Source organism: Mycobacterium sp. NGS67, from assembly GCF_059812185.1.
In genome coordinates this window covers 1-57,671 of sequence record NZ_JCALCF010000021.1, presented here as the reverse complement: position 1 = coordinate 57,671, position 57,671 = coordinate 1, and the positions used below count along the sequence as shown (strand labels likewise).

The window sequence follows — 57,671 nt, the reverse complement described above, 5'->3', positions numbered from 1 at the left end:
AGGGCTGACCGCCGTCGGCGGTGTAGAGCGTGATCATTCCGCATGCGATCAGGGCATGGGTGATCAGCGCCGGATCCTGCAGCCGGCGGGCCTGGGCCAGCGCCTCCTGCGCCTGGTCCAGATCAGCGGGTACCGAAACCCAGGCCGCGGCGGCAGCCCGGTCCGCCACCGCACGTACCCAGACCGCGGGCGCGACCTGCCCCCGACCCTGTCCTGGCGCCACGTCGGGCAACATGGCGTCGAAATCAGCCAGACCCTCGCGCACATGCCCTTTTCGCAACCAGAACTGCCGCAGCGCCGAGAGTAAGCGCAGTGCGGACTCGTTGTCGTGATGCTCGCGGCTCCAGGCGAAAGCGGCCCGCAGATTGTCGATGTCGGTCTGCGCCCAGGTGAGCAGTCGCTCGTCGCCGGGTCGGGCCGTCGAGTCCAAATGTATTGCGGTGGTTGTGTAGTAGTCGCGGTGGCGGGTGCGTACCTCGTCGGCTTCCCCGGACTCGCCGAGTTTCTCCTGCGCGTACTGGCGCACTGTCTCCAACAGTCGGTAGCGCATTCCGGTCGGGTTGTCGTCGGCCACCACCAGTGACTTGTCCACCAACAGGCTGAGTTGGTCCAGCAGCTGGTATGCCTCCACTTCGCTACTGGCGCCGACGGTTTGGACGGCGTCGAGGTCGAAGCCGCCGACGAAAACCGCCAGTCGGCGAAACAGCACCCGCTCCGGCTCGGTCAACAACGCGTGCGACCAGTCCACCGACGCGCGCAGCGTCTGCTGGCGCCGCACCGCGGTGCGAGCCCCGCCGGTCAACAACCGGAACCGGTCCTGCAGACTGCTCACGATCTGCGACAACGACAGCGCCCGAACCCGTGCCGCGGCAAGCTCGATGGCCAACGGCATCCCGTCCAGACGAGTGCAGATGTCCTGCACCAACTTCGCACTGTCCCGGTCGACGACGAAATCCGGACGCGCCCGTCGGGCCCGGTCGGCGAACAACTCGACGGCTTCGTCGGCGATCGCCAAAGACGGTATGCGCCAGCTCATCTCACCGGGCACCCCCAGCGGCTCGCGGCTGGTGGCCAGGATCGTCAACTGCGGGCAGGCCGCCATCAGCTCGACCACCATGTCCCCGCATGCATCCAACAGGTGTTCGCAATTGTCGAGCACCAGCAGCATCGACTTCGCGCCGAAGAAGCGCACCAACAGGTCGGTGGTGGAACGGCCCGGCTGATCGGGCAGCGCCAAGGTACGGGCGACGGTCACCGGCACCATGGCGGCATCGGTGATCGGTGCCAGATCGATGTACCACAACCCGTCGGAGAACTCGGAGTTCAGTTGGGTCGCGACTTCGATGGCCAGCCGGGTCTTGCCCGCGCCGCCGGCTCCGGTCATCGTCACCAGCCGGCTGTCCGCGACGAGGCTCCGCAGCTCGGCCGACTGTGGTTGGCGCCCAACGAAACTCGTCAACTGCACCGGGAGATTGTGCGATGTGACACCGGTCTGCACCCGTAGCGGCGGGAACTGACTACCCAACTCGGGATGGCACAGCTGCACCACCCGCTCGGGGCGGGAGACACCTTTGAGCGTGTAGTTGCCCAAGTCCGTCAACCAAACTCCGTCGGGCAACCGGTCGATAACCAGCGACTCGGTCACTCCCGAGAGCACTGTCTGCCCACCGTGTGCCAGGTCGCGCAGCCGCGCGGCGCGGTTGATCGTCGGACCCGCGTAGTTGCTCTCGTCGCGCAGCTGGATCTCACCGGTGTGCAGGCCGATACGCAACTTGATCGGGGCCAGCGGCGCCCGTTGCAACGTCAATGCGCAGGCCACCGCGTCCGACGCCCGCGCGAAGGCCGAGACGAAACTGTCGCCCTCACCCTGCTCCACCGGACGCACCCCGTCGTAGGCCGCGATCGTCTCGTTCACCGCGACATTCAGCGCGGCCAGCGCCGCCGTCATCCGCTCCGGCTGCGTCTCCCATAACCGTGTCGACCCCTCGACATCGGCCAGTAGCAAGGTCACCGTCCCAGTCGGCAGCAACTCGCTCACACCCATTTCGGTCGGCATCTCCGCGTGTTGGCTCATGGTAGCCAGCCGGGCCGCCGCAACCCATGGGAAAGCCCCGGTCCATCAGCGCGGATGGCGGCCAACCGACCCCGTCGCGAACCCGTCAGGCTCGGCATCGGAAACTGAGCGGTATGACCCAATGGACGGCCGCAGATTTACCACCTTTCACCGGGCGCACCGTGATCATCACCGGAGCCAACAGCGGCCTGGGCGAGGTGACTGCCCGCGAGCTGGCCGGGCGGGGTGCCCGCATCGTGATGGCGGTCCGCAACACCGACAAAGGTCAGGCCGCGGCCCAGCGGATCGACGGAGATGTCGAAGTACGCACGCTTGACCTGCAGGATCTGTCGTCGGTGCGTCGGTTCGCCGACGGAGTGGACGCGGCCGACATCCTGATCAACAACGCCGGCATCATGGCCGCGCCGTACGCCACCACCAGCGACGGTTTCGAGAGCCAGATCGGCACCAACCACCTGGGCCACTTCGCGCTGGCCAACCTGCTGTTGCCCAAACTGCGCGACCAGGTGGTGACGGTGTCGTCCATGGCGCACTGGCCGGGCCGGATCAACCTGGCCGACCTGAACTGGCAGCGACGGCGCTACTCGGCGTGGCTGGCCTACAGCCAGTCCAAGCTGGCCAACCTGCTGTTCACCAGCGAACTGCAACGCCGACTCGACGCGGCCGGTTCGCCGCTGCGTGCGCTGGCCGCCCATCCCGGCTACTCGCACACCAATTTGCAGGGGGCGTCCGGACGCAGGCTCAGCGACGCGGTGGTGTCGGCGGCGACGCGCGTGGTCGCCACCAACGCCGACTTCGGCGCCCGCCAGACGCTGTACGCGGCGTCCCAGGACCTGCCGGGCGGCAGTTACGTCGGGCCGCGGTTCGGCTATCTGGGCAGAACCCAAACGGTCGGGCGGAGTCCGGCCGCCAAGGACGAGGCGATGGCCACCGCGCTCTGGGAGCTGTCCGAGCGTCTTACCGGCGTGGAGTTTGCGCTCTGAGCTGACCCGCCCGGGTGCTGGCTCTGCGCTGGTGGCGGGGCTTTCCGGCAGGATTTCAACCTGGACGACGACCCCGCCCGCGGCCCGCTCTGATTTCCGCCGCGCACCACGAATGCGCTAACCTGACCGGGCGTCACGGCGAGGGTGCACGAGCTAGACCAGCACCGTTATCGACGGAGACCGACATCCTGTCGCGATCCCTGGCCGTGCCCTCACACACAGGAGCGACACACATGGCCAAGTCCGCAGTCAACCAGCTCAGCGCCTCGGTGCGCACCGACACCGGCAAGGGCGCCTCCCGCCGCGCCCGACGCGAAGGCAGGATTCCCGCCGTGCTCTACGGGCACGGCAGCGACCCGCAGCACTTGGAGCTGCCCGGCCACGACTTCGCGGCCGTGCTGCGCCACTCGGGTACCAACGCGGTGCTCACCCTGGACATCGCCGGCAAGGAACAGCTCGCGCTGACCAAGTCGATCGACATCCACCCGATCCGACGCACCATCCAGCACGCCGACCTGCTGGTCGTGCGCCGCGGCGAGAAGGTCACCGTCGAGGTGACCGTCATCGTCGAGGGCGAAGCCGGCCCCGACACGCTGGTCACGCAGGACGCCAACGCCATCGAGATCGAGGCCGAAGCGCTGTCGATTCCCGAGCAGTTGACGGTGTCCGTGGAGGGCGCCGAAGCGGGCACCCAGTTCACCGCCAGCCAGATCGAGCTGCCCAACGGTGTCACCCTGGTCTCCGACCCGGACCTGCTGGTGGTCAACGTGGTCCAGGCGCCGACCGCCGAGGATCTGGCCGAGGAAGGTGCGGGCGACACGGGCGAGGCCGAGGAATCGGGCGCAGCCGCAGACGAAGAGGGCGGCGAGACCGAGGCCGCCGACGCTTCCGAGTAGGCGACGATGGCCGAACCCCATCTCGTGGTCGGCCTGGGCAATCCGGGGGACAACTACGCCCGGACCCGCCACAATCTCGGCTTCGTGGTTGCCGACCTGCTCGCCGCCCGGATGGGCGCGAAATTCAAGGCGCACAAGCGTTCCGGCGCCGAAGTCAGCACCGGCCGGTTGGCTGGGCGGCCGGTGGTGCTGGCCAAGCCGCGGTGTTACATGAACGAGTCCGGCCGGCAGGTGGGGCCGCTGGCCAAGTTCTACTCGGTGCCGCCGGGCGACGTCATCGTCATCCACGACGAACTCGACCTCGAGTTCGGTCGGATCCGCCTCAAGTTGGGCGGCGGTGAGGGCGGCCACAACGGACTGCGTTCGGTGGCTTCGGCGTTGGGCAGCAAGGACTTTCAGCGGGTGCGGATCGGGATCGGCCGTCCGCCCGGGCGCAAGGATCCCGCCGCGTTCGTGCTGGAACCATTCAATTCCACCGAACGACCGGAGATCCCGACCGTCTGCGAGCAGGCCGCCGACGCCACCGAGTTGCTGATCGAATTGGGTCTCGAGGCCGCGCAGAACCGCGTACACGCCTGGCCATAGGCGCGCGAGCAGACGCAAAAGCCCCTCATTTCGGCACGAAATGGGGGCTTTTGCGTCTGCTCGGCGAATTTAGGTGACCAGCGTGACCGAGTTGGCGCGGCGCAGCTTGCCCGACGGCGTCTTGGGGATCGTCCCGGGACCCAGCACGACGACATTGCGGGGCCGCACGTCGACCTCTTTGACGACCTCGTGAGCCACGTCATGCTCGATACGGCGCACTTGGACCGGGTCCTCGAACGCGTTCGACTCGACCGCGACCGCGAAGGACTCACGGGAGTGCCCGGCGTCCAGGCGCACCGCCACCGCACAACCGGGCCGGACGCCGTCGACCCGCCCGGCCGCCCGCTCGATGTCGGTCGGGTAGATGTTGCGCCCGGCCATGATGATGACGTCCTTGACGCGACCGCACACCACGACGTGGCCGTCGTCGGTGAGGTAGCCCAGGTCGCCGGTGTCGTACCAGCCGTGCTCGTCCTGAGCCGGGATGAAGCCACCCATGGTGATGTAGCCGGGCGTGAGGCACTCGCCGCGCAGTTCGATGACACCGACTCCGCGCGACGGCATCACATTGCCGTCCTCGTCGACGATGCGGGCTTCCAGGTCCTGCAGCAGCGGTCCCAGCGTGGCCAGCCGGCGGGTGTTGCCCTTGGTGGCGGGGACGGCGCGGCGCAGCGCGGCCAGCAGGTCGGCGTCGACTTCGTCGACGACCAGACCGGAGTTGCACTTGGAGAAGGACACCGCCAGCGTCGTCTCGGCCATCCCGTAGGCCGGCAGGATCGCCGACGGCCGCAGCCCGAACGGCCGGCCCGCATCCAGCAGGTCCTCAACGTCGGCGGGTTCGACGGGCTCCGCGCCGGACAGCGCGAAGCGCAGGGTCGACAGGTCGAACTGCCCGGGCTTGGCCTGGCGGCGCAACCGCTTGGCCAGCAGCGCGTAGGCGAAGTTCGGGGCCGCGGTCATGGTGCCCTTGTACTTGTCGATCAACTTCGCCCACAGCAGCGTGTCACGCAGGAAGTCCATCGGCGTGACCTTGACCAACTCCGCGCCGAAGAACATCGGGATGGTGAGGAATCCGACCATGCCCATGTCGTGGAAGCAGGGCAGCCAGCTGACCATCACGTCTTTGTCGACGTCGTACTCGGCGCCGACGAACATCGCTTCGGCGTTGGAGTAGATGTTGCGGTGGGTGATCTGGACCGCTTTGGGAGATCCCGTCGACCCGGACGTCAGCTGCATCAGCGCCAGGTCGTCCTCGCCGACCTCGATCGGGTCGATCGGGTCCGACGCGAGCAGGTCGGCGACGGTCAGGACCTTGATGCCTTTTTCCTCGAGCACCGGGATGGCCACGGTGAACGGCTCGGAGACGATGACGGCCTTGGCCTCGATCATGCCGATGACGGTCATGGTGTCATCGGCCCACACCGCCAGGTCGGTGCGCGGGGTGGGCTGGTGCAGCATGGTCAGGCTGGCACCGCGCATCCACAACCCCTGCGCGGTCGGGGCGATCTCCACCGGGAAGCCGGCCAGCACCCCGACGGCGTCGCCGAGGCCGATGCCCGCAGCGGCCAGCCCGCCGGCGATACAGCGGGCACGTTCGTGCACCTCGCCCCAGGTGTGACGGACGGGTTCGTGCGGTTCACCGGTGACCATGCCCGTCGTGGAGGTGCGGGCACTGCGGAACATCTTCTCGGTAAACCTGCTCACCCAAACCTCCTCGGTTCCAACGCATCCCTCAAGGTCCGAACTTCCATGTTCCACCCGCCAGATCTCGCTTCGAGGCAGGCGCGCGCACATATTGGGGAGCGGTTAGGTCTCGATTTGGTGATGAAGCGCGGCCATGCGCCGTGCTGCCGCGACTCGTCACCGCGGATTATCTTAAGCAACTCTTAAGTAACTGCAAAACCCTGACACGATATGAGTTCGATGTCACATCGAAGTCAAAGACCCCCGTCGGTGGGCGCCGGCACCACGCGAGCCCCCGGCACCGGACCGGTGGCCACCCGGACGGTGCGGCAGACACCCGCCCCCGACAGCTGCGTGCCGACGTCCACCGCCGCGTCCGCCGAGGCGCACAGGAACGCGCACGTCGGTCCCGAGCCGGACACGATCCCGGCCAGCGCACCCGCCTCCACACCCGCACGCAGCGCCCGGCGCAACGCCGGATCCAGACTCACCGCGGCCGCCTGCATCTCGTTGCCCAGCAGCGGGGCGAGTTGCTGCGGGTCACCGGCGGCCAGGGCGGCCAGCACCGGCCCGGCCTCGTCGAGCCGCGGCGGATCGCCGACCTCGCGCAGCCGGTCCAGTTCGCCGTACACCTTCGGGGTCGACAACCCGCTGTCGGCGAACGCCAGCACCCAGTGAAATGTGTTGCGGGACAACACGGTGGCCAGCTCCTCGCCACGACCCGTCCCCAGCGCGGTGCCGCCGTGCAGCGCGAACGGCACGTCGCTGCCCAGCCGCGAGGCCAGCAGGCGCAGGTCACGGCGCGGCAAGTTGAGTTCCCACAGCGAGTTCATCGCCACCAGCACCGCGGCCGCGTCGGCGCTGCCGCCGGCCATGCCGCCGGCGACCGGGATGGACTTGTCGATCAGGACCGACACGTCGGGCGCCCGGCCGACGTGCTCGGCCAACAGCTCCGCGGCGCGCCAGGCCAGGTTGCGCTCGTCGGTGGGCAGTTTGTCGGCGCCCTCGCCCACCAACTCGAGCGAGAGCACGTCGGCATTGCGCACCGTCACCTCGTCGAACAGCGACACGGCGTGGAACACCGTCGTCAACTCGTGATAGCCGTCGTCGCGCCGGTCACCCACGGCCAGGTACAGATTGACTTTCCCCGGCACCCGAACGGTGACCGACCCGGTGGGCACCCACAACTCTGCGGTGTTGCCGTCAGTCACCGCAGCAGACTAACTCTGCACCGGGTCCGCCGTGTCAGTCGAGTCACCGGAGCGCTGCAGCAGCCGCACGAAATCCTCGATCGACAGCGTCTCACCGCGACGAGCGGGATCGATGCTGGCCGCCAGCAGCCGGTTCGCAGATTCGTTGCCTGATCCCGCCCACTCCACGAACGCGTTGCGGGATGTTTTGCGCCGCTGGGCGAAAGCGATGTCAACCAATTGGAAGACGCGGGTGCGGAACGCTTCGTCGGTGGGCCACGGCGACGTCTCGTAACGGTCGATGCGCACCAACCCGGAGTAGACCCGAGGAATGGGCCAGAACACCGTCGGCGACACCGTGCCGCAACGCCGCACCCGGCCGTAGAAGCCGACCTTGACGCTGGGGACGCCGTACTCCTTGCCGCCGGGCTCGGCGGCCAACCGGTCGGCGACCTCGGCCTGCACCATCACCGTCACCACTTGGATCGACGGAAACTCGGCCAGCAGGTGCAGTAGCGCCGGGACCGCGACGTTGTAGGGCAGATTCGCCACCACCGCCGTCGGTTGGGCTGCGAGCTCGTCGCGGCGCAGCGACAGCACGTCGCGGTTGATGACCGAGAAGCGCTGAATTTCACTATCGGAGTGCTCGGCGATGGTCTGGGGCAGGCGCGCAGCCAACACCGGGTCGATCTCGACGGCGGTGACGGTCGCGCCGCGGTCCAGCAGCGCCAGCGTCAACGACCCCAACCCCGGCCCGACCTCGAGCACGACGTCCGACTTACCGATGCCGGAGGTCGTGACCACGCGTCGCACCGTGTTGGCGTCGTGGACGAAGTTCTGTCCCAGCGATTTCCGCGGGCGGAACTCAAGTTCTTTGGCTAGTCGCCGGATCTCGGTGCGCCCGAGCAACCGGATCGTCAGTGCGCACCGACCCGACCACTGCACACGGGCCACGCGCCCCAACCTTGGCGCTGCCGGGTCACTTCGGCGATCGCGATCTGCTCTTCGCGGGTGGCCAGGTCAGCACGGGGCGCATACCGCAGCCCGCCGTTGGCGACCCAGGTGCCGAAGTCGAACTGCACCCCACCGTAGAAACCGTTACCGGTGTTGATGGACCAGTTCCCACCGGCCTCGCAACCGGCCAGCGAATCCCAGATGCTGCCGTCGCTCACCGGGGGCACCTCGGTGCCCGGCTTGGCGCCCACCCGCACCACGGCTTCGCGGGCCGGTGCGACCACGGTATTGGAGATCGGCAACCGTCCGGTCTCGACGCCGTTGACCTGGGCTACCGCGAACGTCACGTCCTGGGTGCCCGGCATCCCCGGGTCCTCGACGATCTCGCGGCTCATGTTCAGCTCCGGGTCCTCGATGCGGCGCGCGGGCGGGGGCAGCGGCATCCGCTCGGTGACCCGCTCGATGCGGTTCCGGGTGACCAGGATCTGCATGCCGTCGACGACCGGGCTGCCGGCGTCGGGCAGTACCTGGTCGCTGTCCTGCAGCGGGGCGCCGGCGGCGGCGAGCAACCCGGCGACGTTGGGCGCCGGCAGACGCACCGTGCGCACCATGCCGCCGTCGTTTATCTCGACCGTCTTGGCGCTCACCACCGGCAGCGACATGCCGGCCAGCGGAACCCGGCTGGCCCGGGAAGCGGCCGCGGGGGCGGTGTCGGTCATGGCCAGCTGGGCCAGCGCCTCGTCCACGGTGGACGCGGTGGTCCACACCTGCCGGGAGTTCTGGCCGTCCAGCGTGATCTGCAACGGCCGGCTGCGGCGCAGCACGATGGTGGCGGCGTCATCGACGCTGACGTCAGCGGCCGGGTAGAGGTCGTCCCGCTGGTCGACGGAGAACCCGTTCTCTTCGACGATGTCGATGACCCGCGACTTCATCGTGTTCACCCGGAGCGAGGTGCCGTCCACGGTCAGCGTCACGGTCTTGGATGCGGAGACGGCGAAGCCGCCGGCGAATGTCAAAGCCAGTAATAAAGCGCCAACTACCAGGCGCAACACCGGTGATTCAGTTTGATGAAGTTTAGTAATTAAATTCAATGTCAATTCCGTGTCTGTCTCTTGACTTACCGACCCACCACAACCCTGTGCGAGCAACCACTCTGGAGCGAGCTTCCAGACCTTATTCAGCTGAAATGACAAAATGGGCCCAGCGGCCCACCCGTACGATCACAAGACGGTAACGAACCGTCCATTGCTGAGCAACTCCGGCTCGCGGATGTTAGGCGCCAGGCCCGGGTCAAACGGCCAGTCGATACGCCCGACGGGCGTTGCTCGTGGTGACTTCCGCCAATTCTTCGGCGGGCCGATCGACCAGTTCAGCCAGCGCGCGCACGGTGTAGGGCAGACAGTAAGGTTCGTTCGCTGCGCCCCGGTACGGGTGCGGCGTCAAAAACGGTGCGTCGGTCTCCACCAGAAGTTGCCCGATCGGTATCAGCGCGACGGCTTCGCGCAGGGCGCGCGCGTTGCGGAAGCTCACCGTCCCGGACAGGCTCAGCAACCATCCGCTCGCCACGCACTCGCGCGCCATCGCGCTGTCCGAGGAGAAGCAGTGGAAGATCACCGTGTCCGGGGCGCCCTCGGCGCGCAGTACGTCGAGCACCTCGCGGTCGGCGTCGCGGTTGTGGATCATCAGCGGCTTGCCGAGCCGCTTGGCCACGTCGATGTGCCAGGCGAACGCCTCGCGCTGGACGTCCGGGCTCGCGCAACCGTCCAGCTTGCCGGGCCAGTACAGGTCCATGCCGGTCTCGCCGACGGCGACGACGCGCGGATGGGCGGCCAGCGCCTCGATCTCAGTGCGCGCGGTGTCGGTGAGCGCGTCCGTGCGGGTCGGGTGCAGCGCCACCGCCCCGTAGACCCGTGAGTCCCATTCGGTGGCCTGCGCGACCCAGCGGGCCGAATCCATGTCGTCGGCGATGGTGACCACGGCCTCGACGCCGACGGCGGCCGCCCGGTCCAGGATCGCCCGCACTCCCCCGGCGTCCGAGGCACCGCACGCGTCCAGGTGGGTGTGGGCGTCGATCAGCGGCGAAAGCGGCTCCGGGGCGGGCGGCGCTTCCCGTTCCCCAGATCGGTTGGAACTCACGCGCACACAATAGGGTGAATCTCGATGAAGCCCTACTACGTCACCAACGCGATCACCTATCCCAATGCCGCGCCGCATCTGGGACACGCTTATGAATTCATCTCCAGCGACGTCATCGCGAGGTTCAAGCGCCTGGACGGCTTCGACGTGCGTTACCTGACCGGCACCGACGAGCACGGACTCAAGATGGCTCAGGCCGCTGCCGCCGAGGGCCTGCCCACCGCGGACCTGGCCCGCCGTAACTCCGATGTGTACCAGCGGCTGCAGCAGAAGCTGAATATCTCCTTCGACCGCTTCATCCGCACCACCGACGCCGACCACCACGAGGCGTCCAAGGAGATCTGGCGGCGCATCGAAGCCGCGGGTGACATCTATCTGGACGCATACTCCGGTTGGTATTCGGTACGCGACGAGCGGTTCTTCGTCGAATCGGAAACCGCTGTCGTAGAAGGGGTTCGGGTCGCCGTCGAAACCGGCACACCGGTGACCTGGACCGAGGAACAGACCTTCTTCTTCCGGCTCTCGGCCTACGCCGACAAGCTGCTGGCCCACTACGAGGCCAACCCGGATTTCATCGGACCCGAGGTGCGCCGCAACGAAGTCGTCAGCTTCGTTTCCGGTGGACTGCGGGATCTCTCCATCTCCCGGACGTCGTTCGACTGGGGGGTACAGGTACCCGGGCATCCCGGCCACGTCATGTACGTCTGGATCGACGCGCTCACCAATTACCTGACCGGAGTTGGCTTTCCGCGCACCGAGTCGGAATCGTTCCGCCGCTTCTGGCCGGCCGATCTGCACATCATCGGCAAAGACATCATCCGATTCCACGCCGTCTATTGGCCCGCGTTTCTGATGTCTGCCGGAATCGATTTGCCCCGAAGGGTTTTCGCGCACGGGTTCCTGCTCAACAGCGGCGAGAAGATGAGCAAGTCGGTGGGCAACATCGTCGACCCGGTCGCCCTGGTCGACACGTTCGGGGTGGATCAGATTCGCTATTTCCTGATGCGCGAGATCCCGTTCGGCCAGGACGGCAGCTACAGCGACGAGTCGATCATCACCCGGATCAACACCGACCTGGCCAACGAGTTGGGCAACCTGGCCCAGCGGTCGCTGTCGATGGTCGCCAAGAACCTGGGTGGCGCGGTGCCCGCACCCGGCGAGTTCAGCAGCGCCGACACCGAGTTACTGGCCACCGCCGACGGCCTGCTGGCGCGGGTGCGCGCGCATTTCGACGTCCAAGCGATGCACCTTGCGCTGGAAGCGATTTGGCTGATGCTGGGTGATGCGAACAAGTATTTCTCGGCCCAGCAGCCGTGGGTGCTGCGCAAGAGCGAGTCCGAGTCCGACCAGGACCGGTTCCGCACGACGCTCTATGTCACCTGCGAGGTGGTCCGCATCGCTGCGCTCTTGGTCGCCCCGGTGATGCCCGAATCGTCGGCCAAGTTGCTGGATCTGCTCGGCCAGACCGATGACCAGCGGTCATTCACGGCCATCGAGACACGGCTGGCCCCCGGCACCGCGTTGCCGCCACCGACCGGAGTGTTCCCCCGGTATCAGCCGCCTAGCGAAGGCGAATGAAGTTAATTTTCGTCGTAGGCCATAATCTTGAGCGTGGAGCGAAGACGGAATCGGCAAATCAGCCAATCGCCGATGACCACCCTCAAGCAGCTACCTGCTCTCGTGGTGCTGGAACGGATCCCGGTTCCGGTCCTCGCAGTCGCCGACGACGGCAGCATCCTGTTCACCAACACCGCTTTCGCCCAGATGGTGGGCAGCGAACCCGAAGAAGTGCTGGCGCTGCGGTTCGACGAGATCTTCCATCAGGCGCCGGAATCGGAATCGTCCCTGCTGTCCTTCGTCCATGCCCTGGCCAACATGGTGGTGGAACTGGCACACAAGGACGGTTCGGTGGTGCGCGCCCTGATGAGTCGCTCGGCCGTGCGGCGTGCCGACGACAGGTTCGCGCTGGCGGCTTTCCAGGATCTGACCGAACAGCTGTGGGAAGAAGAGCGCTGACCCGGCAGTGACGTATGTCACATGACGTTTGAGTAGGGCGACAGCGGGAACCTTGATCTGGCCGTCAAGGCATAGGTCGTGCGCGCGCAAGTCTGAGATCTCGGAATCCCGCCCCGTAGCCGCGCCGGAATCGTTGAATACCCAAAGTCATGCTCTAGGCTTTTGTTGATACTTGCAGTATGGTTTTACGGGTGATCACCACTCGCAGGGATCTGGAGTCGTATCTAGCAGCGGATTTGCAGGCGCAAGGGTTGGAGCGCTGGCGGCTTCACTACCGGCTCCGGCACCGCGCGCCATACTTTCAGCGAGTGCTGCGCAAGACGGAATACTGGACGAACACCGCCCGGACACCCTTCGGCCACCTCGTCGCCTGTTACCTGCGGCTACGGCTGAAATTCCTGACCGAGAAGTTCGGAATCGGGATCTCCCCGAACTGTTTCGGACCGGGCCTGTCGGTCGCGCATATCGGCTGGGTTCACGTGCATCACCGGGCGAAAATCGGCGCGAACTGCCGGATCCACCAAGGTGTCACGATCGGCGAAGGACGTACGGGCGAGTACCCCACGATCGGCGACGACGTCTATATCTTCCCCGGCGCGATGGTGATCGGAGTCGACGTCGGTGACCGCGTCGGCATCTACGCCGGCGCCGTGGTGACCAAACCGGTGCCCGACGACGTCGACGTCGCCGGCGTTCCGGCCCGGATCATCAGGGACCGCCGCCCCAGTCAGGTTGCGAGCGCGGCGAGTTAGCTGGTTTCCGGCAGGGCGACGACGCGACCTTCCGGCGCGGCGGGCGGGGTGCTGCGCATCGCCTCCCGAGCCAGGAACTGCCGGAAATAGGGCAGCGAGGCTTCCGACGCGACACCGGGCAGCAGCAGCATCCAGATCTGGCTCAATCGAGCGTTGAGCTCTCCGATCAGGCCTTCGTTGCTGCGGCTGCGCGACATCGCGATGGACAGCAACCGCGTACCGACCATGGCCCCGACGATCGTTTCGCCGAGTGCGCCCGGGTCGACGTCTTCGCGTAGGTCACCTTCGCTGATCGCCCGAGCGGCCTGAGTCGCCATTTCTGCCACCCAGCTCGCAGAACATCGGGCCGCCGCGTCGTTGTACCCGCTCAGGGCCGCGACCAGCTGTTCGGCCGCCCGGGCCGTCTTGTCGGAGCTGAGCACGTGAGCGATCGCGAACGTGCCGTGGATCATGTTCTCCAGCGCGGGGGATGCCGATCCGCAGACATTGCGAAAAGCGCCGAGCAGCACCGCCGCACCCTCGTCGATGATGTCGGAGGCCAGCGCTTCCTTGGAGTCGAAGTGGTGGTAGAGGGCACCTTTGGTCATGCCCGTCCGCTCGATGATCGTGCCCCAACCGGCGGCCGCGTAGCCGACTTCGCTGAACACGTCGATCGCGGCGTCGAGGATCTTTCGCCGCGTCACCTCGGAACGAACCTGGCGCGCCATTGCGCTGCCCTCCCAATGATGTCGATCCGGTTTAGGCGCCGGACCTGCACGTTCTATTTTTCCTGGTCAGCCGGTAAATACTAACAGCCGCCGCCACGCCGTTCTTGATCGCGCGTCCCAGATGGGACCGATCAGTCCTTGGCAGCCGGGGCGGCGGTGGCCGAAATCGCGAGCGCGGTACGCCGTCTGACGAATTGAGTGAAATATTCGGTGCGGTCCGGTTCCAGGATTCCGGCCAGCACCAGCATGCAGTTGCATTCCAGATCGAGCAGGTACTGGCGCGGATCGTCGAGATCACTGGTCTGGCGCAGGCCCATGTACATCGACACGACGAGCCGCCCGACGTCGCGTGGCTGCCAGCGTGCCGAGACATCTCCCTCGGCGATGGCCCGCTCGGCGGCGTCGGCCAGCATGTCGATCCACCCGCTCAGCAGCTGCTTCTGCAGGCCCTCGGTCCGTCCGACCGACTCGATCAGGTGGGAAGCGGCCCTGGCCACGTCCTTGGTCATGTCTTTCACGGCAGCCAGATAGCAGAAGTCGATCAGGGTTTCCAGGCCGGAGAGCTGCCGTGCCAGCAGATCGTCGACCGAAGCCCGGCCCTCGAGCGTGTGCTGGTTGATGATGGCCACCGCCAGCGCGTGCTTGGAGCGGAAATGAAAGTACATCGCGCCTTTGGTCAGCTCGGCCTCGGCGAGGATGTCGTCCAGCCCGACATCGTGGTACGGACGGCGGGCGAACTGGTGTGCTGCGGCGCGCAGAATCTGTTGGCGGGTGGTGTCTGCTCGTCCGTCGGTCTGTTCAGTCGTCATCTGACCCCGGTTGACGACACGCGGAGACTACGCGGCCGGCGCCGCTGAGCGTCACTTGCACCATCACGATGCCTTCCTCGAGCAGGACGTCCGGTTCGTGAGCCGAACGTACCCGGCGGGCTTGTCTCCGGCGGCCTGGGGCGCCACTTGCGAGGTTAGCAGTCTGGGTCCCTCACAACGTGGCGTACGCCACAAAAGATTGCATATTCGCTCCATAAATACTGAAGGTCAGTTGCAGACCTTCACATCGTCCCAAAAGTATGTATAGTCAGGTTTCAACAAGCTATTGGTTTGGGAACATGTTCCTAGCCGCACCAGCCGGCCACCGGAATCAAGCTCTGCATGAGGAGAGTCGCATGTCGTTCGTGACCACACACCCAGACGCCTTGACGGCTTCGGCCTCCACCCTGCAGGGCATCGGCTCGGCCGTCAGCACGAGCAGCACCGCCGCGGCCGTGCCGACGACCGCCCTGGCGCCCGCTGCCGCGGACGAGGTCTCCGCGCTCACCGCGATCCAGTTCGCCGCGCACGGCCAGCTGTACCAGGCCGTAAGTGCGCAGGCCGCCGAGATACACCAGATGTTCGTGCAGACCTTGCAGGTCAGCGCGGGTTCTTACGCCGCCACCGAAGCTGCCAACGCGGCCGCGGCGGGTTGACGAATCGGGGATACGGGGGGTTACGGCATGGATTTCGGCGCACTGCCACCAGAGATCAACTCTGCCCGGATGTATGCCGGCGCAGGGGCGGGACCATTGCTGGCCGCGTCCGTTGCGTGGGACGAGTTGGCTGCTGAACTGCAATCGGCCGCGTCGGCATATTCGTCGGTGATCACGGGCATGACCAGCGGCCCGTGGCTGGGTCCCGCGGCAATCGGCGCAGCGTCGGCCGCCACGCCGTATGCGGTGTGGATGGAAGCCACGGCCGCCCAGGCCGAGGCCGCGGCCGGCCAGGCCCGCGCCGCAGTCGGGGCCTACGAGGCCGCCTACTCGATGACGGTCCCACCGATGGTGATCGCGGCCAATCGGGTATTGCTGGCCACGCTGGTCGCGACCAATTTCTTCGGTCAGAACTCGCCGGCGATCGCAGCCACCGAAGCCCACTACAGCGAGATGTGGGCCCAGGACGCGCTGGCGATGTACAGCTATGCGGCCGGTTCGGCTGCGGCTAGCACTCTGACACCGTTCGAGGCGCCGCCGCAGGTCACCGATGCCGCCGGAGTGGCCGCTCAGGCCACCGCGGTTTCGGAAGCCACCGGTGAGACCGCGGCCACCCAAACCACACTCGCCTCGCTGGTCAATGGGATGCCCACGACGTTGCAGAGCATGGCGGTTCCGGCGTCACTGAGCTCCGCCGCGCCGGGCGCCGCTTTGCCCATCGGCACCACCATGTCCAGCGGCGACATGTCCAACTACCTGAACATGGCCGTCATGCCCCTGTTCGCGCTGAGCAGCCTGCTGGGCATCGCCCAGAGCATGCAAGGCCTGTCGCAGGTCGGCGCGGTCGCGGCGGAAGCAGCCGAAGGCATGGCCGAAGCCGCCGCCGTCGGCGGCGCGGAGGCAGTTGGTGCAGGTGCATTGGGCGCCATGGGCCAGGCGGCGAGCCTGGGCTCGTTGTCGGTGCCGCCGGCCTGGACCAGCGTGATCCCCACCGCTCATCTGGCCGGCATCAGCTCGGCACTTCCGGGCGGGAACGGCGCCGCGCTGGGGGCGGTCCCGCCGAGCTTGCTGGGCGGGATGCCGCGCGGTGCCGCGGCGGCCGGCCCGGCTGCCGGTCCTCGATACGGACTGGTTCCCACGGTGATGGCCCAGCCGCCGTCGGCCGGATACGGCGCCGTCCTCTGACCCCGGATCTGACGACGATGTCGCATCACCGCGATCTCGGTTCAGTACGAGGTACCCGCCTCAGTAGGACCGCGACCTACCGATCTGCGCCATTGTAGACGATCAGAAACCTCACAACTGCATCGCCGTACTTTAAGTCATCGTTTCAGCTTTAAATCATCACATTAGTATGTAATAATCAGGATAGAAGGTGGTTGGGTATGTATGTTCTTCCGACCGCCCGGTGCGGAGCTGCACGGAGCTCAGTCCGGGCAAGTGAGAACTCTGCCCTCGGCCCGAAGGGGGCATGGAAATGAAGGTCGTACTCTTCTGCGGCGGCTACGGCATGCGGATGCGCAGCGCGGACGGCGATCTCGTCCCCAAGCCGTTGCAGATGGTGGGTCCCCGCCCACTCCTGTGGCACGTGATGCGCTACTACGCCCATTACGGCCACACCGAGTTCATCCTGTGCCTCGGCTACGGCCAGGCGATGGTCAAAGACTTCTTCGTCAACTACCGCGAGACCGAGTCCAACGACTTCGTGATGCGCGGCGGCAAGGTCGAGCTGCTCGACACCGACATGTCGGACTGGACCATCACCTTCGTCGACACCGGCCTGGAGTCGCCGATCGGCGAGCGCCTGCGCCGGGTCCGGCAGTACCTCGGTGACGACGAGTACTTCCTGGCCAACTACGCCGACGTGCTCACCGACGCTCCGCTGGACACGATGATCGACCGCTTCCACGAGACCGGTGCTGCGGCCTCGATGCTGGTCGTCCCCCCGCAGTCGTCGTTCCACTGCGTCGACGTCAGCACCGACGGCGACATCAAGGAGATCGCGCCGATCGCCAAGTTCCCGATCTGGGTGAACGGCGGATACTTCGTGCTGCGCCAGGACGTCATCGACCTGATCCCGGAAAACGGCGACCTGGTGGGCGATGCGTGCATGACGCTGGCGGGCACCGGCCGGCTGCTCGGTTACCAGCACGACGGCTTCTGGAAGCCGGCCGACACGTTCAAGGAGCGCGCCGAACTCGACGCCGACTACAACAAGGGCATCCGTCCCTGGGCGGTCTGGGAAGCATGACCCCACTGACGCTCGGGTCGGGGGACGGCGTCGGTTCGGTCGCCGTCGTCGGAGCGCACTGCGACGACATCGCCATCGGAGCCGGCGGCACGTTGATGCAGTTGGAGCGCGCCAATCCCGGTCTGGTCATCCACGCGCTGGTGCTGACCGGCGCGGGCACCGACCGCGAGATCGAGGAAAAGGGCGCCCTTGCGGCGTTCTTCCCGAGCGCCGACGTGCGGCTGACCGTCGCGGACCTGCCCGACGGCCGGCTTCCTGAGCACTGGGGAACGGTCAAGCGACACCTCGCCGAGTTCCGGCGCAGCTGCGAACCAGACCTGGTGCTGGGACCGCAGCGCAACGACTACCACCAGGATCACCGGTTGCTCGCCAAGCTGCTGCCGACCGAGTTCCGGGCGCACCTGGTGCTGGGCTACGAGATCCTCAAGTGGGAGTCGGATCTGCCCAATCCCGCACTCTACGTGCCGATTTCAGACGAGCTGGCACACCACAAGGCCCGACTGCTCGCGCAGTGCTACCCGTCGCAGACCGGCCGGGACTGGTTCGACGACGAGACATTCCTCGGGTTGATGCGGATCCGCGGCGTGCAATGCCGCGCCCGCTACGCCGAGGCGTTCGTAACCGAAAAGGCCGTACTGCACCTCCCGGCGGGGACGCCGCGCGCGTAGCAAGCGCCGACACACGAATCCGACAATGCGAATCAGCAAAGGGGACAAGAGATCCGCATGAAGTACACACCCACCACTGTCGCGGGCGTGACGATCGTTGACATCGAACCGCACCGCGACCACCGCGGGTTCTTTTCGCGGGTCTTCTGTGCGGACGAGTTCTCCCAGCACGGTTTGATCGCGGATGTCTCTCAGACGAGTATCTGCTTCAACCAGACCCGCGGCACGGTGCGCGGTCTGCACCGCCAGCTGCCGCCGCACGCCGAGGCGAAACTGGTGCGCTGCATCCGCGGCGCCATCGCCGACGTCGCGGTGGACGTGCGCCCCGAGTCGCCGACGTACGGCAAGCATGTGATGGTCGAGCTGAGCGCCGAGAATCACCGCGCATTGTTCCTGCCGCCGTATGTCGCGCACGGGTTTCAGACGCTGACCGACGACACCGAGATCATCTACCAGATCAGCGGACCGTACGTGCCGGGCAGCGAACAGAACTTCCGTTGGAACGAACCGGAATTCGGCATCGAATGGCCGCTTCCGGTGACGGTCATCTCCGAAAAGGATGCCAGCTGGCCCCTGTTGGCGACTCCGCTGTCACCGTCCCAGAGCGAGGCGTCATGATCTGCCGGCGCGCAAAGTCGTCGGGCTAGGTCGATCATGGCCCAGGACACACTCTCTCCGGCCGCTGTGCGGATGGTCGTCAGCGGCAGCATCGTCGAGCGCTGCGAAACCGACGAGGTGCTGTCGATCATTGCTACGCGCCTCGACTCGCAGTCCGGTCGCGGCCTGGCGGTGGGTTCGGTCAACCTGGACCACCTGCACCATTTCCGCAAACTGGGTTCCGCCCCAACCGGTTTGGTGGAATGGCTGCTATTGGCCGACGGCATGCCGATCGCCTGGCGCGGCCAACTGCTGACCGCACAACCGTGGCCCCGGGTCACCGGCGCCGACCTGCTGCCGGCAGTGCTGGCGCTGGCCGAAGCCGGCGGGCATCGGGTCGGCTTCTTCGGCGGCACCGACCAGACCCACCAGCGGCTGGCCGAGCACCTGAGGGCCAACTATCCCACGCTGGTCGTCTCGGGCATGTGGGCGCCGGACGCCGAGGACATCGAATCACGTTCGGCGGCTGCGTGTTCGGCGATCCGCGCCGCGCGCACCGACATCCTGATCGTCAGCCTGGGCAAGCCGCGCCAGGAGCGCTGGGTCGACGAACACGGGCACGCAACGGGCGCAAACGTTTTCCTGCCCTCCGGGGGCGCCATCGACTTCCTGGCCGGCACCACCAGCCGCGCACCGCAGTGGATGCAGCGGTCCGGGCTGGAGTGGCTGTACCGGTTGACCCGTGAACCGCGCCGCCTGGCCCGCCGCTACCTGGTGCAAGGCCCGGTCGCGCTGCTGCGCGCCGCACGTGCCCAGCTGATCTGCTACCCCGGCGTCCACTACGTCGCCGCACCCAGCCGTCAACATGTCGGAACCCCGGGCGCCGCAACCGAAGCGGTGCCCGCATGACCGAGGGAGCGGCCAGTATGACTGCCACACTGCACGCCCGCACCGGCCTGTCGCCCGTCATCTCGCTGCCCGCCCGGCAGGGCGTCAGCGCCATCCCGCGCTGGCAACAGCAATACTCGGCGCGGCTGCGCATCACCGACTCGGTCATCGTCTGCGCGTCGATCATGCTCGCGCAGTTCGTCCGCTTCGGTGACTCGCCGAACATGTCGGGTTACCCGGGTCCGGTGATGACCCTGTTCTCGTGCCTGTTCGCGGCGTTGTGGCTCTCCTCGATCGCGGTGTTCCACACCCGTTCGCCCCGCATCATCGGTGCCGGAATCGACGAGTACCGGCGCATCGCGAGCGCCTCGTTCTCGGTGTTCGGCATCATCGCGATGGTCACCCTGCTCGCCAAGATCGACCTGGCCCGTGGGTATCTGGCGGTCGCGCTGCCGGTCGGCACGCTCGGGCTGCTGGCCAGTCGTAACCTGTGGCGCAAGTATGTGTGGCGCAGGCGTGCCAAAGGCCAGTATCAGACGATGGTGCTGGCCATCGGCGACCGGTCCGGGGTGGCGCATCTGGCGCACGAACTGATCCGAAACCCGCGAGACGGTTATGTGGTTGTCGGCGTGTGCATTCCCGGATACGGCCCGCAGCGCGGCGAGATGCTCAAGGTGGGCGGCCGGGAGATTCCGATCCTCGGTGACGAGTCCGGCGCGGTGTCCGCCATCGGCGACTGCGGTGCCGACACCGTGGCAGTAACGCGCACCGAGCATTTCGGGGTGCACGGTATCCGCGACCTGATGTGGCGGCTGGAGACGATGGACGTCGACCTGGTGGTGTCACCGGGCGTGATGGATGTCGCCGGGGCACGCCTGACCGTGCGGCCGATCGCCGGATTCCCGCTGCTGCACGTGGACAAGCCGCAATACGAAGGGACGCAACGCCTCCAGAAGCGCGCGTTCGACTTCTGCTTCGCCCTGGCCGCGCTGCTGGCGACGGCACCGGTACTGCTGGTGGCCGCCGTCGCGATCAGGCTGACCGGCAAGGGGCCCATCTTCTACCGCGCCGAACGCATCGGACTGGACGGCCAACCGTTCACCATGCTGAAGTTCCGCACCATGGTCGACGGCGCCGACAAGCAGATCGAACACCTGCTGCCGTTGAACCAGGGCGCCGGCATGTTGTTCAAGATCCACCAGGATCCGCGTGTCACCTCCGTCGGGAAGATCCTGCGCCGCTACAGCATTGACGAACTGCCGCAGTTCATCAACGTACTCAAGCAGGACATGAGTGTCGTCGGCCCTCGGCCCCCGCTGCGCCGCGAGGTGGAGAACTACGACGGCCAGGTCAAGCGGCGGCTGCTGGTGAAACCGGGTGTGACCGGTCTGTGGCAGGTCAGCGGCCGCTCCGACCTTTCCTGGGAGGACTCGGTCCGGCTCGACCTCTCCTATGTCGACAACTGGTCGATGGCCGGTGACCTGGTTATCATCGCCCGGACGCTACGGGCCGTGCTGGCCAGCGACGGAGCCTATTAATGAAGGGTGGCACCGTGATTGAGCCGACGGCTCATCAGGTTACCGAGCAGCCGCTGGAGCCGCAGGCGCTTTCGGCGACGCCCGACGTGCCGCAATCGCGGATTGCGCATGCCATCTCGGTCCAGTTGATCTGCCGGGTGCTGGGGATGATGGCTTCGGTGGTGTCGGTCGCGATGACGGCCCGCTACCTGGGTCCGGGCCGGTACGGGCAGCTGATGGTCGCTGTCGCCTTCATCGGAATGTGGACCAGCATGACCGATCTCGGCATCAGCACCGTGATCGTGCGCCGTGTCACCTCCGGCCGCGGTGAGCTGGAGCGGCTGGTTCGCGTCAACAGTGGTCTGTCCCTTGTGTATTGCGTGCCGCTGGCGGTGCTGGCGGCGGTCACCGGATGGCTCGTCTACCGTGACGCCGACGTGCGCGTGATGCTGGTGGTGTTGTCCGGCCAGCTGCTGATGCTGACGATGCGAACCCGGTTCGAACCGGTGTTCCTTTCCACCGTCCGCTTTTCGGCGGTCGCTGTCTCGGATGTCGCGGGGCGGCTCGCCACCCTGGCGATGGTGAGTTCGTTGGTGGCCACGCACTCCGACGTGGTCTGGTTCGCCGTGGCCCAGCTCATCCCGCCGGTGGTGCAACTGGTGATCCAGGGCGTGGCGGCGGCGCGGCACATCTCGGTGCGTCCGGTCTTCTCGGTCCGCGAGTCCGTCGACTTGTTGCGGGAAAGCCTGCCGCTGATGGGCGTTGCGGTGATCGGCATCCTGTACTGGCGCGCGGACGGGGTGATCCTGTCGTTGCTGAGCACGCACGCCGAGGTCGGGGTGTACGGGCTGGCCTACGTGATCGCCTTCAACACCGAGGCGTTGTCGATCTTCTTCCAGAAGTCGACGTTGTCGACGGCCACCGCGCTGTATTCCCGCGATGTCGATGGCTATGTTGCCTTCCTGCGCCGCAGCGTCGAGTTCATGAGCTTCATCGCGGTCCCGGTTGCGGTGGTCGGGACATTGCTGGCCGGGCCCATGATCGAGCTGTTCGGCGACCGGGACTTCGTCAGCCGCGGCGCACCGACATTGGCGCTGCTGCTGATCGCCGCGGCGTTGCGGTTCGTCACCGGAACCCTCGGCCAGGGCCTGTTCGCCTGCCACGAGCAGCAGTTCTTCTTCCGCCTTTTCGTGGCGACGCTGGTCGTCAACGTGGCGCTCAATCTCGGTCTGGACGGGCGGTTCGGCGCCGTCGGCGCCGGCATCGCGCTGGTGTGCACCGAGCTGTTCGGACTGGTGCTGGCCAGCTGGCGGTTACGCCGACATTGCGGCTACCGCACCCCGGTGGGTTTCCTGATGCGGCTGCTGGTTCCGATGGGAGCCAGTGTCGTTGTGGTGCTGCTGCTTTCGGGTTACCACGTGGTGCTGGTGTTGGCCGCTGCCGCGGTGACATACCTGGCCGTCAACATGCTGAGCGGCCCCGTCAACTGGTCGATGTTGACCTCGTTGTTCCACAAGCAGGTGACCCCATGACGACCGAGCTGGACCGCGCGTATCTCAAACGCCCGTCGGAGGTTGCCACTCCCCTGTCGTCCGATCGGTCGCTCTCGGCGCTGATCGTCACCTACAAGAGCCACGACCTGGTTGAGCAGTGCCTGGCGGGGCTCGCGAAGCACGCCCCGGAGCTGCCGGTCTATGTCTTTGAGAACAGCGGCGACGAGTACCCCGGACGTGAGGAGTTGGCCGCCCGCCATCCGGACGTGCACTGGGTACTGGGCAAGGTGAATCTCGGCTTCGGCGCGGCCTTCAACGCGCTGGTGGAGCACACCCCGCACGACACCGATCTGCTGCTGCTCAACGCCGACACCCGCCTGACGGGACCGCTGACGCGCACTCGGGTGCTGCTTCGCCAGCCCGGTGTCGCGGCGGTGTCGCCGCTGATCCAGGACTCCGGTGCGCCCGGTCCGCAACGCTGGGACATCGCGACGCGCCGCCGTACCCTGACCCGCGCTCTGGTGGCCGCGGCCGGCTACTCCGACAAGTTGCGGGGCACGCCCGTCTCGCACCTGTATCGCGAACAGCCCGCCGAATCAGAGAGCATCGACGGCTACGTGGCGGGCATCTGCCTGGCCATCAACCGCGCCGCCTGGAACCAGATCGGCGGGTTCGACGAGGAGTTCTTCCTCTACGGCGAGGAGACCGACTGGCAGGAACGCGCCAACGCAGCGGGCTGGCGCATCCTGCTCGCCGACGAACTCGACGTCGAACACGGCAATCCGGCCGCAGCACAAAGCCCCCGCGAATCCGTCTCCGCGCACGGTGCAGAGGTGTCGGCCGTGGAGCGGTTCCGCAATCGGGATTTGTTGCGCGCCAACATCGCATTGCTGCTCGAACGCGGCGACAGCGTGCATCACGCGGACTTCTATCTGGCCGCCACCTCGATGCTGGAACGGGTGCAACGCTCCAAGCGTGAGGTGCGCAAGCGGGCTATCTCCGCGCGGCGCACCGCCAAACCGTCCATCGTGATCACCACCAACCGCCTGGTCTACGGTGGCGCCGAACGGCAAAAGGCGCTACTGGCAGCCGAATTGGACCGGCGCGGCTATCCGGTCACCATCGTCTGCATGCAGCGGTTCGGCCCGCTGATCAAGGAGATCCCGCACAGTGTGCGGGTGGTGCGGCAACCGTGGTGGGCGCCGATGGTCGACCTTCCGGGTGGCCCGGCGGTGCTGATCAGTGGCGACACCAACACCGAGACCGGATTCGCGTCGCTCTGGCGTGCCGGTTCCCGAGACCGGCGCTGGCTGGTCGCCCCGCACGTCCCGCCGGAGAACGACCGGCCCATCTACTCGCGCCCGCTGGCGGCGGCGATGAATCGCGCCGACGGTTTCATCGTGCTGGCACAACGGCATTGGGACATGCTGACCCCGCAGCACAAGCTGACCGGGCAGCCGTTCGTCGCCCCCAACGGCGTCGAGGTGACGGGTGAGTTCGCTGGGCGGGTCCGTACCCCGGGAGAGCCGCCGCACCTGGTGATGTTGTCGCGCATCGTCGAACACAAGAACCCCCATCTGCTCATCGAGACGCTCGGTGAACTGGCCGATCTGCCTTGGCGCCTTTCGATTTTCGGCGACGGACCCGATCGGGAGAAGCTTGAGGCGCAAACCCCGGCGGCGCTGCGCGACCGCGTGCAGTGGCGCGGGTGGTCGCGTGGGCCGGGCCCCGCGCTCGCCGACGCCGACCTGCTGTGCGTCCCCAGCCGCTCCGAGGCGTTCCCGCTGGTGATCCTGGAAGCCATGGCGCGCGGGGTGCCGGTCGTCGCCTCCGGCATCTGTGCGGTTCCGGAAATGCTTGACTTCGGCAAAGCCGGCTTCGTCGTCGAGCCGGTGACGGTGTCGGCATGGCGGGACCAGTTGGCCGAGATCCTCGCCGCCCCCGAAACCCTGCCAGAGGTCGGGCAGCGCGGCTTGGACAGGCTGCGCACGCACTACACGGTGGAAGCGATGACCGATGCCTACCTCGACGCGATCGACGCGGTCGTGCAACATGACAAAACCCAACGAAACGAGAGCTAGATGATTTGCCGCCTGTGCGATTCGGACCGGATGCTCAGCGTCTTGGACCTGGGCGCGACGCCGCCGTGCGAAAAGATCCTTGCCGCAGACGAACTCGACCTGCCCGAGCCGACGTATCCGCTACACCTGCGGTTGTGCGAGGACTGCCTGTTGCTGCAGATCCCCGCACTGATCACGCCCGAGGAGACCTTCACCGAATACGCCTACTACTCCTCGTATTCCGACAGTTGGGTACAGCACGCGGAGACGTTCGTCGAGGAGACCGCCCAGCGCCTCGGCTTGGGACCCGACTCCCTCATGGTCGAAGTCGCCAGCAACGACGGCTACCTGCTGCAGCACGCGGTCGCCAGGGGGATCCCGTGCCTGGGCATCGAACCGTCACTGAATGTCGGTGCGGCCGCCACCGAGCGCGGTGTGCCGACGGTGTCGGCGTTCCTGGATCAGGAGTTGGCGCGACGGGTGCGCGACGAACACGGCCCGGCGAATCTGGTGGTCGCCAACAACGTCTACGCGCACATCCCCGACCTGCGCGGCTTCACCCAGTCCCTGCGCGGGCTGCTCGCTGACGACGGCTGGCTGAGCATCGAGGTGCACCATGCGCTGAACCTGGTGTCCCTCGGTCAGTTCGACACGATCTACCACGAGCACTTCCAGTACTACACCCTGTTCTCCGCGCAGAACGCCCTAGCCAGCGCGGGATTGGCGGTGGTCGACGTCGAACTGCTGCCCACCCACGGCGGCTCGATCCGCGTGTGGGCGCGGCCGATCCAGGTGGCCGGGGCGCCGACCGAGCGGGTCGACAAGATCCTGCGCATCGAGGAGGCCGCCGGATTGCACCGCCCCGAGGGGTACCTGCAGTTGCGGCAGCGGACCGAGCAGATCCGGCACGACCTGTTGCGTTTCCTGCTGCAGTGCCGCGCCGAGGGCAAGCGGGTGGTGGGCTACGGTGCACCGGGCAAGGGCAACACGCTGCTCAACTACTGCGGCATCCGCAACGACCTGCTGGAGTACACCGTCGACCGAAACCCCTACAAGCACGGCCATTTCACACCGGGTACCCGGATCCCGATTTACGAGCCGGAGCAGATCGCCAAGGACCGGCCCGATGTGGTGCTGGTGCTGCCATGGAACCTCGAAGCAGAACTCACCGAGCAGCTCAGCTACGTCTCGGAGTGGGGCGGCGAGATCGTCTACCCCCTCCCGACCCTGCACATGGCGACCGACGTGAGTTCGCGCAGTGCCGTACTCCAATGAGCGCCTGCCGAGGGTGCGGTGAGGCTGACCTGACCCGGGTACTGGACTTGGGGGATGTGCCTGCGGCCGACCACTTTCCGCGGCTCAACGAGCCGGTGAGTCCGCAGGAGACCGGGCATGCGCTGGCGATGGATTTGTGCAACCGCTGCTTCCTGGTGCAACTCGCCGACGACGACACCGTCACCGAGGAACCGCGCGCCATCGAACCGCAGGCACTGCGTGACCAGGCCGCCGACGCGGTGCAGCGGGTGTCGGACTCAGGTTGGTTGCGCGGCACCACCGTTCGCGAGTTCGGCAGTCCGCACGGCGGCACCTGGTTGCCGTTGCTGGCCGAGCGCGGCTATTCCGAAGCCGAGGTCGCCGATCTGGTGCTCGACTCCTTCGGTGTCATGCACGAGGCCGACCAGCGGGCAGGTTTCCAGCTGCGCGCGAAGGTGACCGCACCGGACGGGGTGTTGCTGGTGCAGTTCCCGTCGCTGATGGCGATGGTGACCCAGGGGCAATGGAATTCGTTGCGCCATGGTCACTTCGGGTACTACTCGCTGACCGCGATGATGAAGCTGCTGCAGTCCGTCGGGATGAGCGTGGTCACCGCCTGGGAGTTCGACCTCTACGGCGGCACTTTCCTGGTGGCCGCGGTGCATGGTGATGCCGAGCACGACGAGCGCGTCACCGCGATCTTGGCTCGGGAGCGGGCTTTCGGTGTGACGAACCCGGTTGTGCTGCAGAGTCTGCAGCAGGCGGTGGACAGCCACGCGGCGCAGTTGCGCGACTGGCTGGTGGCGCAGGCGGATCAGGGACACACGGTCTACGGGTACGCCGCCGGTTCGCGGGTGCCGGCGTTGTTCAACATCGCCAAGATCGATCGGCAACTGGTGCGGGCCGTCGCCGACGGATCACCGGCCAAGCAGGGACGACGCCTGCCCGGCACGGACATCGAGATCATCTCCCCCGAACAGTTGCTGGCCGCTGATCCCGATCGAGTTCTGCTGACGTTGCCCGATCTGTACGACGAGTTGCACCAGACGTACCCCCAATTCGACGGACGGTGGTGGGTCGATCGCGGCCCGCGGGTGGACCGGTAGCTGTCGTGAATTCGCCTCGGATACTGTGGCTTTCGCCGTGGCTGCGGCCATTGGCGCGCGTGCAGGCTGAGGCGCTGCGCCGCGGCGGCGCCGAGGTGCTCTTGGTGACCTCCGACCAGCACCCGGAGTCTGATGCCGCGCGCGACTACGAGCTGGTGCTCGATCCGCGGTTTCGCACCGCTTCGACCTGGCCGGGTAGCGCTGCCGCGTGGCGACGTATCCGTTCGTACCGGCCGGACGTCGTAATCACCGAACTGGTGCGCGATCCCCGCTGGATCGCGTTGGCGGGCCGGGTTCCCCGGATACAGCTGGTGCACGACGACCGCCCGCACGACGCCGCCGAACAGCGGCCGTCCTACGAGTTGGCCGTGTTCGACCGCTGGGGCGCCAGGTCTGCGGCCACCGTCGCCTACAGCGACTATGTCGCTGCGGGTATCGCCGACCGGCGCGACGTTGCCGGCACGCCGGTGCATGTGGTGCCACTCACCAGCGACCTCGACCCTGGTTCGGTTCCAGCGTTCGTCGGTGCCGGTGACCGCCGCGACTTCGTGATGATCGGCCGGCTGAACCCGTACAAAAACGCGGACGTGGTGCTGGCGGCGTGGCAGCGGCACGTCGACGGAAACGGTTGGCGCGGCGACGATCTGGTGCTGATCGGAGACGGGTCGATCGATGAGGCGAACCTGCCGCCGCACACCCGGTGGCGCTCGGGGCGGTACCGCTACGCCGACATGCTGGGCACGCTGGCAGCTGCCAAGGGCTCGGTCGCCCACTACCGGCGCGCCTCGCAAAGCGGGGTGCAGGTGCTCTCCATGCAACTGGGCGTGATGCCGATCGTGTCCGCGGCGGGCGGTCTGCCCGAGTACCAGCCCGGCGAGTGTCCCCCAGTTGGTGTTGACGATATCGCTGCCCTTGCAGACACTTTCGACTCGCTCGCGGATCCGGCTGTCGCGGCGCGGCAGGGGGCGGTCGCAGCCCGGCACTACGCGCAGCGCTTCAGCGCCGAGCATGCCGCCGACGGGCTGCTGCAGGTGGTCGACGAGGTATGCGTTGGTCCCCGCGTCGGCATCTCGTCAACCCGCTGACTCATTCGGGTTCGTCGCCGTCGGGTTTGAGTGGTTTTTCGGCGTGGTGCATGCAGTTGACGTAGGGGCGGCCGTGGTCGAGATGTTTGGGCGGGATCCATTCGGTGTGGCCGTGGGCGTTCTTGCAGGTGGTGTATTTGCGTAGTTCGACCATGCGGTTATGCGGTCCGCAGGCCAGGGTCAGTTCGTCGATGTGGGTGCGGCGCTTGGCGAACCAGCCCTCCAGATGGTGGACCTGGGTCCAGTAGCCCTTGACCGTGCAACCCGGGCAGGTGCAACCACGCTCCTTGGACAACAGCACCAGCCGCTGCTCGGGTGAAGCGATGCGCTTGCCGTGATAGAGGGCCTTGGTTTTGTCCTTGTCGAACACCGCCAAATATTGGTAAGCGTGGGAGGCTTGGGCGATCACATCGGCCATCGGTAGCAGGGTGCCTCCGGCGGTCAGTCCGTGTCCGGCGCGCCGGCTTCGAGTTCGGCCAGGGTGGTGGTGATCACGATGCAGGTCGGCAACCCGTGATGGCGGCCTAACTTTTTCGACATCAGCAGCGCGCGCAGCGCGGCCAGCAGCCCGTCGTGGTTGCGTTGCTCAGCACTGCGGGCATCACGCTGCACCGCCTCCTGCGGGGCGCGCCCATCCACGGTCGGGTTTTCATCTGCGGGGTTACACATGCCCGGGGCGCCCAGTTTGGCCAACACCGGCTCCAGGGTGGCCCGAAACTGCGGGGAGATCAGCCCACTGAGCTTGGACATCCCATCAGCCTGCTGGCGCCCGATGGTGATGCCGCGTCTGCTGCGGGCCCGCTCGGCCTCCTCGGCTTCGTCGGGCACGAAGTCGCCGTCGGGTTTGAGACAGTCCTTGAGGACCCGGGCATATTCGGCCAACTCATCGGGGCGAAACCCGGTGCCCACCAACACCAGCTTGGCTTCGGCATCAGCACGGGTGGCCGCGTCGACCGCCTCGGGCAGCTTCTTGAAGAACTTCTGGACGATCCCCACCTGCTCGCTGCCGAGCAGCCCCTCGCGCTCGGCGGCGGCCACCGCCGGCAACACCGGCTCCAGCGGCTCCCCCGTGAGCGCGCGGCGCGGACCCAGATCCGCAGCGTGGGCGATGCGCTGACCGGCCTCGGCCTTGGTGATCCGCAACCGATTCGCCAACGCCTCGCGCAACGAACCACCCAGCTCGCCGGCGGTGGCTTCGGCACCGAGTTGATTGATCAACGCGTGCTGAGGCACCCGGGCCCGACGGATCCCCCGCTCGATGCGGTCCATGATCTCCATCCGCCGCGGATTGTCCTGCGCATCAAAACTCAACTCGCACAACCGATCCAAAGCAGCACCATACGCGACGAGAACCTCCTCGATCTCCGCGTACGTGCTGGCCGGCATACCATGATTCTACGAAGGGGCACCGACAAGTCTTGGGCTGAAGTGCAAGCCGTACATCGGGATTGAAGCCAATCGCGCCTCAGCGCAGGAACCCCGACACCAAATCCGACGACGAGACCGCCACGAAGTCGTGCACATATCCCTTCGGCATCGCGAAGGGATGGAACTCTCCCGAGTTCACCATCGACATCTGGTCGCGTTCCACGTCGAAGTCGGCGATCGGTCGCAGCGCAGTGTCGCTGACGTAGAAAAGCTGATAGCCCAGGTCCTCGATCAGCCCGAACACGTCGGCGATGGGCTGCGACAGATGACGTTGTTCGATTTCGATCAAAATGGCCGGCCGGCACCGACGCAGCATCGCCGAACCGCCACGCAGAACAGACATTTCGTGGCCCTCGACGTCGATCTTGACGAAGTCCACGTCGACGACGGAGCCCAGCACATCGTCCAAGCGCACCAACGGCACGTCGATCTTCCGCACGTCCACGCCTTGCCCGTCGAACCCGTGCGCCAGGCTGCCCTGCGCTGTCACCTGTCGGTTGTGCCGCTCGGGCACCAGCAGTTGCGCTGTCCCGGGTTCGTCGGACGCCGCGACTTGGCTGAAATGGACGTACGGCATCGCCTGGTCGAGTTTGCGCAACATCGGCGCGTTGTCGGGGTGCGGTTCGAAACTGTAGACGCGGCCCGACTTTCCGACCCGCCGTGCCAAGTGATAGGTGAACAGACCCCAGCTGGCGCCCACGTCGACAACCGTTGCACCGTTGGGCGCGAAGTGATCTGCCACGGACATGGCCAGATCCTGGGCCGACCGGCGACGCCACAGCGCTTCGGTCGCCGCGGCCATGGCTCTGCGGCCGAACACCCGTCCGACGTTGCGCACCGTGGCGTATTTCGCCGCCCAGTTGGCGGCGTCGCTGTGCAGCAGGCGGTCTTTGGCTGACAATGTCTCACCTTCCTGTGCGACGGTGCGCACCTCCGCCCACACCTGATCCAATCGTTGGTACCAACGGTCCAACCCGAAGTCCGCGGCGCGGCGACGGGCCGCCGCGCCCAACTCTGCCCGCAGCGCATCGTCTTTGACCAGTTCGGACAGCGCTGCGGCAATCTGGTCGGGCCGACCGGGTTCGACCACCAGACCGGTCACCCGGTCGGTGATCGCCTCACCGATGCTGCCTACCAACGTGGTAACCGGCGCCAGACCGTAGGCCATCGCCTCCAGCAGCGCCATCGGCAGGCCCTCGTCGTAGCTGGGAAGCACCAAAATGTGTGCGGCGCTCAGCAAGTCGTCGCGGGCAGCCGGATCCAGCCATCCCGCAACATGAATCGTGTCCGTGAGTCCGGCCGTCGCCACGGCCGCGCGCACCTCGTCCACCTCGCCGTCACCGGCCAGCGTCAGTCGTAGCCGACCGCGAATGTCGGAGTCCAACGCCGCCACCGCGTCGATCAAGTCATAGCTGCCCTTACGCGCGCCCAGCCGACCGAGCGAAACAGCTTGCACCACAACGCTATCGGATTGGACCACCGGGCGCTGCGGGATCGGGACGGCGTTGTTGAGTACCCGGATCCGGTCGTCGGCCAGCCCCAACCGCTCGGCATATTCCGAGACGTGCCGCGTGCCCAGCACCAACCACTGATCGGCAACCAGCACCCGCCGCACCACTTGCTGCACCGCCGACGGCAAACCGTCGAACCACCCGCCGAAGTCGTAGCTGTGCGCGTGCACCACGGCGGGCACTTTCGCCAAGCGTGCCGCCGTCAGCGGCAACGCTTTGCGCACCACGCTGCCACCGTGCGCCAGATGGACGTGCAGGATGTCGGCGCGGTGACGCAGCACAACCCAAGTGGCGCGCAGCATTCCCGACACCCCGACCCAGCGCCGATACCAGAAAGAGCCTTCGATGTACGTCGGGACCATGGTGATCTCGACCCGCGAGTCGGGATGTGCTGCCATCAACGTGATCACCGTGGCCATGCCGCCCCGGCTGGCCGCCTGCGCCGGCGCCGGGCCGACCACCAGGACCCGAAGCGGCTCGGCCGTCACTGAGCCGCCTTCGCCGCCGGCACCAGCTCGTCCCGAGGGGAAGGGTCCGGCGAAGTCGCGTCACGACCAAGGACTTTCGCAAATGCTAACGCCGCTCCCAACGCGATACCGAGCGTCATCGCGTTGGCCGGGTCCTCCGGCAACGGGTCGATGACGCACATGACCAGTAGCCCGGTGCTGGTTGACGCGGCGATCTTTGCCGGCACCGACGCGCTGCGCAGCGCCCGCATCAACGGTGTCAACGCGAACACCGCAAACGCCGTCATACCAACCGCACCCGACTTGGCCAGCCACCACAGGTAGAAGTTGTGCGCGTACGTGGTGCCCAGCGTCTGGGTGAATTCGTTCGGGTCGTCGCCACCGAACGGCAACTGATAGGCATAGCCCAGGCCGTGCCCGAACACCGGCGCGGCCGCGATGGCCTCGTTGAGGTGCCGGTCCTCGGCGAATCGGGCCAGCGTCGAGGGGTCGGTGGTCAGCGCGGTGCCGGTGGACCGGCCCAGCACCCGGTGACTGAACCCGGTGATCTGATTGGCCAACCACACCCCGGCCGACGAATCGCCCAGCAGGAACAGCGCTCCGGGGATCGTCACCGCCAAAATCCCGGCACCGGTCAGCGCCAGTCGCGCGGCCCGGCGCACCGCGGACCAGCCCAAGCTGGCGAAGAACGCGACGATGGCGGCGACCCCCACCGACAGAATCGTGTTGCGGGAGAACGCCAGAACGGCGATCACCAACGCGGGCAGACCCAGCGTCAGGTAGTAGACCGGCTTCACCCGCCCGGCGATCTGTGCCGCCACCAACGTGGTCAACACCGCGATCGCCGGGATCAAGGTAGAGGTGATCACCCGGTTGGCGGCGTCGCCGGTGTCCATCTGCAGGCTCTCGGTCCGGCCGGCCAGCCGGACGCCCCCGGACGATCCCAGGACAGCCATACCCGCCGAAAACCACAGTGTCACGGCCATCGCATGGATCGACAGCACCACGTATTCGCCGTACACGATCACCAGCGCCAGCACGAAGCCGGCGACCATCTCCAACAAAAACGTGGCCTCGCGCACCACCACCGCGGCATTGTGACCCGTCGAAAACCCAACCGCGGCAAAGTAAATCACCGTCAGAGCGAACATCCCCGGCAACAGGTACTCGGACATGCGCAACCGCACAACCGGCAGCACGAAACAGATCGCCAGGATCAGCACCACGTGCGAGGCGTAAATGGACACCGGCCCAATGACTTTGCCGACGTGCAGACCCTGCGGCAGGGCCGCGCAGCCCAGGAACAACGCCAACCCGATCATCAGTTCCGGCTTGGCCCAATAGACGATCAGGAAGAACGTCAGGCCGACCAGCAGGATGCCTTGAGTGGTGTTACGTACCGACAGCGCGCCGTAGACGAAACAGCCGAAAGCGAACAGCGTCAACATAACTGCGGTCACCGCCAGGCGATGACGACTCCGCAGGTACAGGATCACGTCGGTCCACTGACCTTGGCACGGTAGGTCCGGGTGGAAGCCCTGGTATGACGGGCGATCCGCGCGTCGGTCAGCACGGTGCCCACCACGTTGGCTCCGGCTGCGCGCAACGCGCTCAGCGCGTCGGACAGCTCGTCCTCAGTGGTTCGCCCGGCCCGAGCCACCAACACGGTGGCGTCCACCGCGCCGCCGAGCAGACCGGAGTCAGCCGTCGCCAGCACCGGCGGGCCATCCACGACCGTCCGCTCGAAGGTCTTGGCCACGTCCTTGAGCACCTTGTCCAGCACCTCGGGCAGGTAGGCGCTGGTGGGCAGGGTCTCGCGGCGCACCGAACGTGCCGCCAACACGAACAGCTTCGGGATAGACGTCGGCTTGGTCGCCTCCGTCGCGATCTCGGGGTTGGACAACGCATTCGACAGGCCCTCGCCCGACTCGACCTTGAGCAGCCCGGCGATCACCGGGCGCCGGGTGTCGCCCTCGATGAGCAGCACGTCCTCGCCGAGTTCGGCGAAGGAGCGCGACAGGTTGATCGCCGTCGTCGTGGTCCCCTCGCCACCGAACGGCGCGGTCAGCAACACCCGATTGGCGCCAGGACCCATCGCCCGCAGCAGCCGGGCGCGCAAGCCACGGACCGCATCGTCGAACGAGATGTCGGTGCCGAATCGCGGCGCATTGCCACGGTGCCCCGGCAGCTCGGCCAACGTCGGCAGCCCGGTCAGGTTTTCCAGCTTCGCGCGGTCGCGCACCGTGCGGTCGGCGGCCTCCCGCGTCAGCGCCACCCCGGTCCCCAACAACAATCCGGCGACCAGACCCATCGCCATGTTGCGCACCGGCACCGGCTTCACCGGTTTGTCGGGCACGCCGGGCTGCTCGATGACCGTCGCGCGGGCTTGCGGCAACGGCTGCCCGGTCGGCGATGTCTGCGTCGGCGTCGTCCCGGCTGGAGTCGTGGTCTCGGTCGCCTGGGTGCCGGGCTGCTCCCCGTCCGGCGCCGGAGCCGAAACCGTCTGGGGCGGCGGCGCCGCGGTGGTGGTCGTCACCGGTGCGCCCGGCGCCTTCGGGTCGACCCCGAGCGTGCCGACCATCAGGGTGAACTCGTCGGCGACCGCCTTGGCCAGCTTCGCCGCCCGCTCCGGGTCGGTATCGGTGACGGTGATGGTGAACAACGTGGACTTCGGCGTGAACGCCACCTTGGTCTGGTTGGCCAGGGCGTCGGCGCTGATGGGTAGATGGAATTTGTCGACCGCGCGTTCGGCCACCGCGTGCCCTCCGGCGATCGCCGCGTACGACGACAGCCGTTCCTGGGCGGCCTGCGTGCCCTGGTACACCTGCATCAGGTCGGTCTCACCGGAGAACGACACCAAAACGGTGGCAGTGGACTCGTAGCTTTTCGTCTGAAACGCCGTAATGGCCGCGGCCCCAGCCAAACACGCCAGCACCGCCCCTAGGAACAGCTTCCAGTGCAGCAGGAGAGTCCGAACAAAGGTACGGAAATCCATCCCCCACTAAACCTCCTGAGCGGACGCCAGCCATATAGCGTCGGTTCTGTCTGCATACCGGCCACAGGCCCGCCGCCGCAAGTGGCTATCTGGTTCGGTCACGAGGCACCGGGCGTGGCGAGGGTCTCGCGGGACACGTCCAGGGTGGCAATCGGGTAGAAGCCGAAGTCGTCGCGGCCGTCGCGCGCCAGCCGCATGGGCGGGTAGGTCACCACATGCGAACCATTGGGTTTGTGCTGTTGCCACTCCACGGCGGCGCGCAGCGTGTAGTGGCCCGGCGGCAACCCTTTGAGGTCGACCTTCACCGTCTCGGTCGCCGAAGCCGGCGGCGGATGGTCGATGCTGCGGTCCCCGGATACGTCCGAAACCAGCGCCTTGAGGTCGACGGTGCCCGGTATCGCGCGCACGGTCTGGCCGCTGAAGTCGACCACGCGGTAGCCCGCAACCCACTTCTCGGTGGTAGCGGCCGCGCCGTAATTGGTCCAGTTGACCGCGATCGACGCCACCTGGTCCTGCAGCGACTGCGATCCCGGCCGGGCTTCCACCGAGTACCGGTAACCGGCGGTGGCATTGGCCTGCGCCCACAACACGTACAGCTTGGGGTCCATCGGCGAGGTCGCGTCCTGATCCGGGAAGTTGATGCTCGACGTCATCGAGACGTGGTAGCGGATGACGTCGTGCAGGCCCTTGTCGTAGTAGGCCTGCGGTGAGGTCCCGTTGGGCAACTGACACCACTCGGTGATCACCGGCGCCTTGGCGAGCCGTTCCTTGAGCTTGCCGACCAACGGATCCTGGGTCTGCACGTAGTGCGACGTGCTGGACTCGGCCCAGGTCGGCAGCGGTGCGTAGACGCCCAGGCAGTCCGACCGGACCCCGACCGGCGCGGCCAGTTTCCTGGTGACGTCGTCGGCAAGCAGCTGCCGCACGATCTCGGGATTGTTCGGCGTGACCACCAGCTGGGTGTGCGGGAAGGCACTGACGTTGGCCGCGACCAGCTGCTCAACGGATGCCTTGGTGATGGTCTGGTCCCGGAATTGGCTGTAGTAACCGAGCGCGCCGACGCTCTCGTCGGGCCCGGGACCGGGGGCGTTCAGCGCGTCACGCTGGAACGCCACGTGGTTCTCGCTGAAGTCGCCGTAGCCGGAGAACTCGAAGACGGACAGGCGTTCATCGGTGTCGTAGCGGCGGCCCAGGGCGGCCAGCAACTGACCGAAGTCCTGCAGGTAGGTGGGGTCGTTGAAGTTGGGCACCACCTGCGTCACACCGTTCGGCGCGTTCGGGTAGCTGGTGTTGGTGGACGGCTTGGCGCGCTCCCAGTCAGGGATCTCGATGTTGGTGTTGTCCGGGTATGTCGCGTTGCAGCAGGAGTTGTAGGCCTGGATCCGCAGGGTCAGCCGCATATGCCGCTCGGCCAGCTTGTTCAGCGCGTCGTCGATGACGCTGAAGTCGAACTTGAGATCGTCCGGGGCGCCGGGCGGCAACGTGGCCGGGTCGACGGGCTGCAATTGCCGCCACGTCACCCGCAGGCTGGCGTCATACGATGCCGGCCAGGCGGGATAGCGCTGCTGCGCCGGGCGGCCCTGCGGGAAGAGCGGCTCGAGCAGGTCTTCGTACTGCCCGCGCAGCGGGTTGGGTATCTCCTGGCTGGCCGCGGGGATGGCCGGGCTGACCATCGCCGCCAACGGACCGGGGTCGTTGTGGGTGCGGCTGCAGCCGCCGATGAGCAGCGAAGCGGCCGCGATCAGGACAGACACGCACGCGGCAGCGATTAACGCGAATTTCTTAATCGTTCAAACCAATCTCGAGCTAAATCGCGCCGAGCGTCAGCGCCTCGCGGTCGGCGAGGAACGGCATCGGCATCCAGCGCGCGGACAGCAACGCCTCCATGGCGTTGCCCGGGACGGGGCGCGACAACAGGAATCCCTGCGCCCGGTGGCAACCGTGCTGCATCAACGTCAGTGCGGCGGCCGGGGTTTCGACGCCTTCGGCGACCAGTTGCAGTCCGAACGCCTCCGCCAGGCCGATGATGGCGCGCACGATTGCCAGGTCACCGGCGTTGGTGCCCAGGTCGCGGACGAACCCGGTGTCGATCTTGAGCATGTCGACCGGCAACGACTTCAGATGCGACAGCACAGCGTAGCCGGTGCCGAAGTCGTCGATGGCGATCTGCACCCCGACCTCTTTGAGCTCGTGCAACGTCTTGCGGGTGGCTTCGATGTCGTGCACCACGGCACGCTCGGTGATCTCCAGGCAGACCGACCCGCCGTCGATGCCGAACTCCTCGATTGTGTCGGCGACCGTGCGCACGAACCCGCGCGTGATCAGCTGCACCGGCGAGACGTTGATCCGCAGGATCGCGCTCTGCCCCACGCCGTTGGAGCGCCAGCGGCTGAACTCCGAGCAGGCGCTGCGCATCACCCAACGGCCGAGCTCACCGGCCAGGTTGGTCGACTCGGCGACGCCGATGAACGAGTCCGGCAGCAGCAGACCCCAGATCGGGTGCCGCCACCGCACCAGCGCCTCGGCCGCCACGATGGCGCCGGTCCACAGGTCGACCTCGGGCAGGTAGTGCAGCAGCAGGGCTTCGCTGTCGATGTCGCCCTGCAGGTGCAACTCGATGTCGTTGCGGAAGGCGCTCTTCAGCGACATGTCGTCGGTGGACAGCGCGACCTGGTTGCCGCCGGCGCGCTTGGCCGTCAGCACCGCCTCGTCGGCACGGCGCAGCAGGTCGGTGCTGTTGTCGCGGCCCGGCATGCCCACGGCCAGCCCGATGCTGACCGTGCGGGTGATCTGGTGGCCGCCGATCGCCAGCCGCTCGCGCAGCATCGTGCCCAGCCGGCGGGCGAACGATTCGGCCGCGCCGCTCGACATGGTCTGGTCCGGGATGACGACGAACTCGTCGCCGCCCAGGCGGGCGATCATGCTCTGGCTGCCCGCGCACACCCGCAGCCGCTGGGCGAAGACCCGGATGAACCAGTCGCCCGCGGTGTGCCCGAGGTAGTCGTTGATCGACTTGAGCCGGTCCAGGTCCATGTAGAGCACCGCGACCGGTCCGGGGTTGCCGGCCGCGAGCCGGTCGGACAGGTGCGCGACCAGCGCCCGGCGGTTGTACAGGCCGGTCAGGTCGTCGTGCTCGGCCAGGTAGCGCAGCTTCTCCTCGGCGGCGATCCGGGCCTGCAGCTGCGCGAACAGCGCCGCCACGGCCTCGAGGGTGTTGATCTCCTCCTGCTTCCACTTGCGGGCGCCGAACTTGACGAAACCCAGCACGCCGGTGGTCTTGTCCCCGGACACCAGCGGCGCGGCCGCGACCGACGGCGACGCCGCCTGCTTGGCGCCGCCGACCCAACGCGGCAACGTCCGGTTGTTCTGATCGGGGCGGATCACCACCGGTTTGCGGCCGTGTTCGCACTGCGCGAGCACCGGGTCGGCACTGGTGAAGTGCACCACCGCCTGCGGATCCGGGTCGGGGACGTCCGGTCGCGGTGGCCATTCCGCGACCAACACCGAAGCGCGGATGTCGTGATCGTGGTGGCGCAGGAAACTGGCGTCCACGTCGAACTGTTCGACGAGCTGGGCGAGGACCTTTTCGCTGACCTGCGTGGCGGTTGACGCAGTCGCCTCCATCAGCTGGGTGGCCACGGAGGTGACCACGAGGTCCAAGCTGCGCGGCACCGGTCCTCCGATTTGTGCACGTGGCGAGATGACTGCACCGAGTACGGGCGGCTAACCCAGTCAGCGGCTGTATCAGCGGCCCGCTGTGTCGTGGCCGGAGTCGGCCTGATAGCCCTGGGAAGTACCCGGACCGGCGCAGGTCACGGATGGTTTGTCAGTCAAGTGAGACTATCATGCGGCGCCGATCCGGCCCTCCGGATTGTTTGGCGCGCTGGGCTGTCCGGCGGGCCCGACGGCGATGGTGCACTAGGGTCGTGACGGTGTCTGTCGCGCGCACGGCCAAGCGTTGGCTCGCGCCTGCGGCAAGAGCCCTCGCCCCGCGGTTGTTCTGGCGGCGCAAGTACCGAATCCTGCAGAACCTCGGCGAATCCCGCGCGGACGTGACGCTGGTGCGGTCGCTATGCGATCCCGCTCGGGTATCCCTCGACATCGGCGCCGACGTCGGTGAGTTCGCCATCGCGATGGCGTCGTCGTCGCGGTCGGTGATCGCCTTCGAACCCCGCCCGGCGCAGGCCCGCGACCTGGCGGCGATGTTCGCCGCCGTCGGCGCCCCGGTGCGCGTCGAAGCGGTGGCGCTCTCCGACGAGCCCGGGGTGGTCGCGATGCGGGTGGTGGAGTCCGATCCGGGCCGCAGCACCATCGACAGCGACAACGTCCTGGACACCGCGGTCGGCGGACCGGTCGCGACCATCGACGTCACCGTCAAGCGCCTGGACGACCTGAGGCTGGACGACGTCGGCCTGGTCAAGATCGACGTCGAGGGCCACGAGTTGGCGGTGTTGCGCGGCGCGGTGGACACACTGCAGCGCAACCGTCCGGCGATCGTGGTGGAGGCCGAGGACCGCCACCACGCCAACGCCGTCGCCGAGATCACCCGGCTGCTGGCCGGGCTGGGTTACCAGGGCCACTTCACGTTGGACGGGCAGCGCCGGCCGGTCGAGGAATTCGACGCCGCCGAACACCAGAATCCGGCGAACATCGGTGGCGCCGAGGACGACTGGGCCCCGCGTGGGGTGTACGTCAACAATTTCGTGTTCCTGCCGAAGGATGCGTGAGACAGCTCACATTTCGGTCTTCGCTGTCACGGATGGTCCGGCTCCGGTGTCTTGAGGGTGTAACCCACTTCGGCAAGAGGAGACAACGATGTCCGAGCAACCAACGATGTCCGAGCAACCCGAACCCAAGACCCGCGTCGTCGTCATCGGCGGGGGCTATGCCGGCACGATGGCCGCCAACCACTTGCGGTTGGGCGCCGACGTCGACATCACGCTGGTCAACCCGCGGCCCCAGTTCGTCGAGCGGATCCGCCTGCACCAACTGGCCGCCGGCACCGGAACCGCCACCGTCGACTACGGCACGTTGCTCGCGCACAGCATCCGCTTGGTCGTCGACAACGCCGAGCGCATCGACGCTCCGGCCCGGCGGGTCTGGCTGTCCTCGGGTGCCGCGCTGGACTACGACTACCTGATCTACGCCGTCGGCAGCACCGGCGCGACACCCGTCGCGGTGCCCGGCGCGGCCGAGTACGCCTATGGACTGGCCGAATTGGAAGGCGCGCAGCGACTGCACTACGCCCTGGCCGATCTGGCCGCCGACGCGCCCGTCACCGTGGTCGGTGGCGGCCTGACCGGCATCGAAGCCGCCGGCGAACTGGGCGAGCAGGGACGCGCGGTGACCCTGGTCTGCGGTGGGGTCCTGGGGCCGTCGCTGAGCGGTCCGGGCCGGCGTTCGATCGCCAAGCAGCTGCGCAAGCTCGGCGTGACCGTGCTGGAGTCCGCCACCGTCGACCAGGTCCGCTGGAACTCCGTCGTGCTGGCCGACGGCACCGTCTTGCCCAGCGCGGTGACGGTCTGGACCGCGGGATTCGCGGTGCCGGACCTCGCCACCCGCAGCGGACTGCGCACCGACGGGCTGGGCCGGCTGCTCACCGACGAGACGCTGACCAGCGTCACCGACCAGCACATCGTGGCCGCCGGTGACGCCGCGGCGCCGTCGAACCAGCCGCTGCGGATGAGCTGCCAGGCCGCCATCCCGCTGGCCGCGCAGGCCGCCAACACCGTGCTGGCCCGCCTCGCCGGGACCGTCCCGGCAGCGCTGAATCAGGCGTTCACCGGGCAGTGCGTCAGCGTGGGCCGCAGCTACGGCACCATCCAACTGGCCCGCCGGGACGACACCCCGGTCAACCTGTATATCGGTGGCCGCGCGGCGGCGTCGATCAAAGAGGTGGTGTGCAAGGGCACTGTCTGGGGCCTGCGCAAGGAAGCGGCAAAGCCGGGTTGGTACCGCTGGCTCAAGGGCGGCCAGCGACCGGTGCAACCCGCCTCCGACGAGCCGGTCGCGGCGCGGTGACATCGGAGTCCGGTGACAGCAGCGGGCACGCGGAGCGCTTCACCCTGTTGCGCCCGCTGCTGTTCACCATCTCCTACGAGATCCTGGGTTCGGCGACAGAAGCCGACGACGTGCTGCAGGACAGCTACCTGCGCTGGGCGGAGGTTGATCTGTGCGGTGTTCGCGACACCAAGTCCTTCCTGGCCCGGCTGGTCACCCGGCAGGCGCTGAACGCGTTGCGGGCCCAGACCCGGCGCCGGGAGGAGTACGTGGGGCCGTGGCTGCCCGAGCCGCTGCTGCACGACGAGCAGGACGCTTCGGCCGACGTCGTGCTGGCGGAATCGGTGTCGATGGCCATGCTGGTGCTGCTGGAAACGCTCAGCCCGGACGAGCGGGCGGTGTTCGTGCTGCGCGAGGTGTTCGGGTTCGACTACGACGAGATCGCCGACGCAGTGGGCAAATCCGCGCCGGCCGTGCGCCAGGTCGCGCACCGGGCGCGCGAACACGTACACGCGCGCCGCAGGCGGTTCGACGTGGCCGCCGACCCACAGAGCCACGCCGAGATCACCGCGCAGTTCCTGGCCACGGCGGCCTCCGGCGACGTGGACGCGCTGATGGCGATGCTCGCCCCCGACGCCACCTGGATGGCCGACAGCGGCGGCAAGGTGAGCGCGGCTCGCCGGCCCATCGTCGGGGCGGACCGGGTGGCCAGGGCCATCGTGGGCATCCTGGGCCGGGCAGCGGGGCAGGTGCGGGTGGACATGGTGACCTGCAACAGCGCCCCAGCGGTGCTGCTCTACCTTGACGAGCGCCTGGAAGGCGTGATCTCGGTGGAGGTCGCCGGCGACAAGATCTCCAACTTCTACGTCATGCGCAACCCGGACAAACTGACCGCCCTGGCGACCGCACGCGCGATCAGCCGCGTCTGATGGGCCTCTGGCGTGCGGAAATCCGCCGTTCTGTCAAGCTAGGGCGGTGCGAATCGAGCGGCTCGGCGATCTAGGCGGCGCACCACAGGTGCTGCGCGCCGTCGGCCAGGCCACCGCTCGCCTCGGCCTGCCCCCGCCGGCCGCGCTGACCGGTGAGTGGTTCGGCGCGCTCGCCGTGATCGCCCCGAGCGTGCCGGTGCGGCCGGTCGCCTCCGGCGACGCGTTCTCCCGCCCGGTCGACGCCCGCCGGACGGTAACGTCGCAGGTCGGCGCGGTGGGCGGCGGCTGGATCGGATACCTGTCCTATCCCGACACCGGCGCCGACGGCCGACCGCACCGGATCCCCGAGGCCGCCGGCGGCTGGACCGATTGCGTGCTACGCCGGGACCGGGACGGACTGTGGTGGTACGAGAGCCTCTCCGGCGCCCGGATGCCGGCCTGGCTGTCCGACTCGCTCGCGGGGCCGGCGCCCAGAACGGCACCCATGTGCCAGATCGAGTGGGACTCCGCAGACCGCTTAGCTCACTACGACGGTGTGCTGACGTGTCTGGAAGCAATACGGGCGGGCGAGGTCTACCAAGCCTGTGTCTGCACCCAGTTCGCCGGCACGGTGACCGGTTCCTCGCTGGATTTCTTCATAGACGGCATCGCCCGCACCGCTCCGGCGCGGGCGGCCTATGTCGCCGGACGGTGGGGCGCGGTCGCCTCGTTGTCCCCCGAACTCTTCCTACGCCGGTGCGGCGACGTCGTGACATCCAGCCCGATCAAAGGCACCCTCCCGCTGGAGGCTTGGCCGTCGGCGCTGCGTGCGTCGCCCAAAGAGGTCGCCGAGAACATCATGATCGTGGATCTGGTTCGCAATGACCTTGGCCGAGTGGCGATTACCGGCAGCGTGACGGTACCCGAGCTGTTGGTGGTCCGGCGCGCGCCCGGCGTGTGGCACCTGGTGTCGACGGTGTCGGCGCGGGTGCCACCGGAGTTGCCGACGTCGGCACTGCTGGACGCCGCGTTCCCGCCGGCATCGGTGACCGGCACTCCCAAAATCCGTGCCCGGCAACTTATTTCGCAATGGGAGCGGCCCCATCGCGGCATCTATTGTGGGACAGTCGGTTTGGCGTCGCCGGTGGCCGGATGCGAACTGAACGTGGCAATCCGCACCGTCGAATTCGACACCGCGGGCCATGCCGTGCTGGGGGTCGGCGGCGGGATCACCGCCGATTCGGACCCGGAGGCCGAGTGGGCAGAATGCCTGCACAAGGCGGCGCCGATCGTGGGCCTGCCGGCCCCGGCGACCTCTACCCGCGTGAGTTAGCTCAGCAAATTTCCGGCCGCCGGCGTACCACCGGGTGATTTCGCAGAAAGCCCACACGTGTCGCCGGGTGAGCATAAGCTGCAGCCAGCGATGTGTCGTTGTGCGCATCAGAACGCGAGCGGGTGCGAAAGGTCTGTCATGAGAGTTGCCATCGTTGGCGCTGCGGCTGCCGCCGTGTTGGGTGGCGCGCTGGCGGTTGCGCCGTTGACCGTCTCGAACCAGAGCAAGGTGCTCTCGGGCGGAACATGCACCGCCGGCAAGCAGTGCGACAAGCTCGCCTCGGTCCTGATGCCCGAGACCGGCAACCCGTCCGGCGCGGTGGCGCCAAGGGTGTCGCCGTCGGTGATCGACCCGCCGCAGAACCCGGCACCGGCAGCTGCGGCGCGTCCCGCCGGCCCGGAACCTGCCGCCTACAGCAACCCGAACGGCGGCAGCGGCGGCCCCAGCCTGCTGCCCGACGCATCCAGCGCCGCCAATTCACCCCTGCCTCCGGCTGCCGCGTTGCCGCCGGGCTACGACGACGGCCTGCCCGGCATCGGCCCCATCCCGGGTGTCGGTGTCCCCGGCATCCCCGACCTGTACGGATACGCCGGCGGCATGGCCGGTCTGGCCGGCGTCCCCTACGGGGTGAACGCCGCGTCCGCCGTCGTCAACGGCGTACTGGGCGTCGGAAACACGGTGGCCAGCGTCGTCACCACCGGTGCGCTGGCGGTCACCTATGTCGTACTCGCCTACAACACCCTGCAATCCTCGGGCCTGCTTCCGGTGGCGCAGAACGCGGTCAACTCGGTCACCAACATGCTGTTGCCGTCGGCCGCGGCCGCTCTGCCCGCCGCGGCGCTGCCGGCCCTGGGTCTTCCGGGCCTGCCCAACCTGAGCCTGCCCGGGCTGCCGGGCATTTCCCCGGCGGGCTTGATCGGGCTGGCCGGAGCGGGCGGTCTGCCCAACCTGAGCCTGCCCGAAATACCCGGCGTGTCGCCGGCGAGCCTGATGTCGCTCGCGGCCAACGCCCTGCCCGGGCTGCCGGCCGTGTCGCCGACCGACCTGCTCGCGCTGGCCTCCGCCGGCGGAATCCCGGGCCTGCCGGCTCTTTCCGGCGTGAACCCGGGCGTCCTCGCCGCCGCGCTGCCCGCGCTGACGGCAGGCATCCCCGGCCTGCCCGCGATCCCCGGCGTCGACCCGGCGATGCTGGCAGCCGCGCTGCCCGCGCTGGCCTCGGCCCTGCCCGCGCTGAACCCGGCGATGCTGGCCCAGGTGCTGCCCGCCCTGGCCGGCGGCGCCCTACCCGGTGTGGACCCGGCGATGCTGGCCGCCGCCCTGCCGGCCCTCGCCGCGGGCGTGCCGGGCCTGCCCAACGTGGATCCCGCCGTGCTGGCTGCGGCGCTGCCGGCGATGGCAGCCGCGGCCGGTATACCGACCGGCCTACCGCCCCTGCCCGCGCTGCCACCGCTACCCGCGTTGCCGCCGCTGCCGGCCCTGCCCGGTCCGCCGCCGCACCCGCCGTTGTGCGTGCCGTTCGGGCCCTGCATCTGACCGGGCCGGACTACACCTCGTCGTCGGCCTCGTCGCGGCGGGACTGCAGTACCGCCTCGTAGAGTTGGCGCGGCCGCACCTCCGGATAGCCGGCGGCCACGTGGCTGCACGCGTCCTTGATCCGGATGCCGCCCTCGACCAGGTTCTCCACCTCGACTACCAGCTCGGTCACCAGGGCGGACAGGTCGGCGCGCGGGGTCGCCCCGGCCAGCACGACGGTGATCTCGCCCAGCACGCCGCCTGACGTCCAGGCCGCCAACTCCTCCAGCGATCCGCGCACCACCTCCTCGTGCACCTTGGTCAGCTCGCGGCAGACCGCGGCCTGACGGGCCCCGCCGAGTTGCTCTACCGCGTCGCGCAGGCAGGCAGCCAACCGGCGCGGCGACTCGAAGAACACACAGGTGCGCCGCTCGTCGGCCAGCGAGGCCAACCAGCTGCGGCGCGCCGAACCCTTGCGCGGCGCGAAACCTTCGAAGCAGAACTTCTCGGCCGGCAGCCCGGAGACGACCAGCGCGGTGGTCACCGCCGACGGCCCCGGTAGGCACTGCACGGGCAGTCCGGCTTCGATGCAGGCCGCGGTCAGGCGGTAGCCGGGGTCGCTGATGATCGGCATGCCGGCGTCGCTGACCACCAGCACGGTGGCTCCGGAGCTGACGGCTTCGACCAGGGTGCCCACCCGGGTGGCCTCTACCCGGTCGAACAGACTCAGCACCCGGCCGCCGATCTGGACGTCGAGCGCCTTGGCGAGATTGCGCACGCGGCGGGTGTCCTCGGCGGCCACCACGTCGGCGTCGGCCAAGGCTTCGATCAGGCGTGGCGAGGCATCCGAGGGCTGGCCCAACGGGGTGGCGCCAAGCAACAGTCGCCCAGAGGTCATGCCCGACAGCCTACGATCGACGTAATGACCGCCCCGCCCCGAGAAACCTCCGCCCTGCAGGAGGACCCCGTCGAGGACCGTGCGGCACCCCTCACCAGCCCGGCGCCACCGATTCCGGTCGCCGACTTCGGCCCGCTGGATCGGTCTCGCGGCTGGCTCACCACCGGGGTGATCGCCGTCCTCGCCGCGTTCACCCGCTTTCTCAACCTGGGCTCGCCGACCGATGCCGGCACCCCCATCTTCGACGAGAAGCACTACGCCCCGCAGGCCTGGCAGGTGCTCAACAACCATGGCGTGGAAGACAATCCAGGGTTCGGCCTCGTGGTGCACCCGCCCGTCGGCAAGCAGCTGATCGCGATCGGCGAGGCCCTGTTCGGCTACAGCGGGATCGGCTGGCGGTTCACCGGCGCGTTGCTGGGAGTGATCCTGGTGGTGCTGGTGACCCGGATCGTGCGCCGGATCAGCCGCTCGACGCTGGTGGGCGCGATCGCCGGGATCCTGCTGATCTGCGACGGCGTCAGCTTTGTCACGGCGCGGACCGCCCTGCTGGACGGCATCCTGACGTTCTTCGTGGTGGCGGCGTTCGGTGCGCTGATCGTCGACCGCGATCAGGTTCGGCAACGGATGCACGTCGCGTTCGTCGAAGGACGTTGCGCCCAGACGGTGTGGGGTCCGCGGCTCGGGGTGCGTTGGTGGCGGTTCGGCGCCGGGGTATTGCTCGGGTTGGCTTGCGGCACAAAGTGGTCCGGCCTGTACTTCGTCGCGTTCTTCGGTGTCATGTCGTTGGCCTTCGACGTGGCCGCCCGGCGTCAGTACCAGGTGCCGCGACCGTGGCTGGGGACCGTGCGCCGCGACGTCGTCCCCACCACATACGCGCTGTTGGCCATCCCGTTCGCCGTGTATCTGGCCAGCTACGCGGCGTGGTTCGCGTCCGAGACGGGAATCGACCGCCACCAGGTCGGCCAGACGATAGGTCCGCACAGCGTCGTGCCGCTGCCCGACGCCATCCGCTCTTTGTGGTGGTACACGACCAAGGCGTTCCACTTCCATTCCACGCTGACGAACTCGGCGGGCAACTACCACCCGTGGGAGTCCAAACCGTGGAGTTGGCCGATGTCGTTGCGGCCGGTCCTCTATGCCATCGACCAGAACAACGTGCCCGGCTGCGGTACCCAGTCCTGCGTCAAGGCGGTGATGTTGGTCGGCACCCCGGCGCTGTGGTGGCTGGCGGTGCCGGTCCTGGTGTATGCCTCGTGGCGGATGTTCGCACGCCGCGACTGGCGCTACGCCGTGGTGTGGGTGGGCTACTGCGCCGGGTGGCTGCCATGGTTCGCCGAGATCGACCGGCAGATGTATTTCTTCTACGCGGCGACGATGGGTCCTTTCCTGGTGATGGGCATCGCGCTGATCCTCGGCGACATCCTGCACCAACCCGGCCAGCACAAGGAGCGCCGCACGCTGGGTCTGATCCTGGTGTCCTGCTACGTGGCGTTGGTGGTGACCAACTTCGCCTGGCTGTTCCCGATCCTGACCGGTCTGCCGATTTCCCAGCAGACCTGGGACATGCAGATCTGGTTGCCCAGCTGGCGCTAGCGTTCCTGCGCTTTGGCGCCGAGCGTCACGCCAGCGTGGCATTCGACGCCGAGCGTCACGCTAGAGTGACGGGCCCCGTCAGAGAGCCCGGTCAGAGCGGGTCCCGGGCGGCCGGGCACGACATGCATCGAGGTCCGCCGCGGCCCGTCCCCAGCTCCGAGCCGGCGATGGTGAGCACCTCGACGCCGGCGTCCTGCAGGCCGGCGTTGGTGACCACGTTGCGTTCGTAGGCCACCACGACGCCGGGCGCCAACGCCAGGGTGTTATTGCCGTCGTCCCACTGCTCGCGTTCGGCGACGTCGGGATCGCCTCCGGTGTCGACGACGCGCAACTTGTCGATCCCCATCGCCTCGGCCGCCGCCTGGACGAACGGCGCCGCGTCGCCGATCGTCACGCCGTGCGGCCGGCGCGTGATGGTGAAGGCCGAAAGCGTGTCGACGACGTTGGCGTACATCACCGCCGTGTCGACGTCGACCATCGTGCACACCGTATCCAGGTGCATCTGCGCGCGCTTCTGGACGATCGGCACCGCCAGCACGGTGTGCGCGAGGTCGTCGTCGAATAGGCTGCGCGCCAACGCTTCCGCACCGGCAGGGGTGGTCCGCTCCCCCACCCCCACCGCTATCACGCCCGGGGCGAGCAGCAACACATCGCCGCCCTCGACCGGGGCGGTGCGCGATTCGTAGGCGCGCCGCACCCCGGTGAACCTCGGGTGGTGGGCATAGATGATGTCGGTCAGCGACGCCTCGCGGACCCGCGCCCGCAGCGCCAGCGACGGGATCACCACCTTCGGCCCGATCCAGATCGACGAGTCTCGGGTGAACACCAGGTTGGGCAGCGGGTCGATCACGAAATCGGTGCCGTGGTGCATGCGCAGCACCAACGAGACCTCGGGACGGGTGTCGGGCGGCAGCTCGTCGAAGGTCATGCCGGCGATCAGCACCTGAGCCAGCGCCGCGGGCGCCAGGCTGCGCAGGTGCGCCGAAAGTGACTGTGCCAGCGGACTTCCGAGCCGGCGCGTATCGACGGCCGCGGCGACGCCCTGCATCCGGGCAGCGCCGCTGTGCTGCAGCGCCTCGGTCAGCAGTTCGGACAACAGCAGCACCTGCACGCCGCGCGACCGCAGCAACTCGGCGAACTGATCGTGTTCGTCCTGCGCCCGCGACACCCACGGCAGTCCGTCGAAGAGCAACTGGTCGTTGTTGCGCGGGTTGAGTCGACGCAGTTCGTCGCCAGGGCGGTGCAGGATCGCGACCCGCAGCGTACCGACCTCCGAGTCGGTCCCCCATGTGACGCCCACGCCTCAAACGGTAGCCGCGCCCCGCCCGCCCGGCGCGTCATCGAACTGATGTGCGATAAACTCGTCAGCGTGGCGATCGCGGTTCAAGGCTCGCTATTCGAGTACAACGAGCGCAGAGACCTCGGCGACGGCGCTTTCGTCGACGTCCGGGCGAACTGGCTGCGCGGCAGCGACGAGCTGCTCGGGGAACTGCTGACCTGCGTGCCGTGGCGGGCCGAGCGCCGCCAGATGTACGACCGGGTGGTCGACGTGCCTCGGCTGGTCAGCTTCCACGACCTGACCGTCGAAGACCCGCCGCACCCCGAGCTGGCGCGACTACGGCGGCGCCTCAACGACATCTACGGCGGCGAACTGGGCGAGCCGTTCACCAGCGTCGGGTTGTGCTGTTACCGCGACGGCAACGACAGCGTGGCCTGGCACGGCGACACCATCGGTCGCAGCAGCTCCGAGGACACCATGGTGGCGATCGTCAGCCTGGGCGCGACCCGTACGTTCGCGATGCGGCGGCGCGGCGGCGGGCCGTCGCTGCGATTGCCGCTGGCGCACGGCGATCTGCTGGTGATGGGCGGATCGTGCCAACGCACCTGGGAGCATGCGGTTCCCAAGACGTCGGCGTCGGCAGGTCCTCGGGTGAGCATCCAGTTCCGCCCGCGCAACGTGCGTTAACCGCGAACGGCGGCAACCGCTTTCACCAGCAGGTCACGGGCGCGCTCGGTGTCGACCTTGGCCAGCGGCTGCCCGGGTACCACCAGCGGATTGGCGATCACGATCACCTGGTAATCGCCGAACTGGGCGGCGTAGTCGTAGAGTTCGCCGGTTCGGGCGCCGCCGTCGACCAGCTGTTGCAGCACCCGGTGCACGGCCTGGGTGTGCACCCCGTCGATGTGCGGGGCGTCGATCACCTCGATGGCGCCCCGCAGTTGCGCACCGGCAAAACCGACTTTCGCGCAGTCCTTGCCCGGATCGTTGACCGGCAGTTCCTTGGAGGTCTCGACTGCCATCGCCACGAACCGGTTCCCGTTGCCTTCGGCCGAAATCGCCGCCATGTTGCCCTGCAACCCTGGCGGCATGTCCGGCCCGACGGCAGCTTTGGCGCAGCTCGGCGGGTCGAAAGTCAGCCCCTCGGGCAGCTTGCGGCCGGCGAAGAACTGGGGGTCGATGGCGCGGGGGGCCACCTCGGTGACCTTGAATTCGGGCCCGAAGCTGGACTTGACCCCGGTGATCTTGGCGATGTCGCCCGTGGCCGGCTGCGAGGAATCCGCGCCCGAGGAGCAGCCCATGAGCACGCACACCGGACCGAGGGCGAGCACGACCTTGAACACCGTGGCCAATCTACCCAACCCGGTTCGCTCAACCGCGCAACGCCGACACGGTTTTGACCAACAGATCGGCCGCGTACTGAGCCGGCAGCGGCGCCAGCATCGAACCCGGGTCGTTGGTCAGCGTGGTGAATACATAGAATTCACCCAGGTACGCACCGAATGTGTATGCCCGCGAATCGATTTCGCTGCCGGATTCGACCGCCGCGCGGATGTCTGCGACCATGCCGACGGTTTGCGCCCCGTCGATGTGCGGCGCGTCGAGGAGTCCGACACTGACAATCGTGCGGCCCGCGCTCAGGTCCCAGTGCGCGCAACTCGTTACGACGTTGCGGTCCAACGACACTCGGTCCGCCGGCAACGCCACGACGACCGCGTCCACGATGCCGCCCGAACCCGACCCGGACACGCCCTGGGCGGCCGGGTCGGATCCGGCCGCGGGATCGGCCAGCGTCCTGCACTCCGCTGGATTGGCCGTGGTGTCGCCGCCGAGGCCCCAGATCGCCGCGGGCGACGGTGCGCGCGGAACCTGGGACACCTCGTAGCCGGCTGGCAGCTCGCGGGCCACCCGCCTGATGTTGGCCGGGTTGACCGCAGCGGTGCGCACTGTCGACGACGACGAGGACGACGGCGGCGCCGGCGGCTGGGATCGACCGCAGGCAGCGGTCAGCATGACCAGCGCGAGGCCAATCCACAACGGCCGCATGAACGTTGATATCACGGCGGTCGGGTAGGTTGGCGATCGTGTGCACGCGAGTCCTGTGGAATACCGACGGCCACCCAGTGCTGGCCGGTCGCAGCATGGACTGGCCGGAGTCCACCGAGCCGTTGATCGTCGCGTTTCCGCGCGGAATCCGACGCGACGGCGGCTCGCTGGCCGGTCAGACTGTCGTCGCCGAGAACGCGAAACGCTGGACGAGCCGGTACGGCAGCCTGGTGACGACCGTCTACGGTATCGGCACCGTGGCCGGCGTCAACGAGCGTGGCCTGGCCGCACATGCGCTGTACTTGAAATCCACCGATGTGGGCCCGCGCGACCCGGCGAAACCGGGGCTGCACACCGGCCTGTGGACGCAATATCTGCTCGACGAGGCGGCCACCGTCGCCGCGGCGCTGGACTTGATGGATGAGATCCAGTTGGTGATGGTCGGCGCCCGCGGGCGCGAGGCGACGCTGCACCTGGCCCTCGAGGACGCGTCGGGGGATTCGGCGATCATCGAGTTCGACCACGGCCGTATGGTCGTGCACCACGGCCGCCAATACACCCTGATGACCAACGATCCGGCCTACGACGAACAACTCAAATTGCTTTCGCACCAAGACTTCTCGCACCCCAGCCGGGACATGCCGTTACCCGGCAACGTCAATCCCGTCGACCGCTTCCAGCGGGCCGCCTACTACCTGGCGCTGCTGCCCGAGCCCGAAACCACCCGACAGGGGGTCGCCGGCGTGATGGCGATCATGCGCAACGTCTCGGTGCCGTTCGGAGCGCCCTACGGCGAATTCGGGATCTACAACACCGAATACCGCACCGTCACCGATCTCACCCACCGGTATTACTTCTTCGAACTCACCACCAGTCCGAATGTGATCTGGATCGAGCTCGACGATCTCGACTTCAGCGAAGGCGCGCCGACGTGCGCGGTCGACCCTTACGACCAGTCGCTGATCGGCAATGTCACTTCCAGGTTCACCCCGCGGCGAATGGCGTTCTGACTCAGCTGACCACATCGATGACCTGGCGGGCGACCTGCTTGATCCGCTCCGTCATCTTGCGGTCCAGGCTGAGTTTGTGGGGCACGTCGATCATTGTGGTGATGACTCCGACATCCTCACGCTGCCAGATCGCGCCGGTGCGGTCCATGATGCGGCGCATCGGCGCGTTGTCGGAAAGCATTCGCGCAGAGAACCTTTCGACACCGTCCACGCGGGCGGCCACGGACAGCGCGTCGAGCAGAAAGGTGCCGATCCCGCGTCCCTGATAGGCGTCGGCAACGGTGAACGCGATCTCGGCTACCGTCGGATCCTGCTCGTCGCGCACGAAACGGGCGTCGGCCACCGGGTCGCTGCCGTCGACCATGACCCACACGAAATGGTCGACGTAATCGACCTCGGCCAGGTACTGCATCATCGCCAGGCTCGGCACCCGCGCCGACATGAACCGTCGATAGATGGTCTCGCTGGAGAAGTGGACGTGCCCGTGCACGGTGCGTTCGCTGTCGCCGGGCAGGACCGGTCGCAGCATCAGCTCAGAGCCGTCTCGGAGCCGAACCGGAATCGGGGTGATGAACGCGGCCAGGCGCTGACGCACGGTGCGGACCAGCCGGTCGGTGATCCCGGGGATCTGCACCATCTCGGTCAGCGCGTCCTTGCCGCCGATCCACCCGGTCAGCGGTTCCAGCGTCGTGATCGTGGCCGTGCGCGGAATGTCGCGCAGCAAAGCGATTTCGCCGACCAGCATGCCGGGGACCGCCAACTCGGCGATCACCGCGTCGTCGTCGCCGACGTGCATGACCTCGGCGCTGCCGGACGCGATCAGCAGGAACGACACCGCATGCTCCCCCTGGCGCATCAGCACCTGACCGGCCGGAGCGCGCAGCGGGGCGAGGTGGGACGCCAACGGCAGCAAATCCTCGATGGGGCATCCCCGGAAGATGTCCATTCCCGCGAGTTCGTGCGCCCCCACGCCGGTCAAATCGGCCATCCCTCCGCGGTCTGCTGCGACCAGGCTACGGCTCACGTTAGGTGCCAGGCTGCTACCGCGGCAAGGACGGGCACTAGCCTGGTCGAGGGAGGCATGACCGACGATGATCGAAAACCAGGATCGGCTCGAGCTGACGCGGAGCCTGCTCAACAAGCCCGCCGCGCTGCGTCAGGGCTACCTCGACGTGTTGGGCGAGTCGACGTCGGCTCCGGTACCGACGTTCGCGCAACTGGCCATGAACAGCCCGCTGGTCGCCACCGTCTACGAACGGCTGTGGCGACCGACGTCCTTCTATCTCGCCAGCGGCGTCACCACCGGCGCCGAGCAGCGTCGCGCGGCGACCTCACTGCATTTGCGCGGAGCGAAGCGATTGCTCGATGTCGCTTGCGGCCCAGGCAACTTCACCGCGCCGCTGGCGGCTCAAATGACCACCGGTAGCCTCGCGGTCGGCTTCGACATCTCCGAGCCGATGCTGAGTCGCGCTGTGCAGGACAACAGCGGCCCCCGCACCTGCTTCGTCCGCGGCGACGCCCGTGAGCTTCCGTTCGACGACGAAACCTTCGACGCCGTCTGCTGTTTCGGGGCGCTGTATCTGATCCCCGACCCCTTCCGGGTGGCCCGCGAGATGGTGCGGGTGCTGCAGCCGGGCGGGCGGATCGCCATCCTCACCAGCTACGGCGGCCAGCCGCAGCCGATCAGCTTCGCCTTGCACACCACAGCACGCGTGATCGGGCTGACGATGTTCGACGGGCAGGCGTTCGTCGACCTGTTCACGTCGGCGGGCCTGGTGGATGTCGAGCAGCAGACGCAACGGGTGCTGCAGTTCGTCACCGCCGCCAAGCCCGAGTGAGCCTGGGACCGCCGCGGCCGGGGACCAGTAGCGTGGTCCTCATGGCCAAAGCTGGAGGCGTCCAATGAGTGTCGCGGGTTTCGTGCTCGGGCTGATCGGCACCGTGCTCGCGGTGGCATCGCTGGGTTGGCAGCTGGTCGCTGTCCGGCGGCAACGGCCGCGTCCTAAACTCACGCCGGTCATCGGCAGGCTGACGCCCGACGGGCTGGTCACCAACGACGCCAGCAGCGACGTCCGGGAATTCCTGCGCAACGCCGCCGAGCTGGTCGAGGACGTTCCGCTCATCGTCGGGGTCAAAGTGGTCAACGCCGGACGGGCCCCGTTGCACGTGAGCGGTTGGGCGATCCGTTCCGAACCCGACGGCACGTCACTGGTGCCCATCGAGAAACCGATCGCCGGGGACGACGTTCCCCACGACATCCCGCCGGGCGGCAGTGCCGTCTTCCTCACCGAACTGCAGCATGCGCACCACTTCGCCGCCGCCGGCGACAGCCACAACGGGGCCGAAAATCACCGCATCGTGCTGGCCGTGTCCTCGGGTACCCGCACCTATGTCACCAAACCGATTGTGCCGGAGCTGTTCTCGACCAGTTGAGTCATTCGCGCAACGTGACGTGCGGGCTCTTGCCGTAGTTCTGCCGGTAATAGACGGAGAACCGTCCGAGGTGCCCGAATCCCCAACGCCGCGCGACGTGCGCCACCGTGCAACTGGGACGGTACCCAGCCACCAGCTCCAGGTGAGCGTGATGCAGACGGACCCTGCGTACGTACTCCATCGGAGTGCACTGCTGGTGTTTGCGGAACATGTACTGCAACGCCCGCGGCGTCACGTACACCGCTTCGGCGATATCGGTCAGGGACAGGTCAGTGTGCGCGTTGTCGTCGATGTAGGCCATCGCGCGACGAAGCAACAGCGGGGTGCTGTCGTTGCGGTCTTCGGTGGTCGGTTCCAGCCGCGCGGTGTGCGGCAGCGTCGCCAGCAACGTCCTTGCGACTAGTCGCTCCAGTCCGGAGATTATGAAGGGGCTTTCGTAGGCGTAGCGACTGGCCGCGACCCGGCCGACGTAACCGATGGTCTCGAACAAATGCTTGTTGGCCTGCGGTGATATCGGCATCGTTCCCGTCAGGCGCACCGGACCGGTGCTGCCGGGGTCGCCCGCGAACTTGGTCAGCAGGTCCGGTTCGATGACGAGCTGCTCATAGTGACCGCGTTCGAACCGTCCGGCGTAGCAAACCCCCTCGATCGCACCCACCGCCGCGACCTCGCCGCGGTTGACCGACCACCCCGGGCGGTCGGGCAACAGGTGTTCCATCCCGCCGGAGACCACCCGGCAAAGCAGGATCTTGCCGGGCGGGTCCATGTGATACCGAATGGCGCAGCCATAGTCGACGGCATCGACGCCGACCGACCCGACGTGAGCCCGCCGGATGCGCACCGATGGCTCATCGCCGTTGGTGATCTTGTCGATACGTGTCTTCGAGTAATTGGCGCTCAGCACGGCCTCGGCCTCGCCGAGGTCAGTGGTGTCGAGCAGAACTTTGAACATAGAGCCGGCTTTCGGGCAGGAGACGTTTGCCACGGCATCTTGCTGAGCCGACTGGATCATTATCCACCATACGAAGTCATGCGATCCAGCGCCAGGGTGGATGACGCATGCCGCCGCGGTCACGGTCCGCCGGAACCGAAGCTTGTTGGTGTACTTGATCGGCGACGAGCTCGACTTCCGCTGCTCAGGAAGGGTGCGGCTGGGTCATAGTCCAGCGTGAAGCCAGGGTGTCGCAAATGGTGCGCTGCTCGGTCTCCTCCAGGTCGTGCATCAGGAGTCCTTCGACGGTGAAGATGCCGATCATCACCTCGGCTTCCACAGTCGACGTCGAGACTCCCGCAGTCTCCAATTCGTGACGGAACATGCTCCCGGTGATCAGATGGAAGTTGTGATGCCACTCCGCGATGGAGGCCGAGTGTTCGACGCGGGCGTGCACCGTCGTCACCAGGCGGCTCATCTGTCGTAACTGGCGAACCACCCACAGCACCCGTGCGGGGATCGGTTCGGTCGCCACTTGTTGGTACTGCGGCCAGATGTCGGCCATGACGGAGTCGAGCACAGCGATCAGCACGTCGTCCTTGTCCCCGAAGTACCAGTAGATGGTGTTGGGCGCCACCCCGGCTTCCTTGGCCAGGCGACTCATCGGGGTGGCGTCATAACCAGCGTCGATGAACAGCCGTCGTGCTGCCGCGACAATTTCTGCTCGCTTCTCGTCGGCGGCCTGCGGGCGTTTGTTGCGTGCCATCGTTCCCTCTACATCGACTGGATCACACTATGTTGAACGCCATTCAAGAACTTGCTAACTTTTGTTGAACGGCATTCAAGATACCCGACGGAGGCCAGGACCATGAACCAACCACTTAGCTACGTCCGGCACGACGTGACCTTTATGTCCGAAGGCACGCCGTGCGCGGCGTGGCTGTACCGACCCGAAGGCGTGGAGAATCCGCCCATCGTCGTACTGGCCCACGGATTCGCCGCCTTCCGCGAACTGCGCCTGGACGCCTACGCCGCGCGATTCGCCCAGGCGGGCTACGCCGCCCTGGTGTTCGACTACCGACACTGGGGTGCCAGCGAAGGACAACCCCGCCGCATCCTGGACATCGCGAAGCAGCACGCCGACTGGCGGGCCGCGATCGCCTACGCCCGCAACCTCGACAACGTCGACACCACCCGGGTGGTGGGATGGGGTTCCTCCTTCGGCGGTGGCCACGTTCTCAACTTGGCTGCCCACGACCACGATCTCGCGGCCGCCATCGTCCAGGTCCCCCACGTCAGCGGCCCAGCCTCGACCTTTTCCCAATCCCCGAAACTGGTAGCGCGGTTGATCCTCGCGGGCCTGCGCGACCAAGTCGGCGCGTGGCTCGGGCGCCCGCCCTACCGAACAGCAGCGATTGGCTACCCAGGGGACGTCGCGATGATGACCTCCGCGGGGGCCGCCGAGCTCGTCGAACGGATGGCCGGGGACAAGCGCGAGGAACTACTCGCCGAGAACGACGTCGCCGCCAGCATCGTGTTGCGGATCCCGCTCTACTCACCGGGACGCAAGGTCGCAAACATCACCGCACCGACCCTGGTGCAGCTAGCCAGACGTGACGACGTCACTCCCTACGCCAAAGCCAAGAAGATCGTGGCCCGCATCCCCCGCGGTGAAGTGCGCTCCTATGACTGCGCGCACTTCGAGCCGTACCTGGACCCGCACTTCGACGGGATCGTCACCGACCAGATCGACTTCCTCAAACGACACGTCGCACTGGTGTGACCCAACGCCGGGTCCGCGTCACCGCGCTCTGCCCCAGTGCCGAACCTTCAGCCGCGCAGAGTTTGGTGGGGGCTCTGGCCGTATTGCTCGCGGTAGTACACCGAGAACCGGCCGACATGATGGAAGCCCCAGCGGGTGGCGATTTGGGTGACGGTGTTCTTCAAATGGTTGCCAACTACGAGGTCTTGGTGGGCGTAGTGCAGCCTCACCCTCCGCAGGTATTCCGTTGGCGTGCAGTCGCGATGCTTGCGGAACATCACCTGCAACGCACGTGGGGTCACATAGATGTGGCGTGCAATGTCGTTGAGGGAAATATCGAGGTGGGCGTTGTCGTCGATAAAGGCGATGGCGCGCCGCAGCAGGATGGGCGTGGTGTCACGGCGGTCTTCGATCGTGGGTTCCAGCAGGGCGGTGCTGGGGAAGGTTGCCAGCAAGGTCGCGGCGAGAAGGTGCGTCACTGCGCCAACTAGCAGCGGGCTTCGCGCGGCGTCGGGATTATTCACCACATCCCCGACGATGTAGCCGATCGTGTCGGTCATCTGTTTGTTGGCCATCGGCGATACCGGCATGCAGCCGGTGAGTCGGACCGTCGCAGGGCTACCCGCTCGCGGTCCTGCCATAGCCACGGTATCCAGGAGGGTCCTGTCGAGGATGACCGTGTCGAAGTGGCCGTTTTGAATCTCGCCCCTCAACGGAGTGCTTTCCCGCCACGCGATGGCCGTCGCCGTCCCAGCGCAGCACACATCCACGTCGCCGCCAGGCGGCCGGTGAACGAAGGTGCCTGACCGAACGCGGGTCAAGACGAAGCCATCCATCGGTTCGCCTTCGTAGCTGAAGCTGTAGTTGTAGCGAAGCTCGTCGAAAGCCATCGAACCGAACGGCGAGCGTTTCAGCCAGGTGCGGGTAATGCGCTCTGGCTCAGCTCCGAAGTGCAGTCTCGTGTAGTTCGCACTGCGAATCTCCTCAGCTTCGCCGACGTCGGTGGTATCAAGCAACACAGGCATCTGAGCGCCCCCGTATCAGAACACGGCCAGTGGCGTCGCGTCTGTCCTGAACGACGGTCTCATTATCCATTAAACGCAGAGGGCCGATCAGGCCCTTCGTCCTGCGCATTTCCTGTGAGCTCGCAGGGACCTATTCTCACGCGATGATGCGGCTGGCGGCTGAGGCGGGGCTGCGACGCG

50 protein-coding genes and 1 pseudogene (1 of these 51 running past the window's edge) are annotated in these 57,671 nt (G+C 67.4%); 29 read left to right on the top strand and 22 right to left on the bottom strand.

All coding sequences use genetic code 11. The annotated features are described in order from the left end of the window. Positions 1-2,074, bottom strand: partial view of a LuxR C-terminal-related transcriptional regulator gene (locus AC5Y4D_RS19260; RefSeq protein WP_500037946.1) — the 5' portion only. 1,223 nt of this gene lie to the left of the window's left edge; 2,074 of the gene's 3,297 nt are visible here — the first part of the coding sequence; its start codon is at positions 2,072-2,074; its stop codon lies off the left edge, out of view. Positions 2,075-2,187: 113 nt separating this feature from the next. On the opposite strand from AC5Y4D_RS19260, the gene AC5Y4D_RS19255 reads away from it, so the two are divergent. The 3 genes from AC5Y4D_RS19255 (at position 2,188) to pth (ending at position 4,538) form a co-directional block, all read left to right on the top strand. Next, positions 2,188-3,057, top strand: coding sequence for an oxidoreductase (locus tag AC5Y4D_RS19255; RefSeq protein WP_500037945.1), 870 nt, complete (start codon positions 2,188-2,190; stop codon positions 3,055-3,057). Between the two features lie 233 nt (positions 3,058-3,290). Further along, the gene (locus tag AC5Y4D_RS19250; protein WP_499946018.1) at positions 3,291-3,953 is read left to right on the top strand and encodes a 50S ribosomal protein L25/general stress protein Ctc; all 663 of its coding nucleotides are present in this window, start codon (positions 3,291-3,293) and stop codon (positions 3,951-3,953) included. Positions 3,954-3,959: 6 nt separating this feature from the next. Beyond that, positions 3,960-4,538: an aminoacyl-tRNA hydrolase gene (gene pth, locus AC5Y4D_RS19245; RefSeq protein WP_500037944.1), complete on the top strand. Its 579-nt coding sequence runs from the start codon at positions 3,960-3,962 to the stop codon at positions 4,536-4,538. A 69-nt stretch (positions 4,539-4,607) separates the two neighbouring features. Here the strand turns inward: pth and AC5Y4D_RS19240 are convergent, their stop codons facing one another. The 5 genes from AC5Y4D_RS19240 to AC5Y4D_RS19220 form a co-directional block, all read right to left on the bottom strand. Further along, positions 4,608-6,242, bottom strand: a complete 1,635-nt coding sequence (locus AC5Y4D_RS19240; RefSeq protein ID WP_500037943.1) for a fatty acyl-AMP ligase — start codon at positions 6,240-6,242, stop codon at positions 4,608-4,610. 233 nt (positions 6,243-6,475) lie between these two features. Next, positions 6,476-7,432, bottom strand: coding sequence for a 4-(cytidine 5'-diphospho)-2-C-methyl-D-erythritol kinase (locus tag AC5Y4D_RS19235; protein ID WP_499993729.1), 957 nt, complete (start codon positions 7,430-7,432; stop codon positions 6,476-6,478). Between the two features lie 9 nt (positions 7,433-7,441). Further along, positions 7,442-8,356 carry a 16S rRNA (adenine(1518)-N(6)/adenine(1519)-N(6))-dimethyltransferase RsmA gene (gene rsmA, locus AC5Y4D_RS19230; RefSeq protein WP_500037963.1) on the bottom strand — a complete coding sequence of 305 codons (915 nt, stop codon included), beginning with the start codon at positions 8,354-8,356 and terminating at the stop codon, positions 7,442-7,444. Next, entirely contained in the window at positions 8,329-9,456 is a 1,128-nt protein-coding gene (locus tag AC5Y4D_RS19225; protein WP_499993727.1) for a resuscitation-promoting factor, read from the bottom strand. The genes rsmA and AC5Y4D_RS19225 overlap by 28 nt, the downstream gene beginning before the upstream one ends. A gap of 199 nt (positions 9,457-9,655) precedes the next feature. Next, positions 9,656-10,507, bottom strand: a complete 852-nt coding sequence (locus tag AC5Y4D_RS19220; RefSeq protein WP_500037942.1) for a TatD family hydrolase — start codon at positions 10,505-10,507, stop codon at positions 9,656-9,658. An 18-nt stretch (positions 10,508-10,525) separates the two neighbouring features. Here AC5Y4D_RS19220 and metG point away from each other — a divergent pair, with 18 nt between their 5' ends. The 3 genes from metG to AC5Y4D_RS19205 all read left to right on the top strand — a co-directional run bounded on the left by metG (position 10,526) and on the right by AC5Y4D_RS19205 (position 13,269). Further along, on the top strand, positions 10,526-12,079 hold the full coding sequence (gene metG / locus AC5Y4D_RS19215) for a methionine--tRNA ligase (RefSeq protein WP_500037941.1): 1,554 nt from the start codon (positions 10,526-10,528) through the stop codon (positions 12,077-12,079). Positions 12,080-12,151: 72 nt separating this feature from the next. Further along, complete coding sequence (locus tag AC5Y4D_RS19210; protein WP_499946011.1) at positions 12,152-12,517, top strand: PAS domain S-box protein; 366 nt, start codon at positions 12,152-12,154, stop codon at positions 12,515-12,517. Between the two features lie 308 nt (positions 12,518-12,825). Beyond that, positions 12,826-13,269, top strand: coding sequence for an LbetaH domain-containing protein (locus AC5Y4D_RS19205; protein ID WP_500037940.1), 444 nt, complete (start codon positions 12,826-12,828; stop codon positions 13,267-13,269). Here AC5Y4D_RS19205 and AC5Y4D_RS19200 read toward each other — a convergent pair. Together AC5Y4D_RS19200 and AC5Y4D_RS19195 are read right to left on the bottom strand one after the other, a co-directional pair. Further along, on the bottom strand, positions 13,266-13,976 hold the full coding sequence (locus AC5Y4D_RS19200) for a TetR family transcriptional regulator (protein ID WP_500037939.1): 711 nt from the start codon (positions 13,974-13,976) through the stop codon (positions 13,266-13,268). The two genes, AC5Y4D_RS19205 and AC5Y4D_RS19200, sit on opposite strands and share 4 nt — an antisense overlap. Positions 13,977-14,107: 131 nt before the next feature. Beyond that, positions 14,108-14,785: a TetR family transcriptional regulator gene (locus tag AC5Y4D_RS19195; protein WP_499946008.1), complete on the bottom strand. Its 678-nt coding sequence runs from the start codon at positions 14,783-14,785 to the stop codon at positions 14,108-14,110. A 356-nt stretch (positions 14,786-15,141) separates the two neighbouring features. On the opposite strand from AC5Y4D_RS19195, the gene AC5Y4D_RS19190 reads away from it, so the two are divergent. From AC5Y4D_RS19190 to AC5Y4D_RS19135, 12 genes are all read left to right on the top strand, one after another. Then, the gene (locus AC5Y4D_RS19190; RefSeq protein ID WP_499946007.1) at positions 15,142-15,441 is read left to right on the top strand and encodes a PE family protein; all 300 of its coding nucleotides are present in this window, start codon (positions 15,142-15,144) and stop codon (positions 15,439-15,441) included. Between the two features lie 27 nt (positions 15,442-15,468). Then, the gene (locus tag AC5Y4D_RS19185; protein WP_499946006.1) at positions 15,469-16,626 is read left to right on the top strand and encodes a PPE family protein; all 1,158 of its coding nucleotides are present in this window, start codon (positions 15,469-15,471) and stop codon (positions 16,624-16,626) included. Between the two features lie 292 nt (positions 16,627-16,918). Next, positions 16,919-17,692, top strand: coding sequence for a glycosyltransferase family protein (locus AC5Y4D_RS19180; RefSeq protein WP_499946005.1), 774 nt, complete (start codon positions 16,919-16,921; stop codon positions 17,690-17,692). Continuing rightward, the gene (locus tag AC5Y4D_RS19175) at positions 17,689-18,360 is read left to right on the top strand and encodes a PIG-L deacetylase family protein (RefSeq protein ID WP_500037938.1); all 672 of its coding nucleotides are present in this window, start codon (positions 17,689-17,691) and stop codon (positions 18,358-18,360) included. The genes AC5Y4D_RS19180 and AC5Y4D_RS19175 overlap by 4 nt, the downstream gene beginning before the upstream one ends. Positions 18,361-18,417: 57 nt before the next feature. Next, on the top strand, positions 18,418-18,978 hold the full coding sequence (gene rfbC, locus AC5Y4D_RS19170) for a dTDP-4-dehydrorhamnose 3,5-epimerase (protein ID WP_499993715.1): 561 nt from the start codon (positions 18,418-18,420) through the stop codon (positions 18,976-18,978). Positions 18,979-19,014: 36 nt separating this feature from the next. Then, positions 19,015-19,866 carry a WecB/TagA/CpsF family glycosyltransferase gene (locus AC5Y4D_RS19165; protein ID WP_500037937.1) on the top strand — a complete coding sequence of 284 codons (852 nt, stop codon included), beginning with the start codon at positions 19,015-19,017 and terminating at the stop codon, positions 19,864-19,866. Between the two features lie 17 nt (positions 19,867-19,883). After that, positions 19,884-21,383, top strand: a complete 1,500-nt coding sequence (locus AC5Y4D_RS19160) for a sugar transferase (RefSeq protein ID WP_500037936.1) — start codon at positions 19,884-19,886, stop codon at positions 21,381-21,383. Then, the gene (locus AC5Y4D_RS19155; protein ID WP_500037935.1) at positions 21,383-22,894 is read left to right on the top strand and encodes a flippase; all 1,512 of its coding nucleotides are present in this window, start codon (positions 21,383-21,385) and stop codon (positions 22,892-22,894) included. Before AC5Y4D_RS19160 ends, AC5Y4D_RS19155 begins: the two co-directional genes overlap by 1 nt. Further along, positions 22,891-24,936: a glycosyltransferase gene (locus AC5Y4D_RS19150; protein ID WP_500037934.1), complete on the top strand. Its 2,046-nt coding sequence runs from the start codon at positions 22,891-22,893 to the stop codon at positions 24,934-24,936. The genes AC5Y4D_RS19155 and AC5Y4D_RS19150 overlap by 4 nt, the downstream gene beginning before the upstream one ends. Next, on the top strand, positions 24,937-26,190 hold the full coding sequence (locus AC5Y4D_RS19145) for a methyltransferase domain-containing protein (protein ID WP_500037933.1): 1,254 nt from the start codon (positions 24,937-24,939) through the stop codon (positions 26,188-26,190). It abuts the gene before it with no gap. After that, a complete protein-coding gene (locus AC5Y4D_RS19140; RefSeq protein WP_500037932.1) occupies positions 26,187-27,275 on the top strand; it encodes a transferase in 1,089 nt (362 codons plus the stop codon). The genes AC5Y4D_RS19145 and AC5Y4D_RS19140 overlap by 4 nt, the downstream gene beginning before the upstream one ends. Positions 27,276-27,295: 20 nt before the next feature. Further along, complete coding sequence (locus tag AC5Y4D_RS19135; protein WP_500037962.1) at positions 27,296-28,360, top strand: glycosyltransferase family 4 protein; 1,065 nt, start codon at positions 27,296-27,298, stop codon at positions 28,358-28,360. A 1-nt stretch (position 28,361) separates the two neighbouring features. Here the strand turns inward: AC5Y4D_RS19135 and AC5Y4D_RS19130 are convergent. The 6 genes and pseudogenes from AC5Y4D_RS19130 to AC5Y4D_RS19105 all read right to left on the bottom strand — a co-directional run bounded on the left by AC5Y4D_RS19130 (position 28,362) and on the right by AC5Y4D_RS19105 (position 38,433). Further along, a pseudogene (locus AC5Y4D_RS19130) lies at positions 28,362-29,746 on the bottom strand (HNH endonuclease signature motif containing protein). Between the two features lie 79 nt (positions 29,747-29,825). Next, a complete protein-coding gene (locus AC5Y4D_RS19125) occupies positions 29,826-31,787 on the bottom strand; it encodes an FkbM family methyltransferase (RefSeq protein ID WP_500037931.1) in 1,962 nt (653 codons plus the stop codon). Beyond that, entirely contained in the window at positions 31,784-33,262 is a 1,479-nt protein-coding gene (locus AC5Y4D_RS19120; RefSeq protein ID WP_500037930.1) for an O-antigen ligase family protein, read from the bottom strand. The genes AC5Y4D_RS19125 and AC5Y4D_RS19120 overlap by 4 nt, the downstream gene beginning before the upstream one ends. Continuing rightward, entirely contained in the window at positions 33,259-34,761 is a 1,503-nt protein-coding gene (locus AC5Y4D_RS19115) for a tyrosine-protein kinase domain-containing protein (RefSeq protein ID WP_499993159.1), read from the bottom strand. The genes AC5Y4D_RS19120 and AC5Y4D_RS19115 overlap by 4 nt, the downstream gene beginning before the upstream one ends. 98 nt (positions 34,762-34,859) lie before the next feature. Then, positions 34,860-36,506 carry a copper resistance CopC family protein gene (locus AC5Y4D_RS19110; RefSeq protein ID WP_500037961.1) on the bottom strand — a complete coding sequence of 549 codons (1,647 nt, stop codon included), beginning with the start codon at positions 36,504-36,506 and terminating at the stop codon, positions 34,860-34,862. Between the two features lie 61 nt (positions 36,507-36,567). After that, positions 36,568-38,433, bottom strand: coding sequence for a putative bifunctional diguanylate cyclase/phosphodiesterase (locus tag AC5Y4D_RS19105; RefSeq protein ID WP_499945994.1), 1,866 nt, complete (start codon positions 38,431-38,433; stop codon positions 36,568-36,570). 260 nt (positions 38,434-38,693) lie between these two features. On the opposite strand from AC5Y4D_RS19105, the gene AC5Y4D_RS19100 reads away from it, so the two are divergent. The 5 genes from AC5Y4D_RS19100 to AC5Y4D_RS19080 all read left to right on the top strand — a co-directional run bounded on the left by AC5Y4D_RS19100 (position 38,694) and on the right by AC5Y4D_RS19080 (position 44,535). Beyond that, positions 38,694-39,488, top strand: a complete 795-nt coding sequence (locus AC5Y4D_RS19100) for an FkbM family methyltransferase (protein WP_500037929.1) — start codon at positions 38,694-38,696, stop codon at positions 39,486-39,488. A 106-nt stretch (positions 39,489-39,594) separates the two neighbouring features. Then, positions 39,595-40,782: an NAD(P)/FAD-dependent oxidoreductase gene (locus AC5Y4D_RS19095; protein WP_500037960.1), complete on the top strand. Its 1,188-nt coding sequence runs from the start codon at positions 39,595-39,597 to the stop codon at positions 40,780-40,782. Next, positions 40,779-41,690: an RNA polymerase sigma-70 factor gene (locus tag AC5Y4D_RS19090; RefSeq protein WP_500037928.1), complete on the top strand. Its 912-nt coding sequence runs from the start codon at positions 40,779-40,781 to the stop codon at positions 41,688-41,690. Before AC5Y4D_RS19095 ends, AC5Y4D_RS19090 begins: the two co-directional genes overlap by 4 nt. A gap of 46 nt (positions 41,691-41,736) precedes the next feature. Beyond that, positions 41,737-43,002: an aminodeoxychorismate synthase component I gene (locus AC5Y4D_RS19085; RefSeq protein ID WP_500037927.1), complete on the top strand. Its 1,266-nt coding sequence runs from the start codon at positions 41,737-41,739 to the stop codon at positions 43,000-43,002. A gap of 138 nt (positions 43,003-43,140) precedes the next feature. Next, positions 43,141-44,535, top strand: coding sequence for a hypothetical protein (locus AC5Y4D_RS19080; RefSeq protein ID WP_499945990.1), 1,395 nt, complete (start codon positions 43,141-43,143; stop codon positions 44,533-44,535). A 10-nt stretch (positions 44,536-44,545) separates the two neighbouring features. On the opposite strand, the gene rsmI is transcribed toward AC5Y4D_RS19080, so the two are convergent. After that, positions 44,546-45,412: a 16S rRNA (cytidine(1402)-2'-O)-methyltransferase gene (gene rsmI, locus AC5Y4D_RS19075; protein WP_499945989.1), complete on the bottom strand. Its 867-nt coding sequence runs from the start codon at positions 45,410-45,412 to the stop codon at positions 44,546-44,548. 24 nt (positions 45,413-45,436) lie between these two features. On the opposite strand from rsmI, the gene AC5Y4D_RS19070 reads away from it, so the two are divergent. After that, positions 45,437-47,005: a dolichyl-phosphate-mannose--protein mannosyltransferase gene (locus AC5Y4D_RS19070; RefSeq protein ID WP_499945988.1), complete on the top strand. Its 1,569-nt coding sequence runs from the start codon at positions 45,437-45,439 to the stop codon at positions 47,003-47,005. A 91-nt stretch (positions 47,006-47,096) separates the two neighbouring features. On the opposite strand, the gene arcA is transcribed toward AC5Y4D_RS19070, so the two are convergent. Beyond that, positions 47,097-48,305 carry an arginine deiminase gene (gene arcA, locus AC5Y4D_RS19065; RefSeq protein WP_500037926.1) on the bottom strand — a complete coding sequence of 403 codons (1,209 nt, stop codon included), beginning with the start codon at positions 48,303-48,305 and terminating at the stop codon, positions 47,097-47,099. A 69-nt stretch (positions 48,306-48,374) separates the two neighbouring features. On the opposite strand from arcA, the gene AC5Y4D_RS19060 reads away from it, so the two are divergent. Continuing rightward, entirely contained in the window at positions 48,375-48,971 is a 597-nt protein-coding gene (locus AC5Y4D_RS19060) for an alpha-ketoglutarate-dependent dioxygenase AlkB family protein (protein ID WP_499945986.1), read from the top strand. Here AC5Y4D_RS19060 and AC5Y4D_RS19055 read toward each other — a convergent pair. Beyond that, on the bottom strand, positions 48,968-49,627 hold the full coding sequence (locus AC5Y4D_RS19055; protein WP_499945985.1) for a DUF5642 family protein: 660 nt from the start codon (positions 49,625-49,627) through the stop codon (positions 48,968-48,970). The two genes, AC5Y4D_RS19060 and AC5Y4D_RS19055, sit on opposite strands and share 4 nt — an antisense overlap. A 28-nt stretch (positions 49,628-49,655) precedes the next feature. Then, positions 49,656-50,330, bottom strand: a complete 675-nt coding sequence (locus AC5Y4D_RS19050) for a DUF5642 family protein (RefSeq protein ID WP_499946031.1) — start codon at positions 50,328-50,330, stop codon at positions 49,656-49,658. Between the two features lie 38 nt (positions 50,331-50,368). Here AC5Y4D_RS19050 and AC5Y4D_RS19045 point away from each other — a divergent pair, with 38 nt between their 5' ends. Continuing rightward, entirely contained in the window at positions 50,369-51,340 is a 972-nt protein-coding gene (locus AC5Y4D_RS19045; RefSeq protein ID WP_500037925.1) for a linear amide C-N hydrolase, read from the top strand. 1 nt (position 51,341) lies between these two features. On the opposite strand, the gene pat is transcribed toward AC5Y4D_RS19045, so the two are convergent. Next, a complete protein-coding gene (pat, locus tag AC5Y4D_RS19040; protein WP_500037924.1) occupies positions 51,342-52,328 on the bottom strand; it encodes an acetyltransferase Pat in 987 nt (328 codons plus the stop codon). 103 nt (positions 52,329-52,431) lie between these two features. On the opposite strand from pat, the gene AC5Y4D_RS19035 reads away from it, so the two are divergent. Together AC5Y4D_RS19035 and AC5Y4D_RS19030 are read left to right on the top strand one after the other, a co-directional pair. Beyond that, a complete protein-coding gene (locus AC5Y4D_RS19035; RefSeq protein WP_500037923.1) occupies positions 52,432-53,178 on the top strand; it encodes a class I SAM-dependent methyltransferase in 747 nt (248 codons plus the stop codon). A 64-nt stretch (positions 53,179-53,242) separates the two neighbouring features. After that, complete coding sequence (locus AC5Y4D_RS19030) at positions 53,243-53,773, top strand: hypothetical protein (RefSeq protein ID WP_500037922.1); 531 nt, start codon at positions 53,243-53,245, stop codon at positions 53,771-53,773. 1 nt (position 53,774) lies between these two features. Here the strand turns inward: AC5Y4D_RS19030 and AC5Y4D_RS19025 are convergent, their stop codons facing one another. Then, a complete protein-coding gene (locus AC5Y4D_RS19025; RefSeq protein WP_500037921.1) occupies positions 53,775-54,725 on the bottom strand; it encodes a helix-turn-helix transcriptional regulator in 951 nt (316 codons plus the stop codon). A 184-nt stretch (positions 54,726-54,909) separates the two neighbouring features. Further along, positions 54,910-55,470, bottom strand: coding sequence for a TetR/AcrR family transcriptional regulator (locus tag AC5Y4D_RS19020; protein WP_500037920.1), 561 nt, complete (start codon positions 55,468-55,470; stop codon positions 54,910-54,912). Positions 55,471-55,572: 102 nt separating this feature from the next. Between AC5Y4D_RS19020 and AC5Y4D_RS19015 the strand changes: the two genes are divergently transcribed. Further along, complete coding sequence (locus tag AC5Y4D_RS19015; protein ID WP_500037919.1) at positions 55,573-56,487, top strand: alpha/beta hydrolase; 915 nt, start codon at positions 55,573-55,575, stop codon at positions 56,485-56,487. Positions 56,488-56,534: 47 nt separating this feature from the next. On the opposite strand, the gene AC5Y4D_RS19010 is transcribed toward AC5Y4D_RS19015, so the two are convergent. Beyond that, a complete protein-coding gene (locus AC5Y4D_RS19010; RefSeq protein ID WP_500037918.1) occupies positions 56,535-57,491 on the bottom strand; it encodes a helix-turn-helix transcriptional regulator in 957 nt (318 codons plus the stop codon). Positions 57,492-57,671 lie beyond the last annotated feature (180 nt).

What these genes read in the sequence shown, in the direction of transcription:
- pth (WP_500037944.1), top strand. Translation starts at nt 3,960, where the DNA reads ATGGCCGAACCCCATCTCGTGGTCGGCCTGGGCAATCCGGGGGACAAC.
- AC5Y4D_RS19145 (WP_500037933.1), top strand. Translation starts at nt 24,937, where the DNA reads ATGATTTGCCGCCTGTGCGATTCGGACCGGATGCTCAGCGTCTTGGAC.
- AC5Y4D_RS19070 (WP_499945988.1), top strand. Translation starts at nt 45,437, where the DNA reads ATGACCGCCCCGCCCCGAGAAACCTCCGCCCTGCAGGAGGACCCCGTC.
- AC5Y4D_RS19255 (WP_500037945.1), top strand. Translation starts at nt 2,188, where the DNA reads ATGACCCAATGGACGGCCGCAGATTTACCACCTTTCACCGGGCGCACC.
- AC5Y4D_RS19160 (WP_500037936.1), top strand. Translation starts at nt 19,884, where the DNA reads ATGACTGCCACACTGCACGCCCGCACCGGCCTGTCGCCCGTCATCTCG.
- metG (WP_500037941.1), top strand. Translation starts at nt 10,526, where the DNA reads ATGAAGCCCTACTACGTCACCAACGCGATCACCTATCCCAATGCCGCG.
- rfbC (WP_499993715.1), top strand. Translation starts at nt 18,418, where the DNA reads ATGAAGTACACACCCACCACTGTCGCGGGCGTGACGATCGTTGACATC.
- AC5Y4D_RS19185 (WP_499946006.1), top strand. Translation starts at nt 15,469, where the DNA reads ATGGATTTCGGCGCACTGCCACCAGAGATCAACTCTGCCCGGATGTAT.
- AC5Y4D_RS19250 (WP_499946018.1), top strand. Translation starts at nt 3,291, where the DNA reads ATGGCCAAGTCCGCAGTCAACCAGCTCAGCGCCTCGGTGCGCACCGAC.
- AC5Y4D_RS19010 (WP_500037918.1), bottom strand. Translation starts at nt 57,491, where the DNA reads ATGCCTGTGTTGCTTGATACCACCGACGTCGGCGAAGCTGAGGAGATT.
- AC5Y4D_RS19030 (WP_500037922.1), top strand. Translation starts at nt 53,243, where the DNA reads ATGAGTGTCGCGGGTTTCGTGCTCGGGCTGATCGGCACCGTGCTCGCG.
- AC5Y4D_RS19200 (WP_500037939.1), bottom strand. Translation starts at nt 13,976, where the DNA reads ATGGCGCGCCAGGTTCGTTCCGAGGTGACGCGGCGAAAGATCCTCGAC.
- AC5Y4D_RS19195 (WP_499946008.1), bottom strand. Translation starts at nt 14,785, where the DNA reads ATGACGACTGAACAGACCGACGGACGAGCAGACACCACCCGCCAACAG.
- AC5Y4D_RS19080 (WP_499945990.1), top strand. Translation starts at nt 43,141, where the DNA reads ATGAGAGTTGCCATCGTTGGCGCTGCGGCTGCCGCCGTGTTGGGTGGC.
- AC5Y4D_RS19095 (WP_500037960.1), top strand. Translation starts at nt 39,595, where the DNA reads ATGTCCGAGCAACCCGAACCCAAGACCCGCGTCGTCGTCATCGGCGGG.
- AC5Y4D_RS19165 (WP_500037937.1), top strand. Translation starts at nt 19,015, where the DNA reads ATGGCCCAGGACACACTCTCTCCGGCCGCTGTGCGGATGGTCGTCAGC.
- AC5Y4D_RS19190 (WP_499946007.1), top strand. Translation starts at nt 15,142, where the DNA reads ATGTCGTTCGTGACCACACACCCAGACGCCTTGACGGCTTCGGCCTCC.
- AC5Y4D_RS19115 (WP_499993159.1), bottom strand. Translation starts at nt 34,761, where the DNA reads ATGGATTTCCGTACCTTTGTTCGGACTCTCCTGCTGCACTGGAAGCTG.
- AC5Y4D_RS19150 (WP_500037934.1), top strand. Translation starts at nt 22,891, where the DNA reads ATGACGACCGAGCTGGACCGCGCGTATCTCAAACGCCCGTCGGAGGTT.
- AC5Y4D_RS19035 (WP_500037923.1), top strand. Translation starts at nt 52,432, where the DNA reads ATGATCGAAAACCAGGATCGGCTCGAGCTGACGCGGAGCCTGCTCAAC.
- AC5Y4D_RS19155 (WP_500037935.1), top strand. Translation starts at nt 21,383, where the DNA reads ATGAAGGGTGGCACCGTGATTGAGCCGACGGCTCATCAGGTTACCGAG.
- AC5Y4D_RS19020 (WP_500037920.1), bottom strand. Translation starts at nt 55,470, where the DNA reads ATGGCACGCAACAAACGCCCGCAGGCCGCCGACGAGAAGCGAGCAGAA.
- AC5Y4D_RS19050 (WP_499946031.1), bottom strand. Translation starts at nt 50,330, where the DNA reads ATGCGGCCGTTGTGGATTGGCCTCGCGCTGGTCATGCTGACCGCTGCC.
- AC5Y4D_RS19175 (WP_500037938.1), top strand. Translation starts at nt 17,689, where the DNA reads ATGACCCCACTGACGCTCGGGTCGGGGGACGGCGTCGGTTCGGTCGCC.
- rsmI (WP_499945989.1), bottom strand. Translation starts at nt 45,412, where the DNA reads ATGACCTCTGGGCGACTGTTGCTTGGCGCCACCCCGTTGGGCCAGCCC.
- AC5Y4D_RS19180 (WP_499946005.1), top strand. Translation starts at nt 16,919, where the DNA reads ATGAAGGTCGTACTCTTCTGCGGCGGCTACGGCATGCGGATGCGCAGC.
- AC5Y4D_RS19210 (WP_499946011.1), top strand. Translation starts at nt 12,152, where the DNA reads ATGACCACCCTCAAGCAGCTACCTGCTCTCGTGGTGCTGGAACGGATC.
- AC5Y4D_RS19140 (WP_500037932.1), top strand. Translation starts at nt 26,187, where the DNA reads ATGAGCGCCTGCCGAGGGTGCGGTGAGGCTGACCTGACCCGGGTACTG.
- AC5Y4D_RS19025 (WP_500037921.1), bottom strand. Translation starts at nt 54,725, where the DNA reads ATGTTCAAAGTTCTGCTCGACACCACTGACCTCGGCGAGGCCGAGGCC.
- AC5Y4D_RS19015 (WP_500037919.1), top strand. Translation starts at nt 55,573, where the DNA reads ATGAACCAACCACTTAGCTACGTCCGGCACGACGTGACCTTTATGTCC.
- pat (WP_500037924.1), bottom strand. Translation starts at nt 52,328, where the DNA reads ATGGCCGATTTGACCGGCGTGGGGGCGCACGAACTCGCGGGAATGGAC.